This window comes from Mesorhizobium sp. WSM4806, from assembly GCF_055811635.1.
In genome coordinates, this window is sequence record NZ_JBVVQZ010000019.1 from 1 (window position 1) to 56678 (window position 56678).

Genomic DNA, 56678 nt, shown 5'->3' on the forward strand with positions numbered 1-56678 from the left:
CTATTCCCCTATTCCCCTATTCCCCTATTCCCCTATTCCCCTATGACGCATGAGAGGGGCATTCATGCATACAATCGACCATTCAAAGATGGCGATCGGTGGCATCAGCACTGCTCGCATCGCGGATCTGCGCGAGACCGAGGCCGAAGCCTTCCGCAAGGCAAGGCCGAAATCGGCAGCCAAGGTCGGCAACGGCCTGCCGGGTTTCTTCGGCGGCGTGCCGATGCACTGGATGAACGACTGGCCGACGCCGTTCCCGATAATGGTCGACAGCGCCAGAGGCGCCACTATCACTGACATCGACGGCAATCGGCTCGATGATTTCTGCCTCGGCGACACCGGCTCGATGTTCGGCCACTCGCCGCCGCCGGTCGCCCACGCCATCCGTAGGCAGGCCGGACGCGGCCTGACCTACATGCTGCCTTCGGAAGATGCACTCGCCATCGGCCCGCTGCTGCAACAGCACTTCGGCCTGCCGTTCTGGCAGATTGCGACAACGGCGACCGATGCCAACCGCTTCGCGCTGCGCGTCGCCCGCGCCATCACCGGCCGGGGCAAGATCCTGGTCTTCAACGGCTGCTATCACGGCTCGGTCGACGAGACGATGGTGCGTCTGGTCGGCGGCAGACCGGCCAACCGGCCAGGACTGGCCGGCGAATTCCGCGACCTGACCCGGGCGACCGATGTCGTCGAGTTCAACGATGTGCCGGCGCTTGAGACAGCACTCCGGGACCAGCAAATCGCCTGTGTCGTCACCGAGCCGGTGCTGACCAATTCCTGCATGGTGCTGCCCGATCCCGGCTTCCACAACGCGCTGCGGCGTCTCACCCGCGCCGCTGGCACCCTGCTTCTGATCGACGAGACGCACACGATCTCGACCGGTCCCGGCGGCTACACCAGGAAACATGGCCTGGAGCCGGACCTGTTCGTGCTCGGCAAGCCAATCGCCGGCGGCGTGCCAGCCAGCGTCTGGGGCATGAGCGAGGGCGTCGCCACCCGCTATGCCGACTATGTCAGGACCAAGGAACCAGGCTATTCCGGCATGGGCACGACGCTCTCGGCCAATCCGCTGCAGTTCGCAGCGATGCGCGCCACGCTCGAAGAGGTGATGACCGACGAGAACTATAGCCATATGGACCATCTGGCGCGGCGGCTCGACGCCGGGCTGACCGCCGTCATCGACCGTTACCGCCTGCCTTGGCATGTTGCCCGAGTCGGCGCCCGCGTCGAGTTCATCTGCGCACCCGGCCCGCTGAGGAATGGCGGCGAGGCGGAAGCAGCGCACGCACCGGCGCTCGAAGCGGCTGTCCATGTCGCGCTGGTCAATCGCGGCGTGCTGATCGCGCCGTTCCACAACATGATGCTGATCTCGCCGGCGACCAGCGCGGCCCAAGTGAACCGCCTGATCACCGCCTTCGGCGCGGTTGCGGCAAGGCTCGCGGCATGAGACAAGCTTGCACATGAGAGAAGCGCACAAGCAAACTTTGAACGCCATCATCGCCTCCCCTTCGGGCTCAACGCCCGCCGAGGCGCATACCTTTCTCGACGCCCATCCCGAGATCGAAGCGTTCGACATCGTGCTGACCGATGCCAATGGCGTCGGGCGTGGCAAGATCGTGCGCCGGCACGAGTTGATGAGCATCTTCGAGGGCGGCAGGCATATGCCGATCTCGATCCTCGGCCTCGACATCACCGGCGAGGACGTGCACGAGACCGGACTGATCTGGACGACGGGCGACGGCGACCTGCGGGCATGGCCGATCCCCGGCACGCTGGTGCCGCTGTTCGGCACACAGCCGCCGCGCGGCCAGGTGCTGATGGCGATGTACCATCTCGATGGCCAGCCGATGTCCTCCGACCCGCGCCTGGCGTTGGGCCGTCAGGTGGAGATACTGGCGGCCAAGGGCCTGCATCCGGCCGGCGCCTTCGAGCTCGAATTCTTCCTGCTTGCCAACGAGCGCGACGCCGACGGCAAGGTGCAGCCGGCGCACGCGGTGCTCGACGGCCGCCGCTCGGCCAAGACAGAGGTCTATTCCGTCGACCATCTGCACGGCATGGAGCCGCTGTTTTCCGATATCTATGCCGCGGCCAGGGTGCAAGGCATCCCAGCCGAGACGGTCATTTCCGAATATGCGCCCGGCCAGTACGAACTGACGCTTAATTATCGCAAGGACGTGATGCGGGCCGCCGACGACCTCGTCATGCTGAAGCGGCTGGTGCGGGCGCAGGCGCGCCGCCACGGCGTCACTGCCTGCTTCATGGCCAAGCCGATCGAGAAATACGCCGGCTCCGGCATGCATTTCCATGTCTCGCTGCAGAACAAGGCCGGCAACAACGTCTTTGCCGAAGCCAGCGGTGAGACCTGGTCCTTGCCGCTGCTGCGCGGACTGGGCGGCCTCATCCAGACCATGGCCGAATCGATGCTGGTGTTTGCACCGCACGCCAATTCATGGCGGCGTTTCGTTTCGCAATCCTATGCGCCGGTGGCGCCGACCTGGGGCGTCAACAACCGCTCGGTGGCATTGCGCGTGCCGGCTGGCGACGCGAAAAACCGGCGCATCGAGCACCGGCCGTCGGGCGTCGACGCCAACCCCTATCTGGTGGCGGCAACCGTGCTGGCCGGCATCGTCAAGGGTCTCGATGAGGGCCTCGATCCAGGCCCCGAAACCACCGGCAATGGCTACGAATCAGCAATCACGCGCACCACCATGCCGGTGGACTGGCGCGCCGCGATCGAGGCGGCAAGGGCCTCGACATTCCTCAAAGCGGCGCTGGGGGAAGACCTGCACCGAACATTCGTGGCGATCAAGCAATCCGAATATCTGCGGGTGGCGCGCACGGTCAGCGAACTGGATTATCATCTCTATCTGCACGAGGTGTGAGGCATCGCATCGCCGGTCATTCGCCCAGCGAAAGCCGGGTCCCGGCTATTTGAAGGAACCTTTCTGGGGCTTCGCTCATTCCGCATCTGATCGCAGCAGCGGGCAAGGCCGCATCAGCCATGATCGCCAGGATGCAGACAAATTCTCCACACCACGCCAAGGTGCAGGCAAGACGCTGGCCCAAGCCTGAATTGCCTGAGACGGCAGAAGACGATGGCGCAAGCACCATTCCCGAACTCAGCGAAGTGGCGAAGGCCTGTCGCCGCTGCCCGCTGTGGCGCAACGCAACGCAGACCGTGTTCGGCGAAGGGCCTGACAAGGCCAAGGTGGTTTTCGTCGGTGAACAGCCAGGCGACCAGGAGGATCTGGCCGGCAAACCTTTCGTCGGTCCGGCGGGAAAAGTCTTCGACGCCATCCTGGACGATGCCGGCGTCGACCGGCTGAAAGTCTATGTCACCAATGCGGTCAAGCATTTCAAGTTCGAGCCGCGCGGCAAGCGGCGCATCCACTCGAAGCCGAATACCGGCGAGGTACAGGCCTGCCGCTGGTGGCTCGACAGGGAGCTCGATCTGATCAAGCCCAATCTGGCGGTGGCGCTCGGCGCAACGGCGGCGCAGTCACTGCTCGGCAAGGTCGTGCCGATCATGAAGATGCGCGGCGCGGTCGTGGATCGGGACGATGGCTTGCCTGTGTTCGTCACCATCCACCCGTCCTTCATCCTGCGTATTCGCGAGCCGGCGGACAAGCAGGCCGAACGCGAGCGGTTCCTGCAGGACATGAAGGCAGTGAAAAAGCTGATGGCCGCCTGACCCCTATCTGATCAGGATTGCCCTCAAATCATTGACGTTCGTCCCGGTCGGGCCGGGCACGAAGAGATCGCCGACGGCGTTGAATGCCGTCCAGGCATTGTTGCCGGCAAGCATCGCCTTGGCATCGACGCCTGCCGCCCGCATCCGCGACACCGTCGAGCCGTCGGCAAAGGCGCCGGCATTGTCCTGCGAACCGTCGATGCCATCGGTGTCAGCGGCCAGTGCATGGGCGCCCTCCATGCCGCTGATGCCGATGGCGAAGGCAAGCAGAAACTCGGTGTTACGACCGCCCTTGCCCTTCGCCCGCACGGTCACCGTCGTCTCGCCGCCTGATAGAATCAGCACGGGCTTCGGGAAAGGCCGGTTGCGCTTCGCGACTTCACGGGCGATTGCCGCATGGACACCCCCAACTTCGCGCGCTTCGCCCTCGATGGAATCGGAGAGGATGGCCGCCTCAATACCATGGCGCCTGGCTTCGGCCGCAGCCGCTTCCAGCGAGACGCCGGCCGAGGCGATCAGATGCACTTCGTTGCGCGAAAAACGCGGATCATCGACGCGCGGCGCATCGGCGGCCGGCGAATTGATATGCGCCATCACGGCAGCCGGCAGTTTCATGCCATAGGCGGCGATCGATGCCAGCGCCTCTTGGCGGTTGCCGGAATCGGGAACGGTCGGGCCGGAAGCGACAAGCGCCGGATTGTCGCCGGGAATGTCGGAGACCACCAAAGATACCAGCTTTGCCGGATAGGCAGCTGCCGCCAGCCTGCCGCCCTTGATGGTGGAAACATGCTTGCGGATGGTGTTCATGGCGGCGATCGGCGCGCCGCAGGCGAGCAGCGCCTCGTTGACGGCGATCTCGTCGGCCAGCGTCAGACCTTCGGCGGGCGCCGGCAGCAGCGCCGAGCCACCGCCGGAGATGAGCGCCACGACCAGATCGTCCGCGGTCAGCCCCTGCACCTTTTCGAGCAGCCGGCGCGACGCTTCGAGCCCTGCGGCATCCGGCACCGGATGCGCCGCCTCGATGATCTCGATGCGCTGGCATGCCGCGCCATAGCCGTAGCGGGTGACGACCAGCCCTTCGATCGGCCCGTCCCACACTTTTTCGAAAGCCGCCGCCATCTGCGCCGAGCCTTTTCCTGCACCAATGACGATGGTGCGCCCCTTCGGCATTGCCGGCAGATGATCCCTGATCGTCCTCTGCGGATCAGCGGCGGCAACGGCGGCGTTGAAGATGGCGGCGAGGAAGGATTTGGGATCGAGCGCCGTCATTTTGCTTCCGGCGGCAGTGCCAGCTCGCGCCCGTCGACGCCGAGGTGGCTGCACAGCGCATCGACGACGACGCCGTGATCCTCACGCTCCGGCAGGCCCGAGACCGCGATCACACCGATGACGCCGGCACCTTTGACCGTTATGGGAAAGCCACCACCGGCCAGCACATAGTCCGATATGTCGAGCCCCTCGCCTGGCTTGAAGCTGCGGTCGGGACGCTGCTGCTCCAGCACCATGCGGTAGGTGCTTTTCAGGAACCGCTGCACCACGTTGATCTTGCGCCGCGCCCAATCCGGATTGGAGGCGTTCGAGCCCGGCATTGCCGCGTAGAACAGCGGCCGGTCGAAGGTCCTGATGTCGACGATGATCGGCAAGCTCTGGGCCAGTGCCCGGTCGCGGATCGTCGAGCCGATCTTGAAGGCGACAGCTTCATCGAAGACCGAGAAGACAAGCTCGGCTTCCTGTTTCTGGATCAGAGCGATATCGTCTGCAACGGCCATGTCGTTCCCCTATCAACGTCGCGGCACCCTTTGACCGATGGCTGCCGCTGGGTCAAGCGGGGCGTGTGGGATAGCTAAACCGCCATATCGGTCTTCATCGCCCGCCCGGCGACGTAGACCTCGCGCACGGCACGGTCGTCGCCCAGCGTCTGCAGCAGAAACAGCTCCTCCGCCAGCGTGTCCGCCGTCTCCATCCGCAGCCGCATGGCCGGCGTGGCGCGGGCATCGAGGACGACGATGTCGGCATCGCTGCCTTGGTCGAGCGTGCCGATCCTTTCCACGATCGACAGCGCCTCGGCATTGCCGCGGGTGAGCTGCCAGAACGACTGGAACGGATTGAGCTTCTCGCCGTTCAGCGCGATCACCTTGTAGCCCTCATCCATGGTGCGCAGCATCGAGTAATTGGTGCCGCCGCCGATATCGGTGGCGGTGGCGATGCGGAGTGCTTTTTCGCGGCGGCGGTAACGCTGATAGTCGAACAGGCCCGAGCCGAGGAACAGGTTCGAGGTCGGACAGAACACGGCGACCGAGCCCGTTTCCGAAAGCGCATCCGCCTCGCGTTCCGAAAGATGGATGCAGTGGCCGAACAGACTTTTGCGCCCGAGCAGCCCATGGTGCTCGTAGACATCGGTATAGTCGCGTGCCCGCGGGTAGAGTTGCAGCGTAAAGGCAATCTCGGCGTGGTTTTCCGACAGATGCGTCTGCATGTGCAGATCAGGATGTTCGCGGCAGAGCGCGCCCGCCATTTCCAACTGTTCGGGCGAGGAGGTGATGGCGAAGCGCGGCGTGATGGCATAGTGCTGGCGCCCCTTGCCGTGCCACTCCTTAATCAGCGCCTTGCTGTCGTCATAGGCCGATTGCGGCGTGTCGAGCACGCCCTCCGGTGCGTTGCGATCCATCATCACCTTGCCGGCAATGTTAAGCATGTTGCGGTGATGCGACTCGGCGAAGAACGCCTCGGCCGATTCCTTGTGCACCGAGCAATAGGCGGCGACGGTCGTCGTGCCGTGGCGCAGCATCTCGTCGAGGAACAGCCTGGCGATGCGGCGGCCATGCTGGGCGTTCTGGAATTTGGTTTCCTCGGGAAAGGTGTAAGTATTCAGCCAGTCGAGCAGTTCGGCGCCGTAGGAGGCGATGACCTGCATCTGCGGAAAATGCGCATGCGGGTCGATGAAACCAGGCAGCAGCAAATGCGGACGGTGGTCGATCTTTTTTGCGCCTTCATCAGCCTTTTTCTCGACGTCGGCATAGGCGCCCGCGGCAACGATCCTGCCGTTGCGAAGCAGCAGGCCGCCGTCGTCCTCGTAGCGCCAGGCGGAATGGTCGTCGACGGTCTCAGGCCAGCGCAGGAAGGACAGCGTGCGGCCGCGCAGGAGCGTGCTGGTCATGCTTATTTCCCCGCCTCCTCGAACCATGCCACCAGCAGCGCCCGCTCCTTGTCGGTGATATGGGTGACGTTGGCGGGCGGCATCGCGTGGCTGCGGCCGGCCTGCAGGTAGATCTCGCGGGCCTGCCCGGCGATACCGGCGTCCGTGTCGAGCATCACACCTTTCGGCGCGTGATAGATGCCATCGTAGGACGGCTCCTGCGCATGGCACATCGAGCAACGGCCAAGCACCGTATCGCGCACTGCGGGAAAATGCGCCGAGGCGATATAGACCTGTGCCGTCGAGGACGCCTTGACTTCGCCGGTCAGCACTTTCGGCGCGGTTGACAGCCAGATGATGACGACGAACAGGACGGCGGCAGCCAGCCAGATCCAGGTCGGGTTGCCCTTGCGCGCATGCATGGTGTTGAAATAGTGCCGGATCAGCACGCCGATGATGAAAACCAACGAGGCGATCACCCAGTTGAACTGGGTAGCAAACGCCAGCGGGTAGTGGTTCGACAGCATCAGGAAGAGAACGGGCAGCGTCAGGTAATTGTTGTGCAGCGAGCGCTGCTTGGCGATCTTGCCGTATTTCGGATCTGGCTTCCTGCCGGCGATCAGGTCGGCGACGACGATCTTCTGGTTCGGAATGATGACCATGAAGACATTGGCCGACATGATCGTCGCGGTGATGGCGCCAAGATGCAGGAAAGCGGCGCGGCCGGTGAACAGATGGGTAAGACCCCAGGCGATGAACACCAGCACGCCATAGAGCACCAGCATCAGGCCGGTGTCGCTCCTGCCAAGGGGCGAACGGCATAAGAGATCGTAGACCACCCAGCCGACGCCGATCGTCGCCAGCGACAGCAAGATGCCTGTAGGCACCGACATGGCAAGCACGTTGGGATCGATCAGGAAGAGGTCCGCGCCGGCATAGTAGACGACGCACAGCATGGCAAAGCCCGACAGCCAGGTAGCGTAGGATTCCCATTTGAACCAAGTCAGGTGCTCAGGCATTTCGGTCGGCGCCACGAGATATTTCTGGATGTGGTAGAAGCCGCCGCCATGCACCTGCCATTCTTCGCCGAAGGCGCCGACAGGCAGGCCCGGACGCTGGCGCAAGCCGAGATCGAGCGCGACGAAATAGAAGGACGAGCCGATCCAGGCTATGCTGGTGACGACATGCAGCCAGCGCACGGCGAAACTCAGCCAGTCCCAGAAAATCGCAAAATCGATCATTGAAAAGTCGTCCCTGCCGATTGGGTGACTTTACGGACTGGAGCGCAAACGGAAAGGGCCGAGCGGCACGATGACTTTCAAAAAAAAATGGAAAATACTACAGCGCCGCGCGTCCGTTGGACGCGCAAAGGACGCTGTAGAACTTTTATCTGGTGCATGATCCTTTCCGAAAATCGATTCCGATTTTTCGGGGTCATGCACTAGGGTTATCCCTGCGCAGCCGCATGAGAGCCCCAAAGCCGCATGGCCTATCTCGACAACATCTCCGTCTTCGTTCGCGTCGTCGAGCTCGGCAATCTGTCGGCGGCGGGGCGCGACATGCGCATTTCGCCAGCGGTCGCCTCCAACCGCATCAAGGAGCTCGAAAAACATCTCGGTGTCAGGCTGTTCAATCGCACGACGCGGCAATTGATGCCGACCGAGCACGGCACGGTGTTCTACTCCGGCGCCAAGCAGGTGCTTGAGGCGGTCACCGAGGCGGAAGCCGCTGTCAGCGCTTTGTCCGGCCAGCCGCGTGGCACCATCAAGGTGACAGCGCCGCTTGGCCTCGGCCGGCGGCTGGTGGCGTCGGGAATCCCCGATTTCCACGACAAATATCCTGACATCGAGGTTCGGCTGAGGCTTTCGGACCACAATGTCGACATCATGAAGGAAGGCATCGACGTCGCGTTCAGACTGGGTATCATCGAGGATTCCAGCCTGAGAATGCGCGGCATCATGGAGTGCGAGCGGGTGCTGGTGGCGGCGCCGAAATATCTGGAGACGCGCGGCGAACCGACCGAGCCGCAGGAACTGATCGCCAACAAACACGATTGCCTGATGCTGCGCTACGCCGGCGCGCGCGAATATGTGTGGACGCTGCAGACGGCCGACGGTCCGCGGAAATTCGAGGTGCACGGACCCTATGACACCGACGATGGCGACGTGCTGACCGGCTGGGCGCTGTCGGGCCGCGGCATCATCAACAAGCCGCGCTTCGAGGTCGAGCCGTTCATCCGCGACCGGCGTCTGAAGGTGATCCTGCCCGACACGCCACCGACGCCGGTGCAGTTCGCCGCCGTCTACCCGCACAAAAAGCTGCAGGACCCGAAGGTGCGGCTGCTGCTCGATTTCATGGCCGAGCGCTGCCAACGGCTGATCAAAGAAATTCTGGCCGGCAAATGAGCGTTGCTCGAATTCTGGCCGTCAGCCGGCCATTGCCTTGCCACGAGAGACGGGGTGCGGCGCGGCTCGCGCGCCAGCATGGGCGGCCAGTGCCGTCATGATCTCGGCCGCCGCCAAGGCCGCAATGACTTGCGGACGCTTGTCCTTGACCGCATCGCCGCCGATCGGCGAGACGAGGCCGGCAAATTGCGCCTCGCTGCCGTCCGCCGCCTTCAGGAACCAGTTCCTGAATGTCGCCTTCTTGGTCTTCGAGCCGATCATGCCGACATAGGCGGCATCCCGGCGTTTCAGTGCCTCGGCGACGATCAGGAAATCCAGTGCGTGGTCGTGAGTGAGGACGACGAATGCGGCGCCAGCCGAAGCCTTGCGCACCATCGCCTCGGGCATTGGCGTCAGGCTGGTTTCGACCGTGTCCGGCATGCCCTCCAGCGCCTCGGCCCGCGTCTCGACAACGACGACACGGACCGGCAGCAAGGCCACCGCCGAGGCCAGCGCCTGGCCGACATGGCCGCCGCCGAAGATGTAGACATGCGGCAACTGCGCCTGCTCGGCGTCCGCCGCCGCGACCAGCTCTTGCGCCAACGCCGTGTCGACCCGCCGGATCAGCACCTCGACCCTGCCGCCGCAGCACTGGCCGATCTCGGGCCCGAGCGGGACATCGAGCGTCGTGCGCGTATCCCTCCCCCTTGAGGGGAGGGTGGCGGCGAAGCCGTCGGGTGGGGTCGCCGCGGCAGTGCTCGACATTTTCTTAGGTCGCGTGCTTCCTCTACCGGCCCCCTCTGGCCGCTCCGCGGCCATCTCCCCCTCAAGGGGGGAGAAGAGCAGCTGCCGCGCCTTGTCGATCGCGATGAATTCGAGCTGGCCGCCGCCGATCGTGCCAAAAATCGCCGCGCCCGAGACGAGCATGAAGGCGCCCTTCTCGCGGGGCGTCGAGCCTTTGGTCCCAGCCACCTCGACCAGGGCAACCCGGCCGGCGCCGCCAAGAAATGCTTTCAGGGTTTGCACTTTCGAGGTCATGTTTTTGCTTTCCCTATCGGGAAACATAGGGTTTTTCGGCCCGGATTGCACGCCTTGTACGAACCCGGGACCGAGTTCAAGCACCAGCCTTGGCTTCCCTCTTCAGCCGTTCGATCGCCATCAGCACCCGCTCCGGCGTCGCCGGTGGGTCGAGGCGCGGGCAGATCCGATGGCCGGCAACGCTTGCCACCGCATCCGACAGCGCATGCAGCACCGAGATGCCGAGCGGCAGCGGCGGCTCGCCGACCGCCTTGGAGCGGTGCACCGTCGGCTCGCTCGCTTCCGGCCAATCGGCCAGCGTCACATTGAAGATCTTCGGTCGGTCCGAGGCGAGCGGAATCTTGTAGGTCGACGGCGCATGGGTGCGCAGCCGGCCCTTTTCGTCCCACCAAAGCTCCTCAGTCGTCAGCCATCCCATGCCCTGGATGAAGCCGCCTTCGACCTGGCCAAGGTCGATGGCGCGGTTCAGCGAGCGGCCGGTCTCGTGCAGGATGTCGGTGCGCTCGACGACATACTCGCCGGTCAGCGTGTCGACCGAGACTTCCGAGCACGCGGCGCCATAGGCGAAATAATAGAAGGGACGACCCTCGCCCTTGTCGCGATCCCAGTGGATTTTCGGCGTCTTGTAGAAGCCCGCCGCCGAAAGCTGGATGCGCGCCATATAGGCCTGCCTGATGAGATCGGCGAAGGCGATCTCCTGGTTGCCGATGCGCACCCGGTTGGGCAGGAACAGCACCTGGTCGCGCGGCACCTGGTATTTTTCGGCTGCGAAGTTGGTCAACCGCTCCTTGATCTGCCGGGCCGCGTTCTGCGCCGCCATACCGTTGAGGTCGGAACCGGACGATGCGGCCGTCGCCGAGGTGTTCGGGACCTTGCCGGTCGTCGTCGCGGTGATCTTTACCTGGTTGAGGTCGATCTGGAATTCTTCCGCCACCACCTGCGCCACCTTGACGTAGAGACCCTGCCCCATCTCGGTGCCGCCATGGTTCAGATGCACCGAACCGTCGGTGTACACATGCACCAGCGCGCCGGCCTGATTGTAGTGCGTCGCGGTGAACGAGATGCCGAACTTGACCGGCGTCAGCGCCAATCCACGCTTGATGAAGCGGCTGTTGGCGTTGAAAGCTTCAATGGTGCGGCGACGCCTCGCATAGTCGCAACTCGCCTCCAGTTCGGCGACGATGCGGTGGATGATGTTGTCCTCGACCGTCTGGTGATAGGGCGTGACGTTGCGGTCGCTGGTGCCATAAAAATTCTTCTTGCGAATCTCGAGCGGGTCCTTGCCGACGGCAAAGGCGACCTCTTCGATGACACGCTCGGCGCCGACCATGCCTTGCGGCCCGCCGAAGCCGCGGAAGGCGGTGTTCGACACGGTGTTGGTGTAGAGCGGCGCCGATTGCGCATGAACCGCCGGCCAGAAATAGGTGTTGTCGCAGTGGAACAGCGCGCGATCGGTGACCGGGCCCGACAGGTCCGCCGAGAAGCCGCAGCGCGCCGCAAACATGAAATCGACGCCGAGGATATTGCCCTCGTCGTCGAAGCCGACCTCGTAATCGACGAGGAAGTCATGGCGCTTGCCGGTGGCGATCATGTCGTCGTCACGGTCGGGCCGGATTTTCACCGCGCGATGGTGTTTTTTCGCAGCAATCGCCGCGAGCGCGGCAAACTGGTTGCCTTGCGTTTCCTTGCCGCCAAAGCCGCCGCCCATGCGGCGGATCTCGACCGTGACGGCATGGCTCGGCACGCCGAGCGCATGGCTGACCATGTGCTGGATTTCGCTCGGATGCTGGGTCGACGAATAAATCGTGACGTCCTGATCCTCGCCGGGAATGGCCATGGCGATCTGGCCTTCGAGATAAAAATGGTCCTGGCCGCCGATGCGCATTTTTCCTTTCAGCCGGCGCGGCGCCGCCCTGATCGCAGCCGCGGCACCGCCGCGCCTCAGGGTCAGCGGCGGCGTGACCAGCTTGTCCTTCCTGGGATCGAGGACGCCGATGTCGGTGACGAAAGGCAATTCCTTGTATTCGACCTTGGCCAGCCTTGTGGCGCGGCGCGCCTGCTCGCGGGTTTCGGCGATGACGCAAAAGATCGGTTGGCCGAAGAACTGCACCTTGCCGTCGGCCAGCACCGGTTCGTCGTGGCGGCTGGTCGGCGAAATGTCGTTTTCGCCCGGCACGTCGCTCGCCGTCAGCACGTCGACGACGCCGGGTGCTGCGCGCACCGCCGCCAGGTCCATGCTGCTGATGGTGGCATGCGTGGCCGTCGAAAGCCCGAGGCAGCCATGCAGCATGCCGGATGATTCCGGCATGTCATCGATATAGACGGCCGTGCCGCGGACATGCTTGTGCGCGGAATCATGACGCTGGTCGGTGGCAACGCCACCAGCGATTTTCTGCGCCTTGAGGTTTGGAGCGTGCTTGGTCATCACGCCGCCTCGTGGCGCGATATCTGGATCGGTGCTTTGGTGCCGCTGGTCTCGGCGAAGAACCGCAACAGCAGGTTGCGCGCCGCCAGCGCCCGGTATTCGGCGCTCGCCCGCATGTCGGTCAGCGGGGTAAAGTCTTTGGCGTACTCGGCCATGGCGGTCTCGACCGTCGGTTCCGTCCAGGGCCTGCCGAGCAGCGCCTTTTCCACGCCGAAAGCCCGCTTCGGCGTTGCCGCCATGCCGCCATAGGCGATGCGCACCTCCGCCACCGTGCCGTCCTTGGCCAGGGCCAGCAGGAATGCGCCAAGTGCGGCGGTGATGTCCTCGTCACGGCGCTTGGTGATCTTGTAGACGGCGAATTTGGTATCCCTGCCCGGCACTGGGACATGCACGGCCTCGACGAATTCGCCCGGCTGTCGGTCCTGCTTGCCATAGGCGATGAAGAAGTCTTCAAGCGAGATCGTCCGACGCTTGTTGCCGCGGCGCAGCGTCAGCCGCGCGCCGAGTGCGATCAGCGGCGGCGGCGTGTCGCCGATCGGCGAGCCATTGGCGATGTTGCCGCCGATCGTGCCCATGTTGCGCACCTGGTCGCCGCCGATGCGATCGAACAGCGGGCCCAGCGCCGGGATGCGTTTCGCCAGCATTGAGAAAGCCTCGGTGTAGGTGACACCAGCGCCGATCGAGATGATGCCCTTGTCTTCGGAAATCCGGCACAGCCCGTCGAGATTGCCGATGAAGATCGCCGGCGCAATCTCGCGCATGTGCTTGGTCACCCACAGGCCGACATCGGTCGAACCGGCAACGATGGTGGCGCCCGGCTCCTTGTCGAGCACGGCGGCGAGGTCGTCGGCATCGGCCGGGACGACCAGGCGCTGCTTGCCGGCGCCGATCTCGATGCGCGAACCGTCTTTCATCGCTTCGAGCTTGCTCGTGATCGCCTTGCGCTCCGCTGCCAGCGGATCCTTTGCCGCCTTGCCGTAGCTGGAGATGGCACGTGCCGCCCGCATGATCGCCTCGTAGCCGGTGCAGCGGCAGAGATTGCCCTGAAGCGCCTTTTCGATGGCTGCATCCGATGGCTCCGGTGACCGCATCCACAGGGCATAAAGCGACATGACGAAGCCCGGCGTGCAGAAGCCGCATTGCGAGCCGTGGAAATCGACCATCGCCTGCTGCACCGGATGCAGTTTTTCGCCGTCGCCGCGCAGATGCTCGACGGTTACGACATGCGTGCGATCGAGCGAGCCAAGGAAGCGGATGCAGGCATTGACGCTGTCATAGACGAGCCGGCCGCCTGACAGCCTTCCGACCAGCACGGTGCAAGCGCCGCAGTCGCCCTCGGCGCAGCCTTCCTTGGTGCCGCGCAGCGAGCGCTCGAGCCGCAGCCAGTCGAGCAAGGTCTCGTCGGGCGCGACCGTGGTCAGCGCAACATCCTCTCCATTGAGGATGAAGCGTATCTCATTGCGTATCTTGAGTCTCGTCATGTCTCAGCTCCCCCGATAGGTCGAATAGCCGTAGGGCGATATGAGCAGCGGCACGTGATAGTGCATCGGCTCGGCCATGCCGAAGCGGATCGGCACGCTGTCGAGGAAGGCCGGTTCCGGGAGTCTCAATCCCTGCCGGCGCAGATAGTCGCCGGCGGCGAAGACCAGCTCGTATTCGCCGGTGCGGAATTCCGCGTCGGCAAGCAGCGGCGCGTCACACCGGCCGTCGGCATTGGTGACCGCTGTCTTCAGATGCGTCCGCATGTCGTCGTTGATGCGGTAAAGCTCGATCGACAGGCCTGCCGCCGGCCTGCCGGTCGCGGTGTCGAGGACATGGGTCGTCAGACGTCCGCCTTCGGCTTTCGACGTTTCCGCCACTGGCTGCTCCCATTCCGGTACACTCAAACGTGCTTGACGAATTGTGCGCCAATTAAAGGCGATGCATAAGTCCCGGTCGAGTGAAGTGCTGCAAAAACACTTTCAAAAATTTTCGGGGGAATGCGCAAGCAATCCTTTCGACTATCCTGATCACACTATCCGGCAGGAGCGACAATGCGTTACGAACGAGACATGCGCGGCTACGGCGCCAATCCGCCGGATCCGAAATGGCCCGGCAGGGCGCATGTCGCGGTGCAGTTCGTCGTCAATTACGAGGAAGGCGGCGAAAATTGCGTCCTGCACGGCGACAAGGCTTCGGAAGCCTTCCTGTCCGAGATCGTCGGCGCTGCACCCTGGCCCGGGCAGCGCCACCGGAACATGGAATCGATCTACGAATATGGCGCCCGCGCCGGCTTCTGGCGATTGCTGCGCCTGTTCACCGAGGCTGAGGTGCCGATCACCTGCTACGGCGTCGCCACAGCACTGGCGCGTTCGCCCGACCAGGTCGTGGCGATGCAGGAGGCCGGCTGGGAGATCGCCTCGCACGGGCTGAGATGGATCGACTATCGCGACCATGCGCCGGAGGACGAGCGCCGCGACATGGACGAGGCAATCCGGCTGCACTACGAGGTGACCGGGGCACGGCCGACCGGCTGGTACACCGGCCGCACGTCGATCAACACCGTGCGGCTGGCGGCGGAAGAGGGCGGCTTCGACTATGTGTCGGACACCTATGACGACGAGCTGCCGTACTGGTTCGAGCATGGTGGGCCGGACGGGTCGGCAAAGCCGCAGCTCATCATCCCCTATACGCTCGACGCCAACGACATGCGTTTCGCCACGCCGCAGGGCTTCAACTCGGGCGACCAGTTCTTCGCCTATCTCAGGGATAGTTTCGACACGCTTTATGCCGAGGGCAAGGCAGGGCGGCCGCGCATGATGAATATCGGCCTCCACTGCCGCCTCGTCGGCAGGCCGGGCCGGGTCGCGGCGCTGAAGCGCTTCGTCGACTACGTCAAATCGCACGACAGGGTCTGGCTGGCGCGACGCATCGACATTGCAAGGCACTGGCAAGAGAACCATCCGTTCCGGCCGCCGACGCTGCGCCCGTCGAAGATGGAATTCGAGGCTTTCGTCCAGGCATTCGGCGGCGTATTCGAGCATTCGCCGTGGATCGCCGAGCGCGCCTATGAGCTGGAGCTCGGTCCGGCGCATGACAGTGCCGGCGGTCTGCACAATGCGCTGTGCCGTGTCTTTCGCGGCGCCAGCGAGACCGAGCGGCTCTCCGTGCTCAACGCCCATCCCGACCTTGCCGGAAAACTGGCTCAGGCCAAGCGGCTGACAACGGAATCGGCCAGGGAACAGGCTTCCGCCGGGCTCGAGGCGCTGACCGATAAAGAGCGCGAGCTGTTCTCCAAGCTCAATGCCGCCTACGTCACCAGTTTCGGCTTTCCCTTCATCATCGCGGTGAAAGGCAAGACCAAGGAAGAAATCCTGGCGGAGTTCGAGGCGCGCATCGGCAACAGCCGCGGCGTTGAATTCGAAACCGCCTGCAAACAGGTCGAGCGTATCGCACTGCTCCGCCTCAAGGACATGCTTCCGCAATAGGCCTGGCTTCCGCAACAGGCTCTGAACTGATGGATACGATGAAAATGGCCGACCGAACCTATTACGCGCCGCAGGGCGGCCACCCCGGCCAGAGTGAGCTGCTGACCGGCCGGGCCGTCTTCACCGAGGCCTATGCCGTCATTCCACGGGGGGTGATGCAGGACATCGTCACCAGCGCCCTGCCGTTCTGGGACGAGACCCGCGTCTGGGTGCTGTCGCGCCCGCTGTCGGGTTTTGCCGAGACGTTTTCGCAATACATCGTCGAGGTCGCGCCCGGCGGCGGCAGCGACCGGCCGGAACCGGATGCCGGCGCCGAGGGCGCCCTGTTCGTGGTCGAGGGCGAGCTGACCGTTTTGCTGGCTGGCGAGAAACATGTCCTGCAGCCGGGCGGCTTTGCTTTCCTGCCGCCGGCCAGCGGATGGACCGTTCGCAACGAGGGCGGCGCACCCGTTCGTTTCCACTGGATCCGAAAAGCCTACGAAGCCGTGGAGGGCATCGATACGCCGCAAGCCCTTTTTGCAAACGAACAGGACATCGCGCCCACGCCCATGCCCGGCACCGAAGGCAGATGGGCGACGACGCGTTTCGTCGATCCTGAAGACATGCGCCACGACATGCACATCACCCTGGTTACACTCGAGCCGGGCGCGGTCATCCCCTTCGCCGAGACCCATGTCATGGAGCACGGCCTCTATGTGCTGGAGGGCAAGGCGGTCTACCGCCTTAACCAGGACTGGGTCGAGGTCGAGGCCGGCGACTATATGTGGCTGCGCGCCTTCTGCCCGCAGGCCTGCTATGCCGGCGGTCCGAGCCAGTTCCGATATCTGCTCTACAAGGACGTCAACCGGCATGCCAAGCTTGGCGGCGCCGGCGTCGCGAGGCGCGCGCCATGAGCCGCATTGTGGCGCGCCCGCTGACCCGCGAGAACTTCGCTGAATTCGGCGACGTCATCGATATGGGCGGCGACAATCACTACCCGATCAATGGCGGCAAGGCGGAACGCTACCACGACCTCGCCACCGCCGAGGCGCAGGGACCGAATGCGCGCGTGCTGATATCTATGGTGCGCGGCACGCCTTACAATTTTCCGCTGAAGCTCACCATGGTCGAGCGTCACCCGTTCGGCAGCCAGGCTTTCATCCCGCTGTCGCCACGGCCGTTCCTGGTCGTCGTCTGCCATGACAGCGACGAAGGCCCAGGAGAGCCGCACGCATTCATCACCGCGCCCGGGCAAGGCGTCAATTACCCACGCAATCGGTGGCACGGCGTGCTGACGCCGATCGGTGAGGCCCAGGATTTTCTCGTCGTCGACCGCGGTGGCGACGGCTCCAACCTCGAAGAGTGCCATTTCTCGCACGGTTACGAGATCGATCTGCCGGACAGGAGCCAATAATGGCCGATACTTCGCTGATCGACCGCCTGCTCGACGTCATCGAGCATGACATCGTGCCGAAGACGGCCGAAGGCGTCGCCCATGGCAATAAGCTGTTCGGCGCGGCGATCTTGAGAAAGGATGACCGCTCGCTGGTGCTCGCCGAAACCAACAACGAGGCGGAAAATCCGCTCTGGCATGGCGAGGTGCACTGCCTGAAGCGGTTCTACGAAATGCCGAAGGCCGAGCGCGTCGACACCAAGGACGCGATCTTCCTCGCCACGCACGAACCCTGCTCGCTCTGCCTGTCGGCGATCACCTGGACCGGCTTCGACAATTTCTACTATCTGTTTTCGCACGAGGATTCGCGCGACAGCTTCGCCATCCCACACGACCTGAAGATCCTGAAGGAGGTCTTCACCCTCGACCCTGGCGGCTACAATGCCGAGAACGCCTATTGGAAGAGCTTTTCGATCCGAAGACTGGTGCGGTCGCTGCCCGAGGCCGAGCGCAAGCGGCTGGAAGCACGGATCGGCAAGATCTCGGCGCGCTACGACGAACTGTCCAGCGCTTACCAGGCGAGCAAGGACGAAAACGACATTCCGTTGAGTTGACGCGGATTGACCAGCCGAATTCGTTGGCTGGCCCACGACGACGTCCCACGGGCTCCATCATTTGGCGGTCCTGGAGTCGCCCGCATGAAAACCGTCACTGAATTTCCCCGCAAGGTCGTCGAGTTTCCGGACATGGGCATCGTCATGCCGGATGGCTGCCGGCTGTCGGCGCGGGTGTGGATGCCGGCCGATGCCGCCGACGATCCGATGCCGGCGATCCTCGAGCACCTGCCCTACCGCAAGCGCGACGGCACGATCTTTCGCGATCAGCTGACGCATCCCTATTTCGCCGGCTATGGCTATGCATCGATCCGCGTCGACATGCGCGGCAATGGCGATTCCGAAGGGCTGATGGACGACGAATATTCCGAGCAGGAATTGCAGGACGCCTGCGATGTGATCGCCTGGGCGGCCGCCCAGCCCTGGTGCAACGGCAATGTCGGCATGATGGGTATCTCCTGGGGCGGCTTCAACTGCCTGCAGGTTGCAGCCAAGCAGCCGCCGGCGTTGAAGGCAGTCATCAGCCTGTGCTCGACCGTCGACCGCTATGCCGACGACATCCACTACAAGGGCGGCTGCCTGCTGATCGAGAATTTCGGCTGGGCCTCGACCATGCTGTCCTATTCGTCGCGGCCACCGGACCCGCTGCTGGCCGGCGACAACAAATGGCGCGACCTATGGCTGACCCGGCTGGAGAACCAGCCCTTCCTGGCGCCGCTGTGGCTGAGACACCAGCACCGCGACGCCTATTGGAAGCGCGGTTCGATCTGCGAGGACTATTCCGCCATCCAAGCCGCCGTGCTGTCGATCGGCGGCTGGCATGACGGCTATCGCAATACGGTTTCCTACCTCGCGGCCAATATCGAGGCGCCGGTCAAGGGCATCGTCGGCCCGTGGATCCACAAGTACCCGCATTACGCCGCACCGAAACCAGCGATCGGCTTCCTGCAGGAGGCCTTGCGCTGGTGGGACCGCTGGTTGAAAGGCATCGACACCGGCGTCGAGGCCGACCCGGCCTACCGCGCCTATGTGATGGACAGCGTGCGCCCCGCGCGTTGGCATCCCGAGCGGCCCGGCCGCTGGGTTGCCGAAGCAGACTGGCCATCGCCCAACATCAAGGCTGAGGCGATCGAACTGATCCCGGAAGGCGCCAGGCCTGCAATCGTGGCTTCGCCACAAAGCTGCGGCCTCGCCGGCGGCGAATATTTCCCCTTCACCTTCGGGCCGGAACTGCCCGGCGACCAGCGCCCCGACGATGCGCTGTCGGTGTGTTTCGACCAGCCCCCGCTCGGCGAGGCGATCGACATTGTCGGCGCGCCGGAGGTTTTGATCCAGGTCGCCTCGGATCGACGGCAGGCGAACATCGCGGTGCGGCTGTGCGACGTGCATCCTGACGGCGCATCCGAATTGATCTCCTACGGCGTGCTCAACCTGACGCACCGCAACTCGCATGAATTCCCCGAGGCGCTGGTGCCGGAAGAGATCGTTTTGGCGCGGGTGGTGCTCGACCAATGCGCCTATCGCGTGCCATCAGGCCATCGCCTGCGTATTGCCGTTTCGAACGCCTACTGGCCGATGATCTGGCCATCGCCGGAACCGGTTCGGCTCGACCTGTCGGCGGCTACGCTGAAGCTGCCGCTGCGTCCGCCGGCGCAAGGCGACGAAGTCACGTTCCCTACGTCCGAGGCAGCCGTGCCCTGGGCAACCGAAACGGTCCGTGCCGCCAATTCCGAGCGTCATGTTGATCGCGACGAGAAGACCGGAATCGTCACGCTTTCCATTGTCGACGATTTCGGCGAGGTGCGCGACCTGGAGCATGGCCTCGCCAATGGCAGCGTCGCCCGCGAGACATGGGCGATCCATCCTGACAATCCGCTGTCAGCGTCGGGCAAGACGCACTGGACGCAGACGCTGTCGCGAAATGGATGGTCGGTGCGCACCGAAACGTCAGCCGAAATGCGGTCCGACGCGCAAAGCTTCATGGTTAGCGCCAGAATCGAAGCCTATGAAGGCGAGAAACTGGTTTTCGAGCGCAATTTCGAAGAGAAAATCCCGCGCGCGCTGCTTTGAGCGCTTACGCGGGTTGGTCCAATTGCGACGTACGATTTACGCCACGGCATGTCGCATTCGGTCTTGCTTACGGCGTTCCCTTGCGGTCATTATTCTCCTCACAAGAAATGATAAAAAACGACCACAAGGTCGAACCAACAGAGTGAGGAACTCAACATGTCAAACGAACTGGAATTTCTCAGCCGGCGCGTCGCGTCCGGCAAACTGAGCCGTCGTGATTTTCTCGGCCGGGCGGCAGCGCTCGGCGTCACCGCGATCTTCGCCAACTCGCTGCTTTCGAGTGCGGCGCGCGCCGCGGGTCCGGTCAAGGGGGGCACGCTGAAGGCCGGCCTGGTCGGCGGCGAGTCCACCAACAGCCTCGATCCGGCCCTGTTCATGACGCAGGTGCCGTTCGCCTTCGGCAAGATGTGGGGCGAACTGATCGTCGAGCTTTCCCCGGAAGGCACGCTCGAGAACCGCATCGCCGAGGAGATCGGCTCGTCTGACGACGCCAAGGTCTGGACGCTGAAGATTCGCGACGGCGTCGAATTCCATAACGGCAAGACGGTAACCGCCGAGGACGTCGCCGCCACACTCGAACGCCATTCGGACGAGAAGTCGAAGTCGGGCGCGCTCGGCTACATGAAAGGCATCGAGAGCATCAAGGCCAGCGGCAAGGAAGTCGTGCTGACGCTGAAGGAAGCCAATGCCGACCTGCCCTATCTGCTTAGCGATTACCATTTGATCATCCAGCCCAATGGCGGCAAGGACAAGGCCGACGCCGGCATCTCGGCCGGACCCTACAAGATCACCACCAACGAGCCCGGCGTGCGCCATGGCGGCGAGCGGTTCGCCAATTACTGGCAGGCCGACAAGATGGGCCATGCCGACCAGATCGAGATCATCGTCATCAACGACGCCACGGCGCGCACTTCGGCCTTGCAGGGCGGCCAGGTCAACATGATCAACCGCGTCGAGCCGAAGATCGTCGACCTGATCAAGCGGCTGCCCGGCGTCACCATCCGCAACCATGCGGGTCCTGGCCACTACGTCTTCATCATGCATTGCAACACGGCGCCGTTCGACAACAACGATTTGCGCATGGCGCTGAAGCTGGCGATCGACCGCGAGGAGATGCTCGACAAGATCCTCAGAGGCTATGGCTCGCTCGGCAACGACTTCCCGATCAACTCGGCCTATCCGCTGTTTTCCGAGGACATCGAGCAGCGCAAATACGATCCCGACAAGGCCAAGTTTCATTTCAAGAAGTCGGGCCATGACGGCGCCGTCCTGCTCAGGACATCGGACGTCGCCTTCCCCGGCGCCGTCGATGCCGCGCAGCTGTTCCAGCAAAGCGCGGCCAAGGCCGGCATCACGCTGGAGATCAAGCGCGAGCCGGGCGACGGCTACTGGTCGGAAGTATGGAACAAGCAGCCCTTCTGCGCCTCCTACTGGGGCGGACGCTCGACGCAGGACCAGATGTACTCGACTGCGTACCTGTCGACGGCCGACTGGAACGACACGCGTTTCAAGCGTCCCGAGTTCGACAAGATGGTGCTGGCGGCGCGTGCCGAGCTCGACGAAGCCAAGCGAAAGGCGATGTATCGCGACATGGCGATGCTCGTCCGCGACGAAGGTGGCCTGATCCTGCCGATGTTCAATCAGTTCATCGACGCGACGGGCGCCAAGGTCGCCGGCTGGGTCGACGATCCGCATCAGGAGCTGATGAACGGGTACGCTCTGGCAAAGTGCTGGCTCGAAGCCTGAGCCCGGCCTTGCGGATATGTCCTCACCCATCGTGAAACTGGTGGCCCAGCGCATTGCGCTGGGCATCCTCCTGCTGTTGGCCGTATCGGTCCTGATCTTCGCCGGCACCCAGATCCTGCCCGGCGACGTCGCGCAAGCCATCCTCGGACAGTCGGCGACACCGGAGTCGCTTGCCAATCTGCGCGAGCAGCTCGGCCTCAACGATCCGGCCTTTATCCGCTATTTCCGCTGGCTCGGCGGCGTCGTGACCGGTGATCTCGGCACCGCCATGTCCAGCGGGCAGGATATTGCGACGTCGATCAAGGGGCGGTTGTGGAACACGCTGTTCCTCGCCTTCTGGGCGGCGGTCGTTGCCGTGCCGCTGGCGATCATCCTCGGCCTGATTGCGGTGCGTTACCGCAATGGCTGGGTCGACAAGCTGATCTCCGGACTGGCGCTTGCCTCGACCTCGTTTCCCGAATTCTTCATCGGCTATGTGCTCGTCTATTTCTTTGCCGTGAAATACCAGATCTTCCCCGGCATCTCGACGGTCTATGACGGGATGCCGTTCGGCGAGCGCATGCAGGCGATCATGCTGCCGGCGGCGGCACTGACGCTGGTGGTGCTCGCCCACATGATGCGCATGACGCGCGCCGCGATCCTCAATGTCATGCAATCGGCTTATGTCGAGACGGCGGAGCTCAAGGGGCTTTCGGCATTCGCCGTCATTCGCAGGCATGCCTTCCCCAATGCGATTGCGCCGATCATCAACGTCGTCATGCTCAACCTCGCCTACCTGATCGTCGGCGTCGTCGTTGTCGAAGTGATCTTCGTCTATCCGGGCATGGGGCAGTATCTCGTCGACCACGTCACCAAGCGTGACGTACCGGTGGTGCAGGCGGTCGGCCTGATCTTCGCCGCGGTTTATATCAGCCTGAACATCATTGCGGACATAGCGGCGATCGTCGCCAATCCGCGTCTCAGACATCCGAAGTGAGGGGCGGCGCTGTGCTCGACATAAAACGCATCCCCATCCCTGCGCTGATCGGCCTGGTGCTGACGGCATTGTTCGTGCTGGCGGCGATCTTCGCGCCCTGGATCGCGCCTTACGGCAATGGCGAGATCGTTGGCGACGTCTGGGCACCGATGTCGGCGACACATTTGCTGGGCACCGACAATCTCGGCCGCGACCTTCTTTCGCGCATGATCTACGGCGCCCGCGTCACGCTGTTCATCGCGGTGCTGGCCACCGCGCTGTCCTTCTCGCTCGGCGCCATCCTTGGCTTCTCGGCGGCGGTTTTCGGCGGCTGGTTCGACACGCTTATGTCGCGCCTTGTCGATCTCCTGATGTCTATCCCGACGCTGATCATGGGCCTCGTCGTGCTCTCCGTGCTGCCAACCAATCTGGTGACGCTGATCCTGGTCATGGGCATCCTCGACTCGACCCGCGTCTACCGCCTGTCGCGGGCGGTCGCCGTCGACATCAACGTCATGGATTTCGTCGAGGCGGCCAAGCTGCGCGGCGAAGGCAGCGTGTGGATCATCTTCCGCGAGATCCTGCCCAATGCGTTGTCGCCGCTGGTTTCGGAACTCGGCCTGCGCTTCATCTATGCCGTGCTGTTCCTGTCGACACTGTCCTTCCTCGGCCTCGGCGTGCAGCCGCCTAGCGCCGACTGGGGCGGCATGGTCAAGGAAAACAAGGACGGCATCGTCTTCGGCATCGCGGCGGCGCTCATCCCTGCCGCGGCGATCGCCATGCTGGCGATTTCCGTCAACCTTGTCGCCGACTGGGTGCTCAACCGCACGACGAGCCTGAAGGGAGGGCGCGGGTAATGGCTGACCAGCGAGCAAAGTCCGTGCTGCTCGATATCCGCAATCTGCGCATCGAGGCCACCGTGTTCCCGCCGGGCGAAGCGCCGAAGAACATCGTGCTGGTCCACGACGTCTCGCTGTCGCTCGAGAAGGGCAAGGTGCTCGGCCTGATCGGCGAGTCTGGAGCCGGCAAGTCGACCATCGGCCTGGCGTCGATGGGCTATGGCCGCGGCGGCGTGCGGATCACCGGCGGCGAAGTCATCCTCAACGGCCGCGACATCCTCAAAGGCGGCAAGGAGGGCTTTCGCAAGCTGCGCGGCCGCGAGGTCTGCTATGTCGCGCAATCGGCTGCCGCCGCCTTCAACCCGGCGCACAGGCTGATGGACCAGGTCGTCGAGGCGACGCTGCTGCATGGCACGGCGACACGGGCCGCGGCCGAAAAGCGCGCCATCGCGCTGTTCAAGAAGCTCAGCCTGCCGAACCCCGAAAGCATCGGCGAGCGCTTTCCGCACCAGGTGTCAGGCGGCCAGCTGCAGCGCGTGATGACTGCGATGGCGCTGTGCTCCGAGCCCGACCTGATCGTCTTCGACGAGCCGACCACGGCGCTCGACGTGACGACGCAGATCGACGTGCTGGCGGCGATCAAGGACGCCATCCGCGACACGCATGTCGCGGCGCTGTACATCACTCATGACCTTGCCGTGGTCGCCCAGGTCTCGGACGAGATCATGGTGCTGCGCCATGGCCGGCTGGTAGAATGGGGCGGCACCCGCCAGATCATCAAGGAGCCGCGCCAGGAATATACCAATGCGCTGGTGTCAGTGCACGAGATCGAGCACCAGGAGCAAAGGCCCGGCACGAACCCTTTCCTGTCGGTCAAGAACATCACCGCCGCCTATGGCCGCAGCCATATCAAGGTGCTGAAGAACGTCTCGGTTGACATCTATCCTGGCCAGACGCTGGCGGTGGTCGGCGAGTCCGGCTCGGGCAAGTCGACGCTGGCGCGCGCCATCACCGGCCTTCTGCCGCCCGAACAAGGCACCGTCACCTTCGACGGGCGGCCGCTCGCCAACCGGCTTGCCGATCGGCCCAAGGAGGATCTGCGCCAGTTGCAGATGATCTACCAGATGGCCGACGTGGCGATGAACCCGCGCCAGACCGTCGGCACCATCATCGGCCGGCCGCTCGAATTCTATTTTGGTTTGCGCGGCCGCGAGCGCGACAAGCGCGTCGCCGAATTGCTTGACAAGATCGAAATGGGCAAGGGCTTTGTCGACCGCTACCCGGCCGAGCTTTCCGGTGGCCAGAAGCAGCGCGTCTGCATCGCCCGTTCGCTTGCCGCCAAGCCGAAGCTGATCATCTGCGACGAGGTGACCTCGGCGCTCGACCCGCTGGTCGCCAACGGCATCCTGAAGTTGCTGCTCGAGCTGCAGAAGGAGGAAAACGTCGCCTATCTGTTCATCACCCACGACCTCGCCACGGTGAAGTCGATCGCCGATTCGATCGCAGTGATGTATCGCGGCGAGGTGGTGCGCTACGGCGCGAAGAGCCAGGTGCTGGCGCCGCCTTTCGACGCCTATACCGACCTTTTGTTGTCCTCCGTTCCCGAGATGGAGATCGGCTGGCTGGAAAAGGCGATCAAGGGACGGCGCATGGCCAGCGCGGGGAATTAGCGCGCGGCATCACGATTTGGAAAGAACGCTGCTTCCGTCATCCGGATGAAACGCTGAGCGAAGAGGATCAAACGCGAACGGGCGCCGCTCGTGCAAAGCTGTTCTTCGTGAAAGGGGATCTGGAAAAATGACGACTGAACTCGACCATCTCGCGACCCTCGCCGGCCAGGGTCGGATATCGCGCCGCGACTTCCTCGGCCGCGCCGCAGCCCTTGGCGTATCGGCAGCACTGGCGACGACGCTGGCCGGCAAAGCCTTCGCCCAGACGCCTGTAAAAGGCGGAACGATCAAGGCCGGCCTGCAAGGCGGAGAATCGACCAACAGTCTCGATCCGGCACTCAACCTCAGCCAGGTCACCTACAGTTTCGGCAAGCAGTGGGGCGAATACCTGGTCCGGCTGACCCCCGACAACAAACTGGAAAATCTCATCGCCGAAGAGATCGGTGCATCCTCGGATGCCAAGACGTGGACGATCAAGGTGCGCGACGGCATCGAGTTCCACAATGGCAAGACCGTCACGGCGGAGGATATTGCGGCCACCATCGAACGCCACGCCGACGAGAAATCGAAGTCGGGCGCGCTCGGCGTCCTGAGGAATATCAAGACGGTCAAGGCAAGCGGCAAGGAGGTCATCGTCACGCTCGGCGATGCGGATGCCGACTTCCCCTATCTGATGGCAGACTACCATCTTCCCATCCAGCCGAACGGCGGCAAGGACGATCCGAGTGCCGGCATCAGCGCCGGCCCCTATAAAGTCACCGTCAACCAGCCCGGCGTGCGCCACGGCGGCGAGCGCTTCGCCAATTACTGGCGCGGCGACAAGGCCGGCCATGCCGACCAGATCGAGATCATCGTCATCAACGACGCAACCGCGCGGCTGGCCGCCCTGCAGGGCGGCCAGGTCCACATGATCAACCGCGTCGAGCCGAAGGTGGTGGATCTGGTCAAGCGCATACCCGGAGTCTCCATCGAGAACGTCTCGGGCAAGGGCTACTATCCGTTCAATATGTTCTGCGACACCGCACCTTTCGACAACAACGACCTCAGGATGGCGCTGAAGCTCGCCATCGACCGCAACGAGATGCTGGAGAAAATCCTGCGCGGCTACGGCTCGGTCGGCAACGACTTCCCGATCAACGAAGCCTATCCATTGTTTTCGGCCGACATCGAGCAGCGCAAGTTCGATCCGGAAAAGGCGGCAGCGCTCTACAAGAAATCGGGTCATAGCGGCTCGATCGTGTTGCGCACCTCCGATGTCGCTTTCCCGGGCGCCGTCGACGCAGCCCAGCTTTATCGGCAGTCCTGCGCCAAAGCCGGCATCAAGATCGAGATCAAGCGCGAGCCCGGTGACGGCTACTGGTCAGAGGTCTGGAACAAGCAGCCCTTTTCGCTTTCCTATTGGGGCGGGCGCGCCACGCAGGACCAGATGTATTCCACCGGCTATGTCTCGACCGCCGACTGGAACGACACGCGGTTCAAGCGGCCGGAATTCGACAAGATGCTGTTTGTGGCGCGCGGCGAGCTCGACCAGGCCAAGCGCAAGGCGATCTATCATGATATGGCAGTGCTGATGCGCGACGAGGGCGGGCTAATCGTGCCTTTCTTCAACCAGTTCATCGATGCGGCGGCGACCAACAAGATCGGCGGTTTTGCCAAGAGCCCGATCGGCGAAATGATGGACGGCTATGCCCTGAACGAGTGCTGGCTGGCGGCCTAGCCAAATCCTGCTCCGTTGATTCATATACAAAAGCGCCGTGTGCCCAGTCGGCGCTCCAATCTCAACTGCCAATCGCATGGAGCGGCCCGTGGCGCTCGAGACAAAACTTCTGCTGATCATCCTTGACGGCGTGCCTTATCGCAACTGGCGCCGGCTGATGGGCAATCTCGAAGGCTGGGTGCAATCGGGCGAAGCGCGCGTCTGGAAGATGCGCTCCGTTCTGCCGTCGACCTCGGCCTGCTGCTATGCGTCGATCCATACTGGCGTGGCGCCGCAAGTGCACGGCATCTTGACCAACGAGAACCGGTTCCGCGTTGAGCAACCCGACATATTCTCCGAGGTCAGCAAGGCCGGCGGCAAGACCGGCGCGGTCACTCATTCCTACTGGTCCGAATTCTTCCGGGCCTATCCGTTCGATCTGGTCGAGGACATGGAGTTCGACGAGCCCGGCGGGCCGATCACGCATGGCCGGTTCCACACCATGACCGGCTACAATGCCCGCAACCAGATGACGCCGAGCGACGTCGACCTGTTCGCGACGCTGACCATGCTGACCAGACGCCACGGCATCGACTACGGCATCCTGCACACCTGCACGCTGGACTCGATGGGCCACCGCTTCGGCCATGACTGCCATGAGATGGACCATGCCGTCTATGCGATGGACGGCATGCTCGCCGCCTTCCTGCCGCGCTGGCGGAAAGCCGGCTACGAGGTCATCGTGACCGCCGATCACGGCCAGACCGATCGCGGCCATCATGGCGGCCATGACGACGAGATGCAGGATTTTGCTCTGTATTATTTCGGACAGGGCAACGGGCCGGAGGCCGACACGCTGCTAGACCAGCTGCAGCTTGCGCCGACGGTGCTTGCGCGCCTCGGCGTCCCGGTGCCCGCGACAATGAAGGCCAGGCCGTTCCTCGACTGAGCGCGCGTCTTCCCTTCTCCCCCTTGTGGGAGAAGGTGGATTGTCGCGAAGCGGCAAGACGGATGAGGGGTGTTGGAAGAAACTCGGCGTGAAAATATTGAGGGATTTGAAGCGCTTATTTCTTCGGTGTAGCGATCCGTCCAGCACCCCTCATCCGACCGAGCTTCGCTCGGCCACCTTCTCCCACAGGGGGAGAAGGGAAGAACCTCCCTCTGGCAACACTGCCGCTCTTCGGCTAGCTTTCAGGGAATTCTGGGCGGAAAGCGGTGAACCTTTTTGGGCCGATCAGCGACAGAGCAGACAGGAGCCAGGCGGCTCGATCGGCCATGACGGCAGCGACGGAAACCGATCGTGCGCTTGTCGGCCGGGTCGCGAAGGGCGACCGCGCCGCCGTGCGGCTCCTGTTCATGCGCCACCACGCGCGGGTCTACCGTTTCGTGGTGCGCCAGACCGGATCAGAAATGATGGCCGACGATATCGCCAACGAGGTGTTTCTCGAACTCTGGCGCCAGGCGCCCGGCTTCGAGGGGCGCTCGGAAGTCTCGACGTGGCTGCTCGGCATCGCCCGCTTCAAGGCGCTGTCGTCGTTGCGCAAGAAAAAGGAAGACTGGATCGACGACGATGACGCCGCCCAGATCGCCGACGGCGCCGATACGCCGGAAGTCGTCACCATGAAGGAAGACAAGGGCGCCGCGTTGCGGCGCTTCGTCGATGCCTTGCCGGAAGAACACCGAACGGTGATCGACCTTGCCTACTACCACGGACAGTCGGTGAGCGAGATCGGCGAGGTGCTCGATATCCCGGTCGCCACCGTCAAGACCAGAATGTTCTACGCCCGCAAGAAACTCGGCGAGGCCCTCAAGGCCGCCGGTTACGACAGGGGGTGGCCATGAGCGCCGCTGAAAAGATGTCGCGCCGCGATGAAATGGAAACGCTGCTGCCGTTCTATCTGAATGGCTCGCTGGAAGGTGCAGAGCTCGAAGCCGTCGAGGAATGGCTGGCGACCGACCCGGCAGCGCTTGCCGCACTCGGCGAGGCCGAGGCCGAATTCTCCGGCACCGCTGCATCCAATGAAGCGATCCGTCCGCCGGCCGATGCGCTCAGCCGCTTCGCCCGGGCGCTCGACGCCGAGGCCGGTCCAGCGCGCGCGCCGGCGGCGTCCTGGCTGGCGCAAGCGTGGGGCCGCTTCACGGCAGTTCCCGCCGGCGTCGCCTGGGCTGCGGCCGCGGCTCTGCTGGCGCTTGTTGTGGTGCAGTCGTTTGAGCAGCCTGGCGGCATCGACAGGGATTTCGAAATTGCCGGCCAGCAAGGCGATCTTGCGAAAATGCCGTTCGCGCTGGTCACGTTCCAGCCGGATGCGAAGATGGCCGACATTGTCGCTTTTCTTGGCGAGCACCAGCTGAAGATTGCCGCCGGCCCAACCGCCGAAGGTGTCTTCCGTCTTGGCATCCCGGCCGCGACCGCAGCCGACTATGAAAAAGTGCTCGGCCTGATTGCCGCCCAGCCTTTCGCGGAGGCTGTGGTCGAGGGAAGGAAACCGGTCGATGGCGGCTAGGGCGGTCATCCGATTTGCGGCGCTGCTCGTGGCGGCGATGATAATCGGCGCTGTGCCGGCCTTGGCGCAGACCAATGATCCGAACCTTACGCAGACTGAAATCGACTGCCTCAACCGAGGGGCGACGGCGGCCGACTGCATCAAGCGCGACACAAAGGATGGCAGCGGCGAAAGGCCCGGCGCAGGTCCTGCCGCGACAAATGCGGTGCTTCTTCCCGCGCTGATCGTCGACCTGTTCCCCAATCCGATCGGCGGCGGCCAAGCGCCGCTGCCGACGCCCGATCCGCGCCGCGATCCGGCCAGCGGTGCGTTGCCGCCGCCGGTCCCGCCTGCCGGTGCGACAGCGATACAAGCCGCTGCGGCGGGCGGCCCGATCGTTTCGCCCAGCGATCTCGTCGCGGCCGAGCCGCCGCGCGCCATCGTCGGTGATTTCGTGCCGGACGAGGTGCTGGTGACGGTGGAGGGCGATGCCGTCCAGCAGATCGCCGCCTCCTTTGGCCTCGAGGTGCGCTCGCAGCGCCAGTCTCAGTTGCTCGGCTCCACGCTGGTGCGCTTCGGCATTCCCGATGGCCGCCCGGTCGGCGTCGTGCTGGCGCAGCTTGCCGCCGACGGCCGAGCTTTGCGGCGCGAGCCCAACCATATCTACTCGCTGCAGCAGGCAGCCACCATCGTCAACTATGCCTTCGAGCGCATTGCGCTCGATGCGAAAGGGGCGAGCGGCGAGAACGTGCGCATTGCCGTCGTCGACACCGCCATCGACGACACCAACCCGGCTCTAAGCGGCGTCATCGCCGATCAGTTCGACGCCATGCCCGACGTGCCGATCGAGGCGCGCGATCACGGCACCTCGATCGACGGCCTGATCGCCGGCGTCGGCGCGCTCAAAGGCATGGCGCCGGGCGCCAGGATCTACCACGCCCGCGCCTTCGAGGGCGGCAAATCGACGATGGACGTCATCCTTGCGGCGCTCGACTGGGCGGCGGAGCAGGACGTCCGCATCATCAATATGAGCTTCGTCGGCCCGAAGAACGACCTGCTCGGCGTCGCCTGCCGCAATGCTCGCGCCTTGGGCATCGTGCTGGTCGCCGCCGCCGGCAACAACGGACCGAAGGCGCCCTACGGCTATCCGGCCGCCTTCGACGGCGTCATCGCGGTGACCGCCACCGATGCCAAGAACGGGCTGATGCAGCAGGCCAATCGCGGCGCCTACGTCTTCCTCTCCGCTCCCGGCGTCGAGATGGTGGCGCCGAGCGGCGCCGGTTCGGATGTCGTCACCGGCACCTCGTTTGCCGCAGCGATCGTCACCGGCGCGATCGCCAATCTGCTGCATACCGCACCCGACCGTTCCGCCGACTGGGTCGAGAAAGCGCTGGCCGCCACGGCAAGGGATCTCGGCCCCAAGGGACGAGACAATGATTTCGGCTATGGCCTGCTCAATACCAAGGCGGCCGAGGCGGCGAAAGAATAAGTCTGGCGTGAACGCTTCTGCCGTTTGTGACTTTTGGCTTTCCCGAAGCCACCGATCATATTCAGGCGGCACATAGTGGGTCGGTCCCCGAAATGGAGATCGGGCTGGAAAAGGCGATCAAGGGACCGCGCATGCACAGCGCGGGGAATTAAACACCTTGGTGGCGCTGCCGTTCTCAAAACCACCACGACATGAATCGCCTGAGCTACTTTCGAAACAATCGATCAGAAAGCGTGCAGCAGCGCGACGACCGCCATGTAAACGATGATGAGAGAGCCGACGGTCCAAAAGGTGGCGCGCACTTCGTGGATTTGCGCTGTGAAGTACGCTGCGAAATGCAGCAGACGCGAAACGGCGTAGCCATAATACAGCCATTGGGCTTGGACCAGCGGCGGATCGGTCAGCACATAAAGAGCTCCGGCCATGAAAAAGAACGGCAGGTTTTCCAGATCGTTGAGTTGTATACGGCGAATCCGCTCCACGCGCTCGTCCGGCTGTAACTGTTTGGGATCAGGCGAGGGATTGAACGGTGTCCGCTTGAGATCTTCCGGCGAGCGGAAGCCACTGCTGAACCTCATCATCTGAATGACGGTCAGCCAGGACATTGCCACAGCCTTCAGCCCCATTATCGCTGCTGATATGGCAAACGCCGCAAACACCGGATTTTCGAAACTGAGCTGCTGCATGTCCTCCTCCTCAGTACGGTTCAAAAGCCATGCGACGACTAGGCCGGCGCGCCGGCGACCGATCCCCTGATGACCAGGTCGACCGGCCAGACTTCGCCGCGGGCGCCCTCCTCCAACCCCGAAATCCGCGCCGCCAGCCGCTCGGCGATACGAGCGCCGGCCAAACGGATCGACGAACGCGTCGTCGACAACGGCACCGAAAAATTCTCCGGCTTCAGCCAAGGGAAGACGTCGTCATGGGCGATCAGCGACAGGTCGCCCGGAATGGTCAGGCCGAGATCGCGCACCGCTCGCACGACGCCGAGCGCCATGATCAGGCTGGAGCAGGCGATCGCGGTCGGCGCATCGCTTTGCTCAAGTAAGCGCCTGGCGGTGCGGTAGCCATTCTCCTCGGTCATGGCGAGGGAACAGACGTCGCCTTCGCCAAGCGCCAGACCGCTTGCCGCCAGCGCTCGGCGCACACCACGCTCGCGGTGAATGGCGAAGGTCTCGCGGCCGTCGCCGTTGATCAGCGCCAGCCGCCGGTGACCGAGTTGGACGAGCAACCGTGCCGCCTCGTGGAAGGCGCCCTCATTGTCGATGTCGGTGAAAGGGTAATCGAAATCGAGCCCTTCACTGCGGCCATGGACGATAAAGGGGATGCCGAGCGTGCTGGCCAGCGCCACCCGCCGGTCGGCCGGCCTCGGCGAGGAGATGTAGACGGCGTCGACCTGCCGGTTGGCGACGATGCGCCGATAGGTCGTCTCCTGATCGTCGGCATCGGCGGGGGACAGCACCAGGTCGAGTTCGTGCGAACGGGCGTAGTCGCCGAGACCGGAGAGGAATTCGACGAAATGCGGGTCGATGTCGACGGCCGCCCCGGTCGGCAAGACATAACCGATCATCCCGGTCTTGCCGGTAGCCAGCCGACGCGCGCTCGGGTTGGGGCGATAGCCGTGGCGCTTGGCGGCGTCGATCACCCGCCGGCGCGTTTCCTCGTTGACTTCCGGGTAGCCGTTCAGCGCGCGGCTTACCGTGGTCTGCGAAAGCGCCAGCATGTGGGAAAGCTGTTTGAGGTTCACCGGAGGCCTCCAAGCCTCAAAGCGCTTTAACTATGGGTCGCTCGCGCCACAGCGGCAAGCGCTACCGATGCGAATATCATAAGCACCCTTTCTAACCGGTTTGAAGCAAAATTTGCTGTTGCAGCGCCCAAAATGGTGCTGCAGCGCACTGTGTTTGCTCTTGTGGCCGTGAAATTAAATCGATTAGTTTACCAGTCTCTTGACTTCTGATTAATTCAGTGGCGTGATTGCAAAGACCAAAGCGCTTTGGAAGACTCTTCGAAAGGTTGCGGTTCCTTTCCGAGTGAGTCACAGTCCTGCTGCGTCGGCGGACGGAATGGAGGTTCCGTCCGGTGCCTGTCACCACTGGGAGGGAATACCAATGAGGAAAATGCTTCTGCTGAGCGCCGCCTTTGTCGCGCTCGCCCTGGGCGCACCGGCGCAAGCCGAACTGAAGTTCAAGCCGGGCGAAGACCCCCGCTTCAACTGGGCGAATTACGAAGAGCTCAAGAAAGTCGACCTTAAGGGCGAGACGCTGTCGATCTTCGGGCCATGGCGCGGCGAGGACGAGGGCCTCATCCGCACCGTTCTCGACTATTTCTCGGAAGCCACCGGCGCCGAGGTCAAATACTCCTCGTCGGAAAATTACGAACAGCAGATCGTCATCGACACGCAGGCCGGCAGCCCGTCCAACATCGCCGTGCTGCCGCAGCCGGGCCTGATCCAGGATCTGGCGTCCAAGGGCCTGCTGACGCCGCTCGGCGACGACACCGCCAACTGGATCAAGGACAATTACGGCGCCGGCCAGTCATGGGTCGATCTCGGCACCTTCAAGGACAAGGATGGCAAGCCGGGCTTTTTCGCCTTCCCCTACAAGGCCGACGTGAAATCGCTGGTCTGGTACTCGCCGGACAATTTCGAGGAAGCCGACTACGAGGTGCCGAAGACGCAGGAAGAGCTCGCCGAGCTCGAAAAGCAGATCATTGCCGACGGCGGCACGCCATGGTGCATCGGGCTCGGTTCTGGCGGCGCCACCGGCTGGCCGGCGACCGACTGGGTCGAGGACATCATGCTGCGCACCCAGACGCCCGAGACCTACGACAAGTGGGTGAAGAACGAGATTCCGTTCAACGACCCCGCGGTGGTCAACGCCATCGACATTTTCGGCAAGATCGCGACCGACGACGAGATGGTCGACGGCGGCGCCAAGGCGGTGGCGGCGACCGATTTTCGCGACAGCCCGAAAGGCCTGTTCTCGGTGCCGCCGAAATGCTATTTGCACCACCAGGCGTCGTTCATCCCAACCTTCTTCCCGGAAGGCACCGAGATCGGCCAGGACGCCGATTTCTTCTACTTCCCACCTTACGCTGCCAAGCCCGACCTCGGCACCCCGGTTCTCGGCGCCGGCACGCTGGCCATGATCACCAAGGATAGCAAGAGTGCCCGCGCGTTCATCGAATTCCTGAAGATGCCGCTCGCCCATGAGATCTGGATGGCCCAGGGCGGCTTTGTGACGCCGTTCAAGTCGGTCAACAAGGACGCCTATGCCAGCGACGCGCTGAAGAAGCAGGGCGAAATCCTAGCCGAGGCCTCGACCTTCCGCTTCGACGGGTCCGACCTGATGCCGGGCAAGATCGGCGCCGGCGCCTTCTGGACCGGCATGATCGATCTCGTCGGCGGCAAGTCCGCCCAGGATGTCGCCACCGACATCCAGAAGAGCTGGGACGCGATCAAGTAGGCGGTCCCGGCTGAACGTCCGATCCTGCATGGATCCGGGCCTCGATGGCCCGGATCCGACCGGCGGCCCGCACAGCAGCAATTTTTATGAGCACATTTCGGCATGACGCGCGACCAGCAAGTGCAAAACCCTGCCTTGCCAATAACTGAATCGGCCTGTGATCGCATCGCCAAAGTCATTCCCGACTGGCGGATCATGCGCAGAGGGAGGGACCCGTGGCGGCTCAGATTTTCTCGGCCATATTCGTCATCGTCATCGGCGTCGGCGGCTGCGTCGCCTATTTCTGGGGCGCCAACAAGCTGGTGGACATCATCTTCCCGTCGCGCGGCGTTGCCGGTGCGGCGGCCATCGACAATCTGCGCCGGCAGGGGATGATCCGGCCGTGGCTGTTCGTCGGCCCGGCCATGATCATCCTCACAATCTACCTGATCTACCCGGTCGTGGAGACGCTGAGGCTGTCGTTCCTCGATCGCGGTGGCGCCAATTTCGTCGGCTTCGCCAATTATGAATGGGCCTTCGGCGACCGCGAATTCCGCACCTCCATCCTCAACAACATCATCTGGCTGGCGGTCGTGCCTGCCGCCTGCACCTTCCTCGGGCTGATCATCGCCGTCCTCACCGACAAGATCTGGTGGGGCACCATCGCCAAGAGCCTCATCTTCCTGCCGCTGGCCATCTCGTTCGTCGGCGCCAGCGTCATCTGGAAGTTCATCTACGAGTATCGTGGTGCTGGCCAGACGCAGATCGGTCTGCTCAACGCCATCATCCAATATTTCGGCGGCCAGCCGCAGGTCTGGATATCGCTGCCGTTCTGGAACAATTTCTTCCTGATGATCATCCTGATCTGGATCCAGACCGGCTTTGCCATGGTCATCCTGTCCTCTGCCTTGCGGGGCATTCCCGAGGAGACGCTGGAGGCGGCCGTCATCGACGGCGCCAATCCGTTCCAGATCTTCTGGAAGATCATGGTGCCGCAGATCTGGGGAACGATCGCCGTCGTCTGGACCACCATCACCATCTTGGTGCTGAAGGTTTTCGACATCGTGCTGACGATGACCAACGGCCAATGGAACAGCCAGGTGCTGGCCAATCTGATGTTCGACTGGATGTTCCGCGGCGGCGGCGATTTCGGCCGTGGCGCCACCATCGCCATCATCATCATGATCGCGGTCATTCCGATCATGATCTGGAACATCCGCCAGGCCAACAAAGAGACGGGAGGACATTGAGATGGCCGTCTCGACCGGAAAGTCCTTTGCCAGCCGTTTCGGCGTCCATATCGCGGTCTTCCTCTTCGTCGCGATCTGGACGATCCCGACGCTCGGCATTCTCGTCTCGTCGCTGCGCGACAAGGACCAGATCATCGCCTCGGGCTGGTGGAACTCGTTCGCCAGTTCCACGCAGACGGAAGCGGGGCGGCTGCCACCCGCCTCGGCGCAAGTCGAGAAGGACGGCAAGTTCGTCCTCGAGGGCAACATCTTCGGCGATGATCCGGCCCGCGACATCAGCGCCTTTGGCGTCAAGTCGTCGGCGCCGACGCAATATCCCGCCGGCACCACAGCCGATCTCGGTGACGGCGAGACCTTGCAGCTCAACCCCGACGGCAGTTTCGTCATGACCTCGACCAAGCCGTTCGAGGGCGAGCGTGGCCAGCGCGTCTACTACGCCTCGTCGGCGCCGCCGAAATTCACCACCGACAATTACAATACGGTGCTGTTTTCGGAAGGCATCGGCCGCTCCTTCATGAATTCGCTGACCGTCACCATTCCGGCGACCGTCATCCCGATCCTGATCGCGGCGTTCGCGGCCTATGCGCTGGCCTGGATGCGCTTTCCCGGCCGGGCGTTGCTCATAGCGGTGATCATCGGGCTCCTGGTCGTGCCGCTGCAGATGTCGTTGATCCCGCTGCTGAAGCTTTACAACGGCGTCGGCAGCTTCTTCGGCGTGCCGTCGAAAACCTATCTCGGCATCTGGCTGGCGCATACCGGCTTCGGCCTGCCCTTCGCCATCTATCTCTTGAGAAGCTACATTGCCGGCCTGCCACGAGAAATCATGGAATCGGCGCGCATCGACGGCGCCAGCGATTTCGAGATCTTCGTCAAGATCGTGCTGCCGCTGTCGTTCCCGGTGCTGGCCTCTTTCGCCATCTTCCAGTTCCTGTGGGTGTGGAACGATCTGCTGGTCGCGATGGTTTTCCTCGGCACCGAGGGCGACCAGATCGTGCTGACCGCCAAGCTCAACGCGTTGCTCGGCTCGCGCGGCGGCGACTGGGAGATCCTGACGACATCGGCCTTCATCACCATTGTCGTGCCGCTGATCGTGTTCTTCTCGCTGCAGCGCTATTTCGTCCGCGGGCTGCTCGCCGGCTCGGTGAAGGGAGGCTGAGATCATGCAATCCGCTGTGAAAGCGACGTTGAGTCCCGACTTCGCCGTCGACCGCGACTGGTGGCGAGGTGCCGTGATCTACCAGATCTATCCGCGCAGCTATCAGGACTCGAACGGCGACGGCATCGGCGACCTCAGGGGCATCATCGGCAGGCTGCCCTATATCGCGGCGCTCGGCGTCGATGCCATCTGGATCTCGCCGTTCTTCAAGTCGCCGATGAAGGATTTCGGCTACGACGTGTCCGACTATTGCGACGTCGATCCGATGTTCGGCACGCTGGCCGATTTCGACGCTCTGACCGCCGAGGCGCACAGGCTCGGGCTCAAGGTGATGATCGACGAGGTGCTGTCGCATACCGCCGACATCCATCCGTGGTTCAAGGAAAGCCGCTCGAGCCGCACCAACCCGAAGGCCGACTGGTATGTCTGGGCCGACGCCAGGCCCGACGGCACGCCACCCAACAACTGGCTGTCGATCTTCGGAGGTTCGGCCTGGCAGTGGGACACCAGCCGCCAGCAACATTACCTGCATAATTTCCTGGCCGAGCAGCCCGATCTCAACTTCCACAGCCGCGCAGTCCAGGACGCGCTGCTCGATGTCACCCGCTTCTGGCTGGAGCGCGGCGTCGACGGTTTCCGCCTCGACACCATCAATTTCTACTTCCACAGCCAGGGCCTCGAGGACAATCCGCCGCTGCCGCCCGAACAGCGCAACGACCAGACCGCTCCTTCCGTCAACCCCTACAACTACCAGGACCATCTCTACGACAAGAGCCGCCCCGAAAACCTTGGCTTCCTCGAACGCTTCCGCGCCCTGCTCGACGAATATCCGGCGACGGCGGCGGTTGGCGAAGTCGGCGATTCGCAGCGCGGACTGGAGGTGGTGGCGGCCTATACCGCCGGCAGCAAGCGCGTGCACATGTGCTATTCATTCGACTTCCTGGCGCCCGAAAAGATCAGCGCGGCAAAGGTGCGTTCGGTGCTGGAAGCCTTTGGCGAGGTCGCCAGCGACGGCTGGTCGTGCTGGGCCTTCTCCAACCATGACGTGATGCGCACTGCCTCGCGCTGGGCGGCCGGCGAGGCCGACCAGACCGCTTATCTCAAGGTGATCTCGGCGCTGCTGATGTCGCTGCGCGGCTCGGTCTGCATCTACCAGGGCGAGGAACTCGGTCTTGGCGAAGCGGAATTGCAATTCGAGGATCTGCAGGACCCCTACGGCATCCGGTTCTGGCCGGAATTCAAGGGCCGCGACGGCTGCCGCACGCCGATGGTCTGGAATGGCGCCGACGGCAATGGCGGCTTCTCCACGGCAAAGCCCTGGCTGCCCGTGCCTGCCAAGCACCTTTCGCAGGCGGTCGATGTGCAGCAGGGCGACGACAACTCGCTGCTCGAACACTACCGGCGCTTTCTCGCTTTCCGCCGCCTGTATCCGGCGCTGGCCAAGGGCGAGATCGAGTTCATCGAAAGCCACGGCGATACGGTCGCCTTCACGCGCCGCGAGGGCAATGAGCAGATCGTCTGCGCCTTCAATCTCGGCAGCCGACCGGCCGAAGTCAATCTCGGCGGACGCTCGCTGCAGCCCTTGCCGGGGCACGGGTTTTCGGGACAGACTGACGCCGGCTTTATCCGCCTCGGCGGCTACGGCGCCTGGTTCGGGCGTATCGACTGAATTTGCAATTCACTGGAGGGAACCCATGGCCGATGTCACGCTAAGGCAAGTGAAGAAATCATACGGCAATCTCAACATTCTCCATGGCATCGACCTCGACATAAAGTCGGGCGAGTTCATCGTCTTCGTCGGCCCTTCGGGCTGTGGCAAGTCGACCTTGCTGCGGTCGATCGCCGGGCTTGAGGAAATCACCTCCGGCGAGCTCAAGATCGACGGCGAGGTGGTGAACGACGTGCCGCCGTCGAAGCGCGGCATCGCCATGGTGTTCCAGTCCTATGCGCTCTATCCGCACATGACTGTCTACGACAACATGGCGTTCTCGATGAAGATCGGCAAGGAGAGCAAGGCCGAGATCGACAAGCGGGTGCGCCAGGCGGCGGAAATCCTGCAGCTGACCAAATATCTCGACCGCCTGCCCAAGGCGATGTCGGGCGGCCAGCGCCAGCGCGTCGCCATCGGCCGCGCCATCGTGCGCAACCCCAAGGTCTTCCTGTTCGACGAGCCGCTGTCGAACCTCGACGCGGCGCTGCGCGTCGCCACCCGCATCGAGATCGCCAAGCTCAAGGAATCGATGCCTGCTACAACGATGATCTACGTCACCCACGACCAGGTCGAGGCGATGACGCTGGCCGACCGCATCGTGGTGCTCAAGGAGGGCCATATCGAGCAGGTCGGCACGCCGATGGAGCTCTACAAGAGACCCGGCAATCTGTTCGTCGCCCAGTTCATCGGCTCGCCGGCCATGAACATCCTGCCGGCGACGATCGACAAATCAGGCGACCCGACCATCGTCAGTCATGTCGGCGGGCGCAAGGCGACGGTGCCGATCGCCACGCCGGCGTCGGTGAAGGGCGCTTCGGTGAGCTTCGGCGTGCGGCCGGAAGATCTGACGATCGCCACCGGTGCGGATTATCTTTTCGAGGGAACGGTGGATTATGTCGAGCAACTCGGCGAGGTCCAGCTCGTCTATGTCGACATCGGCCGCGCCGACCTGCCGCTGGTCACCAAGCTGCCAGGCAATGTCGGGGTCAAGCGCGGCGCTGCGCTGCGGTTGAATGCCGATGCCGGCGACCTGCATATTTTCGATGCCGACGGACATTCATTCACGCTCCACAAAGCGGAAGCAAAGGCAGCCTGAGAGCAGCAGCCGAACTGATGGATGTTTGGTGACCCAAAAACGAGAGCGGCGGGCAAAGCCGCCACTCTTGTGCGTTCCGGTCGCTGTTAGAGCGACGTGCGTCCAAGTGGACGCACAAAGGTACGCTCCAACACTTTAACCCTGCGCATCGTGCTTTCCGAAAATCGGAACCGATTTTCGGGCCGATGCGCTAGCGGCCGAACAGGTTCCGGTCGCTGCCCTGCGGGGCGGACTTCTGTACGTCGCCCGATGAGTTGAGCAGCTTGTAGACCGGCGAGCCGGTATTGCGTACCGAAGAAGTCTGCGTGTTGTCGACGTTGATGGTCGCCTGCTTGTTGATGTCGGTTCTGCCAAAGTTGTCGCTACCGGCAAAAGCGCCGCCCGCAGCAATCAAAAGCGCGGCGGCGGTAAGAACGATCTTCTTCATTTTCAAAATTCCTGGATTTTCTTGGTTCCGCCAGCCCGGCGGGCAAATGCCGCCGCCGCTGTTGGAACGAACTGTTAGTTGTTGCCGAACAGGTTACGGTCGCTGCCGTTGACGGGTTTCTCGTCAGCCGGAACCGGATTCTGCGCCGAAGCCGAATTCCGAAACGAAGCCGTGTACGAGTTGCTGTCGACCGCAGCGGCCGGCTGGTTGGCGCCGTTCGATCCAAAGTTGTCGCTGCCGGCAAAAGCGCTGCCGGAGATGGCCACAATGGCGGCGGTGGCAAGAATGAGCTTCTTCATTTCAAATACTCCTGAGTTCCTCAGATCCCGAGCGGCGGACCGCCACTTTGCTGTTTGGGACCAGCTGTTAATTGTTGCCGAAAAGGTTGCGGTTGGCGCCCTGGCCAACGGGCTGCTTTTCAGCGTGAGCCGGCGTCTGGACAGAGGCCGTATACGAGCTGTCGACCGCGACGGCCGGCTGGTTGGCGGCGTTGGACCCATAATGGTCGCTGCCGGCAAAGGCGCTGCCGGTGATGGCCAGAGCGGCGACGGCAGCAAGAGCGATCTTTTTCATTTTAGTACTCCAGTATCTTGGTCTTCAGTCCGTCTAGCGGCGTGTCTTGGGAGGATGCGCGCGTCGTTCGGATAGCCCCGATGTGGGAAGGCCATTCGGCGGATTCCAATCACGAAGTTGTTCCGTGTGGAACAAGAATCTACACCTTGAAATTGTACCAGAGGCATCTACCACTATGGTTTTATGGTTCGTTTCAATATCTTATGCCAAATTTGCCGTTCGACGATTTGACGGATTGGCGGATCTGCGTTCACTGCGTGCTGCACGCATTGTCAACAGAAACGAACCGTTCGGTTCGATTTTAGAAGCGGCTAATAGTCACTTTTGTAAACTGTTAACCTTCCTGGTCTCCGCCGCGGGTCGGTTTCGATGTCACGGCAGCCGACAATGGCCGCCGACAAAGCGGGTTTCAGCCCTGCAGATAAAAACCTGCAGGTTTCGCCGGCGGTGTCGCGCCGCATGGATACGATGTCGCTTTCATGCCGGCAGTCAGCCGGCCGGCATGATTAGATCACGCCATCTCAGGTGCCGCTTGGTGACGACGAAGCGGAGAATTGGGAAGCCGGTCAGAACCCGGCGCTGCCCCCGCAACGGTGGTGGAGTTCAAGTCGCAACGGGAGACCACTGGGCCACAAGCCTGGGAAGGTGTCGCGACGAGTCCGCAAGGACACTCCAGAGCCCGGAAACCAGCCCGAGATTTTCAGACTCGACTGATCGCGGTGGGCGGTCAAGAGGTGGATGATGCACGTCCGGCCCTGTCGCCGGCGTGCAAACGGTCCTCCCTCCATCACCACCAGTTCAGTCCTTACACGAGGACAGGACATGGACGCGCGCAACGACATGCTGAGGCTCTTGCACGGCCGCAGGCAAGGCTATTCGCTCGAGCAGCCCTTCTACACCGATCCAGATTTCTTCAAGCTCGACATGGAGCTGATCTGGTATCGCGACTGGCTGTTCATCGGCCACGATTGCGAGTTGCCGAAATCTGGCAGCTATATCACCGCCCAGATCGGCGACTATCCGGTCGTGCTGGTCCGCGACCAGCAAGGCAAGATCAATGCCTTCCACAATTCCTGCCGGCATCGCGGCAGCCGTGTCTGCAATGCCGACAAGGGCACTGCGGCGAAGCTGGTCTGCCCCTATCACCAGTGGACCTACGAGCTGGACGGCCGGCTGTTGTTTGCTCGCCAGATGGCAGACGGCTTCGACAAGAGCCAGTTCAGCCTGAAGCCGGTGGCTTGCGAAAGCGTTGGCGGCTACATCTTTATCTGCCTGGCCAACGAGCCGGCCGACTTCGCGCCGATGCGCGCCATGATCGAGCCTTACCTCCTGCCGCACCGGCTGCGCGAGGCAAAAATCGCCTTCGAATCGACCATCGTCGAGAAGGGCAACTGGAAGCTCGTCTGGGAGAACAACCGCGAGTGCTACCATTGCGCCGGCAACCATCCGGAACTCTGCAAGACATTCCCGGAAGCGCCGACCGTCACCGGCGTGCAGGGCGCCGACAGCGATCCAGAGATGCTCGCGCACTGGGCGAAATGCGAGGCGGCGGGCTTGCCGAGCAAGTTCCGCATCGATCCGGCCGGGCAGTATCGCGCCACCCGCGCGCCGCTGCTGCGCGACGCCGTCAGCTACACGATGACGGGAAGACGCGCGGTGAAGAAGAACCTTTCCGACAGCGTTTCGACCGACCGTATCGGCTCGCTGCTGCTCTATCACTATCCGACGAGTTGGAACCATATCCTCGGCGATCATGCCGTCACCTTCCGCGTGCTGCCGATCAGTGCCACGGAAACGGCCGTCACCACCAAATGGCTTGTCCACAAGGACGCGGTCGAAGGCGTCGATTACGACCTCGCCGAACTCACCCATGTCTGGACCGAGACCAACGACCAGGACCGTCGCATTGTCGAGGAAAACGCCTTCGGCATCCTGTCGCCGGCCTATGAGCCCGGCCCCTATTCGGAACTGCATGAGGGCGGCGTCATCCAGTTCGTCGAATGGTACGCCTCCTTCATCGGGCCGCGCCTTGCCGAGGCCGGGCGGCCGGCGCTGCGCAGCGTCGCCTGAACGAGGTCAAGGGGATGAATGCGATGACGGACCTTGGCCTCTACCGCCATCTCGACGAGATGGCGCCCTGGAACGACAGGCTCCAGGTGCTGGAAGTCATCGGCGTCAGCGACGAGGCGCCTGACGTGAAGACCTTCACCTTCCGCTCTGACAACCAGACCTGGTTCCGCTACAGACCGGGGCAGTTCGTGACGCTGGAACTGCCGACCACCGAGGGCCCGATGATGCGGACCTATACGCTGTCGTCCTCGCCGTCGAGGCCGTTCTCGATCGCGGTGACGGTGAAAGCGCAGGCCGGCAGCCTCGGCACCCGCTGGATGTTCGACAATCTGAAGCCCGGCGTTCACGTGAAGGCCTATGGGCCGGCGGGCGACTTTTCGCTGCACAGCCATCCAGCGGCCAAGTATCTGTTCATTTCGGCCGGCTCAGGCGTGACGCCGATGATGTCGATGCTGCGCTGGCTGAACGACTGCGCGCCATGGACAGATGTCGGCTTCGTCAACTGCGCGCGAAAGCCCGAGGAGATCATCTTCCGCAAGGAGCTCGAGCTGCTCGGCAGCCGCATGCCGGGCCTGACGCTCGGCTTCATGATCGAGGAGCGGTCCAGCCGTGAGGGCTGGTTCGGCCATATGGGCCGGATCGACGCGATACGGCTGCCGCTGCTGGCGCCCGATTTTCGCGAGCGCGAAATTTTCTGCTGCGGCCCCGACCCGTTCATGCGCGCCGTGCGGCAGATGCTAGAGGCGGCCGGCTTCGACATGGCCAACTACCATCAGGAGAGCTTTGCGGCCCCGGCGGTGGAGGAAATACCGGCTCCGTTCGGTTCGCCGGCAGAGGGTGGGCCGGCAGAGGGCGGGATCGAAGTACCTGCCGAGGCCGCAACGCCGATCCGCTTTTCGGTTTCGGATATTGACGCCGACTGCGTTGCCGGCCAGACCGTGCTGCAGACGGCGCGCGCTTCGGGCGTACGAATTCCCGCAGCCTGCGAGTTCGGCCTGTGCGGAACCTGCAAGGTGAAAAAGGTCTCGGGCACAGTCGAGATGAGCCACAATGGCGGCATCCTCGATCACGAGATCGACGACGGCTTCATCCTTGCCTGCTGTTCGAAGCCGCTGACGGCGCTCGAGATCGACGCCTGACCGGGGAGCTTAAACCCCGTAGCGCTCGGTGCGGATGAGGCTTGCCGGAACGCCGGCATCGATCAGCGCCTGGGCGGCGGCCGACACGAAGGCATTCGAGCCGCAGACAAAGGCGAACCTTGGCGGTGCGGGCAGCCGCAGCATCGATTGCTCCATCATCGCAACGTCGATCCGCCGCGAATAGTCTGACGGGCGCCGGGCGGCCTCGCGGGTCAGCGCCAACACCAGATCGAAGCCGTCCCGGCGATCGTGGAAGTCGATCAGCTCGTCGCGAAAGATCACCTCGTCCCAGACCCGTGCGGAAAATACCAATGCCACGGGCACCGCCGATCTGCGCGCGGCGCGATGGCGGATCATCGCCATCAGCGGTACCACGCCGGACCCGCCGCCGACCAGCAGAAGCGGGCCGCCGTCGCTGTCGGACCAGACGAAGTGGCCACCGAGCGGTCCGCGCAACTCGACCTCGTCGCCAACCGCCGCGATATCGTGGAAGAAGGGCGAGATCTCGCCATCATCGAGCCTTTCGATCGCCAGCTCGATCGTCTCGCCGGCTTCCGACGCCGAGGCGATTGAGTAGGAGCGGCGCGCCTGATAGCCGTCCGGCGCCGTCAGCCTGACATCGACATGCTGCCCGGCACGATAGGCGAAGGGCCGCGACGGCTGGAGGAAAAAGCTGGTGACGCGCGGCGTGCGCTTTTCGATGCGGGCGATGGTCACCGTGTGCCAGGGCGACTGCGCCGCCGGCGCGTCGCTCATGGATCGCCCGTATAGCGCTGCTCGCGCCACGGGTTGCCATAGATGTGATAGCCGCGCAGCTCCCAGAAGCCGGGCTCGTCGCGCTCGGTGAACTGCAAGCCGTTCAGCCATTTGGCCGACTTCCAGAAATAGAGATGCGGAACCAGCAGCCGCGCCGGGCCGCCATGGTCCGGCGTGATCGGCTTGCCTTCGTAAAGCAGTGCCACCATTGCCTTGCCGGCAGTGAGATCCTGCGTCGGCACGTTGGTTGTATAGCCGTCGAAGGACAGCGCCAGCGTGAAGGCGGTCGGTGGCTCGATGCCGGCATCCGCCAGAATATCGTCGACCAGCACACCCTGCCACGCCGTGTCGAACTTGGTCCACGCGGTGACACAATGGATGTCGCGCGTCATCTTGGTCAAAGGCAGCGCGTTGAACTCTGTCCAGTTCCACGTCTTGATCGGCCGCGGTCCGTGCTTGAGCGTGAACGACCAGTCCTCGGTGCGCACAGGCGGCGTCGGCCCGGCCGACAGCACGGGAAACCCTTGCTCGAGATACTGCCCCGGCGGGATACGCGCATCCGCATGGGCTTTCGTCCTGAAGAGAAACCGCGGGTGACCATCGAGACAATCCGTTTGCATCAGGCGGCCTGTCGGCCTTCACCAATGTTGTCAAAGATACTCTGGCGGGCAACCAGATTCTTGGCTTATGCGCCGTCTGTTCGCCTGAGATAACCGGCGGCGATCTCGCGCATCCGTTTGGCGTCGAAGCTTGGTCCATGGCCGCCATGGCCGATGCTGACAGGCAGATCGAGCAGCCGCTGCATGGTTCGGCGATAGGCTGATCGGTCGGAATCCGGCAGGTCGTCGATCAGCAAGGCGTCGTAGATGGCGTCGCCGGCGAAGAACAGGCCGTCGGCCTCATCGAACAGCGCAATCGAATCCGGCGAATGGCCGGGCAGATGCAGCACCCGGAATTGCCGGTCGCCAAGGTCGACCAGATCGCCCTCGTCAAGCGTCCGCGTCAGCGGCGCCGGCTGGATTCTGTATTCGGCCGCTCTCCAGCCCGGTGCCGGCAGCTTCGAGACCGCGCCGTCGAGATCATGAAACATGTGGGCGTAGGTGACGGCGTCATCCATGCTGTCGAATTGCGCAGCACTCATCCTCGGCCCGGCTCGCAGCGGGAATTCGTGCAGCGAGCCGACATGGTCGAGGTGGATATGGGTGGCGACGACGAGCAGCGGCTTGCCATCAGGCGTGTCGATCTCCGGCGCCAGCGGGCAAATCCCCATGCCGGTGTCGACAAGCAGGTCGACGTCGCGGCCGCGCAGATGCCAGATGTTGGCGCGCACGAAATCATGCACGAACGGCTCGGTCAGCATCGTCGTATCGGCGTCGATGACGGTCTTGCTGAACCAGTCACGCATCACGAAGATTCCGGCATCAGAAGCAAGCCGGCTCAGACGAACGGCTTTCCGACCTTGTACTTTTCGGGAACCAGCCGCTTCAGATAGGCCATTCCTGCGTCGGAGAGCTGGTTGGCATCCGGCAGCATGAAATCGTCGGGCATGTGACGGGTCTTGCCGGCAACGTTTTTCAGCGGCACCTTGTTCAGCACGGTTTTCTCGCCGTCATATTGCAGTGCCACCGAGCCGCCGCCCTGTTCGGCGACAGCGACCGCAAAGACGCCGGCATCGAAGGCTTCCTGCGCATCGACGGCGTTGATGGCGCCGACATAGCCGCGCGGCATGTAGCCGAGCGCATCGACGCGTGCCCGCTTGCCCGGCAATCCTTCGGCCAGCGCGCGCTCGAGGGCGGCCGGCAGGTCGCTGCCCGACAGCTTGACGTTGCCATGCGCATCGCGCTCCAGTTTGTCCGGCGGGACAAGACTTTCGACCAGCGCCTTGCCGTCGGCTGTGCTGACGCCTTCGGAGACTGCGACGATGCAGCGCTTGTGGCGATCGAGCGTGGCGCGCACGTCGTCGATAAAGGCTGAAGCCGAGAACGGTCGCTCCGGCACATAAACGAGGTGCGGGCCGCTGTCGGGATCAAGCTGCCATGCGGCGGCGGCGGCGGTGAGGAAACCGGCATGCCGCCCCATGACGATGCCGACATAGATGCCGGGCAGAGCACGGAAGTCGAGGTCGACCGAGAGAAAGGCGCCGGCGACGAACTCGGCTGCCGAAATGAAGCCCGGCGTGTGGTCGTTCTCCTCGAGATCGTTGTCGATGGTTTTCGGCGCATGGACGAAAGCCATCTTGCCGCCGGCGGCGTCGGTCAGGATCTGCTGCGTGCCGGACGTGTCGTTGCCGCCGATATAGATGAAGGCATCGGCGCCAGCCTTCTTCAGGCCGTTGAGGATGATTTCGCAATAGGCCTCGTCCGGCTTGTCGCGCGTCGAGCCAAGCGCGGCGCTCGGCGTCGCCGCAATCAACCGCAACCGGTCCTCAGGGATAGCCGAAAGATCGACATAGTTGCCGTCGCGGATGCCGCGCACGCCATGGATGGAGCCCAACACCTTGGCGCCGGGATGCCGCCTGCGAATCTCGAGTGTGGCGCCCACCACCGTCTGGTTGATGACGGCGGTCGGGCCGCCGCCTTGCGCGATGACAAAAGTTCCGGACATGCTTCACGTCTCCCGAGCAGTGACTTTGCAGGCACATTCGCCTGTCTTGCGAGATCGCGCAACGGGAGAGTCGAGCGGCCGCGTCAGCCGCCTCGAGTTCAGACGATGACCGGGAGGGTCAGACGACGACGACCGGGTTCTTCCTGGAGACGCGGCTGTAGAGGTCGATGATGTCCTGGTTGATCAGGCGAACGCAGCCCGACGACATCGCCTGGCCGATGCTCCACCATTCGGGCGAACCGTGGATGCGGTAGCCGGTGTCCTGGCCGTTCTGGTAGATGTACAGCGCACGCGCGCCGAGCGGGTTGTCGAGGCCGCCGGGCTGCCCGGCCTGCCATTTCACCAGTTCCGGCTTGCGGGCGATCATCTCGGCCGGCGGCCTCCAGGTCGGCCATTCCTTGCCGTACTGGATGTTGGCGCGGCCGGACCAGCGAAAGCCTTCCTTGCCGATACCGACGCCGTAACGGATAGCGTCACCGCCGGGCTGCACCAGGTAGAGCAGCCGCTCCTGCGAATGGACGACGATGGTGCCGGGCTGCTCGCCGGTCGGGTCGACGACGATCTGGCGGCGGAACTCCGGCTTGACCTTGAGGTAGGGCACTTCCGGCAGCGTGAAGCCGCCGTCTGTGACGGAGGCATACATCACACCAGGGCTGGTGATGTTCTTGTCGACGCTGATGCTCGGGCGGACAGGGGTAATCGCGCCGGTGGTGACGCCGTCGAGTTGCAGCGCCGACAGGTCGAGCGTCTGGCTGCAGCCGGCGACGCCGAGCAGCCCCAGCGCACCGGCGCCGGACAACACTGCGCGGCGGGAAAGCTGGATTTCGGAAATTTCGATTTCGTCGCCATTGTGCGGCGGCGTCAGACCTTGCGGCAACTCGCGCATCTACGCAAACCCTACGCTGTCGGCGGGAAACACAGTCCGGCCGGATAGAGTGCATTTTCACCAATCATGGTTGAAAAAGCGTGAAGAACCGTCGCCTGATGTTAACCAGGGGCATTTTCGATTTTTGCCCCTTTACATCTTTGTGAGCCCAAGGATTTATCCTCTTCTTTGAGCTCAAGGAGACGAACATGTCCTTCGAAAACTGGGCCGCCTTTGCCGCCGCCTCGACGATCCTTCTTGTCATTCCCGGCCCGACCATCCTTCTGGTCGTATCCTATGCGCTCGGCCAGGGCTGGCGCACCGCGCTGCCGATGGCGGTTGGCGTGGCATTTGGGGATTTTACCGCGATGACGCTGTCGATGCTGGGCATCGGCGCGCTGCTGGCGGCGTCGGCCACCGTGTTCACGTTGCTGAAGGTGGTCGGCGCCGGCTATCTGATCTATCTCGGCATAAAGCTGTTTCGCGCCGGCGGCACGCTCAAGGCCGAGCCGCGCCTGGACGCGGTGTCCTCGGCCAAGATGATGGCGCATGCCTGGCTGGTCACCGCGCTCAATCCGAAAAGCATCACCTTCTTCGTCGCCTTCCTGCCGCAGTTCCTAGACCGGCATGCCGATTTCTGGACGCAGATGGTGATCTTCGAGACGACTTTCCTGGCGCTCGCCTTCGCCAATGCCTTCGGTTACGCGCTGATCGCCGCAAGGGCACGCAACGTCGTTCGCAACCCGACGGCGATCCGCATCTTCAACCGCACCGGCGGCACGCTGCTGGTCGGCGCCGGCATCGCCACAGTGGCGATGCGCTCGGGCAATTGAGGACATGACGTGGCAGTCAGGGACGCATTCGGGCTGACGTTTTCGGGCGCGACGGAGGCCGGGTTCTCGTCCTACAGCCAGGCCGTGCGCGAACTGCAATGCTTCATCGGCGACCCGGCCGGCTCGGTCGATCGCGCCATCGCCGAGGATCCTGGCTTCGTCATGGCGCATGTGTTCAAGGGCTATCTCTTCGGCCTCGCCACCGAGCGCGAGGCGGCAGCCGTGGCCAGGACATGCCACGAGGCGGCACTGCCGCTTGCCGCCACGCCGCGCGAGCAGGCGCATGTCGCAGCACTTGGCCATCTTGCCGCAGGATGCTGGCATGAAGCCGCTCGTCTGCTCGAGGATATCGCCATCGAGTTTCCGCCCGATGCGCTGGCGCTGCAGACCGGGCACCAGATCGATTTCTTCACCGGCAATGCCCGCATGCTGCGCGACCGCATCGGCCGCGCGCTGCCGTCGTGGCAGAGCGGCATGCCGGGCTACCACGCCGTACTCGGCATGCAGGCGTTCGGGCTGGAGGAAATGGGCGACTATGCGCGCGCCGAAAAGCTTGGCCGCATGGCAGTCGACATCGAGCCGCGCGACGGCTGGGCGCAGCACGCCGTCGCCCATGTCATGGAAATGCAGAGCCGGCAAAGGGACGGCATCGCTTGGATGCGCGCCAACCCCGACGCGTGGACGCGTGAAAGCTTCCTGAAAGTGCATAATTGGTGGCATCTGGCGCTGTTCCACTACGATCTCGGCGAGACCGACGAGGCGTTGGCGCTCTATGACGGCCCAATCTACGGCGAACGCTCGACGCTGGCGCTCAACATGGTCGATGCTTCGTCTATCCTGTGGCGGCTGCATCTCGGCGGCGTCGATGTCGGCGGCCGCTGGGCGGCACTCGCCGCCAACTGGGCCAAGGCCAGCGCCGGCAACTATGCCTTCAACGATGCCCACGCAATGATGGCCCTCGTCGGCGCCGGCCAAGAGACGCCGGCTCGCACCTTGCTCGAGGCGCAGCACGAGGCCATGCACGCCAACGACGACAACGCCGCCTTTACCCGGGATGTCGGCCATCCCGTGACGCTCGCCATCAAGGCGTTCGGCGACGGCAATTATGCCGAGACGGTCCGCCTGATCCGGCCCATCCGGGCGATCGCCCACCGCTTCGGCGGCAGCCACGCGCAGCGCGACGTCATCGACCTGACGCTGATCGAGGCTGCGCTGCGGTCGGGCGACCGTGCATTGGCAAGGGCACTTGCCGCGGAACGCGCGCTGGCGCGGCCCGACAGCCCGCTGTCGGCGCTGCTTTCGCGGCGGGCTGCCGATTTCTCGGAGAATTGACCGGAGGCGGATCTTGTCTTAAAAACTGCCAAGTCAGATTTTTTCGAGAGCCGAAAAAATTAATGACAATGGGAGGACACCATGTATCTCGGCCTCGATCTGGGCACGTCGGGCGTCAAGGCGCTGTTGATCGATGCCGGGCAGAGCATCATCGGCTCCGGCCACGCGTCACTCGACGTGTCTCGGCCGCACTCCGGCTGGTCGGAGCAGAACCCCGCCGAGTGGATCCGCGCCTGCGAGGGAGCGATCGCCGAGCTCAAAGTTTCTCATCCAGAACAGCTCGCCGCCGTCAAAGGAATCGGCCTCTCCGGCCAGATGCATGGCGCTACATTGCTCGATGCCGGCGACCAGGTGCTGCGCCCCTGCATCCTGTGGAACGACACGCGCAGCCATGCCGAGGCCGCCAAGCTCGACGCCGACCCGCGCTTTCGCAAGCTGACCGGCAACATCGTCTTCCCCGGCTTCACCGCGCCAAAGCTGGTCTGGGTGAAAAACAATGAGCCGGATATTTTCGCCAAACTGGCAAAGGTCTTGCTGCCGAAGGATTTCCTGCGGCTCTGGCTCACCGGCGAGCATATTTCGGAGATGTCGGACTCGGCCGGCACCTCTTGGCTCGATGTCGGCAAGCGAGACTGGTCATCCGACCTGCTTTCCGCCACGTCGCTCGACGAGAAGCAGATGCCGTCACTGGTCGAAGGCACTGAGAAGGCCGGCGCGTTGCGCAGCGAACTGGCCTCGAAATGGGGGATGCAGGCGGGCATCCCGATCGCTGGTGGCGCCGGCGACAATGCGGCGTCGGCTTGCGGCATGGGCACGGTCGCCGCCGGCCAGGCCTTTGTCTCGCTTGGCACGTCAGGCGTGCTGTTTGCCGCCAATGCGGCCTATCTGCCCAACCCGGAAAGCGCGGTGCACACATTCTGCCACGCGCTGCCCGACACCTGGCACCAGATGGGCGTCATCCTGTCGGCAACCGATTCGCTCAACTGGCTGTCCGAGATATCAAGCAAAGGCGCCGGCGAGCTGACCGCCGAGCTCGGCGATACGCTGAAGGCGCCGACCGGCGTGTCCTTCCTGCCCTATCTCTCGGGCGAGCGCACCCCGCACAATGATGCGGCCATTCGCGGCTCGTTTACCGGGCTTGCGCATGAATCGAGCCGCGCCGTGTTGACCCAGGCCGTGCTGGAGGGCGTGGCTTTCGCCTTCCGCGACGGTCTCGAAGCCCTGGCCAAGGCCGGCACGACGCTGACGCGGGTGACGGCGATCGGCGGCGGCTCGCGCTCGCGCTACTGGCTAAAGGCAATCGCCACCGCGCTCGGCCTGCCCGTCGACATTCCCGCCGACGGCGATTTCGGCGCCGCCTTCGGTGCAGCGAGGCTTGGCCTGATCGCGGCGACGGGCGCCGATCCGCTCAGAGTGTGCACGGCGCCGGCCACCGATGCCACCATCGAGCCGGTCGCCGCGCTAAGCAACGCCTATGCGGATGCCTATCAGCGCTACCGCTTGCTTTACCCGGCTATCAAGGCGGCCACGGCGTGAGCGGTTTCCCACCCACGCCGCGGCCCGAGGTTTCCTCACTGTGCCGGGACCTTGTCGAGAAAGCCGGTGACGCTTTTCAGGCGGCCATTCTCGATGACGCCGATGTCGGTGCCTTCGATGACGGAATCGGTGCCTTCCGGCCCGAGATTCCACGAGAAGCGGATCGTGTCGCCAAACCCGTCCGGCTTGCCCTTCAGCGAGAACCGGAAGCCGGCAAATCGTTTTTGGACACCATCGATCAGTGCGGCGAGGCCATTGTGGCCGTCTCCCTGCATGATCGGATCACGGTAGCTGACGTCATCGGTGAAGGCCGCCTTGAGCAAGGCTTGCCGGCGCGCGGCGTCGCTCTCGTTCCAGGCGGCGATGTAGTTTTCGGCGATCGTGTTGAGGTCGGTCATGGTCTGTCTCCGTTGTTGGTTGGCTTCGACATGACCTTTTTCATCCAGCGCCAGCGCGAAACCAATTACGCCTGAGGTAATCAGGACGGAACCCTGAGAGGACAGACAGACATGACCAGCGGCTTTTTCGGCGACATCCAGAAGATCAAATACGAGGGGCCGGATTCGACCAATCCGCTGGCCTACCGGTTCTACAATCCCGATGAAATTGTCGCCGGCAAGCGGCTGGAAGACCATTTGCGCTTTGCCGTCGCCTACTGGCATTCCTTCGCCTGGCCAGGCGGCGATCCGTTCGGCGGCCAGACCTTCGAGCGGCCGTGGTTCGCCGAGGCCGGTGGCACCGACACGATGGAACTGGCCAAGCTCAAGGCCGATGTCGCCTTCGACATGTTTTCGCTGTTGGGTGTTCCCTATTTCTGCTTCCACGATGCCGATGTGCGGCCGGAGGGAAAAGATTTTTCTGAAAGTGCCGCGCGGCTCGACGAGATATCAGACTATTTTGCGGCGAAGATGAAGAAGACCGGGGTCAAGCTGCTTTGGGGCACGGCCAACCTGTTCTCCAATCGCCGCTTCATGGCGGGAGCCGCCACCAATCCCGACCCGGACGTCTTTGCCTATGCGGCAGCGACGGTCAAACACTGCATCGACGTCACCAAGCGGCTGAAGGGCGAGAATTATGTGCTGTGGGGCGGCCGCGAGGGCTATGAGACGCTGCTCAACACCGACCTTGCCCGCGAACAGGAACAGGCCGGCCGCTTCCTCAACCTGGTCGTCGACTACAAGCACCGGATCGGCTTCAAGGGCACCATCCTGATCGAGCCGAAGCCGCAGGAGCCGACAAAGCACCAGTACGACTATGACGTCGCCACGGTCTACGGCTTCCTGAAGCGCTTCGGGCTGGAGAAGGAGGTCAAACTCAACATCGAGCAGGGCCATGCGATCCTGGCCGGCCATTCCTTCGAGCATGAACTGGCGCTGGCCAATGCGCTCGGCATCTTCGGCTCGATCGACATGAACCGCAACGACTACCAGTCGGGCTGGGACACCGACCAGTTCCCCAACAACGTGCCGGAGATGGCATTGGCCTACTATCAGGTCCTGCAGGCCGGCGGCTTCAAGACCGGCGGAACCAATTTCGACGCCAAGCTTCGGCGACAGTCGCTCGATCCGCAGGATCTGCTGATTGGCCATATCGGCGGCATGGATTGCTGTGCACGCGGCCTCAAGGCCGCCGCTCGCATGGTCGGGGACAAGGCGCTGTCGGGACCGTTGGCCGAGCGCTATGCCGGCTGGAACTCGGCCGAGGCCAAGGCGATGCTTGCCGGCAAGCGGACGCTGGAGGAGATCACCGAGCGCGTCGTCAAGAAGAAGATCGAGCCGCAGCCGAGATCCGGCCGCCAGGAACTGCTCGAGAATATCGTCAACCGGTACGTATGAGGTGCCGCACCGGCGGGTCTGTTGACCGACCCGCCGGCCCGGAACAGCTTTGCGCGAGGGCGGAACCGACGACAAGGTTTTGCCTCGCACCGCCCCTCAATCGCCTCCCTCTTGCCTTCAAACAGCCGTCACGAATCTTGTATATGTGGTTCGTGGCGGGAACAGAAAGAAGGAGGCGAACCGATATGCAGCACGAACGCGAAATCGACGCCCTGCTCTCATCTGGCGAGGGATCGATCATCGACCGGCTGATGGCGCTGCCGCATCCGAAGGATGGCGCGCGCGGTGCAAACGAATGGGACCGCGCGGTCGCCAGCCGCTTCGAGACCCACCTTGCGAGACAGATGCGCTCGCAGATCGACGGCAAAAGCGACCGCCAGGACGCTGCCTGATCCCGACTATCTCCTGCGCAGCCTGACCGGCGCTTCGCCGAAAGCTCTTGAGAACGCCCTGGAAAATGCCGCGGCGGACGAGAACCCCGTTCGCCCGGCAATATCGGCCATGGCCACGCGCGTGTCGACCACCAGCCGGCGCGCTGCACCCAGCCGCAGCCTGAGATAATAGGCGCCCGGCGTCTCGCCGATCGACCTGCGAAAGATGCTTTCCAGCGTACGTGCCGTCACCCCGGCACGCTTTGCCACCGCGGCGATGGTCAAGGGCTGGTCGACGTGGGTTTCCATCAGCCGGATGGCTTGCGCAAGCCGCGGATCGTAGCCGTCGAGGCGGCCGAGCGAGACCAAAGGCTGCGCGTCGGTCGCGGCGCGTGCCTGGTCGTAGATGAAGACGCTTGCCACATCGAGCGCGACGGCCATGCCGAGCCGCGTGCGGATCAGATGCAGCATCAGGTCGAAGGTCGGCGAAGCGCCACCGGAGGTGAAGACCGGCCCGTCGATGACATAGCGGTCGGGGCGGACGTCGACATCGGGAAAGGCCGAGGAAAAATCCTCCATGTCCTCCCAATGGGTGGTGGCGCTGCGCCCTTCCAGCAGACCGGCGCGGGCGACCAGCCAGGTACCGGCTTCGACGCCGCCGCAGGCGCGTGCGGCGCGCCCCGCTCGGCGCAGGCCGGCAAGCAGGGCCGACGTGGCATAGTTCTGCGTGCCGAAACCGGCGACGACGACAAGCACATCCGTCGTATCCGCCGCATCGAAGCGGCCGCTGACCGCAACCGGCAGGCCGCATGTGGTGACCGGCGCTTCGCCGGTCACCGAAACCAGCCTGAAATCGAACAGCGTCTCGCCGGCAATACGGTTGGCGGCGCGCAGCGGATCGACGGCCGAGGCCACGCACATGATCGACGACCCGGAAAACACCAGCAGCGTCACCTTGAGCGGCAACCGTTCGGCGCGAAAGATCGACGACTTTTCGTTTTTCATCATACGCACTTCGTAAAATGCAAAACAGTTTCCGGCAAGTCAGGCATTGTTGCCATCTGTTCGATTGGGCCCATGTTTGATCGGGACCATCTGTGCTGATTGGGAGAAAAGTTGATGCCGCTTGCGATGAACCGTGAGGTCTTCATTACCTGTGCCATAACCGGGTCCGGCAGCTCGCAAGACCGCAGCCCGCATGTGCCGCGCTCGCCCAAGCAGATCGCCGATTCGGCCATCGACGCGGCAAAGGCGGGTGCGGCGATCGTCCACTGCCATGTGCGCGACTCCGAAACCGGCAGGCCGCGCCGTGACGTGCAGCTTTATCGCGAAGTGACCGAGCGCATCCGTGCTGCAGACGTCGACGTGGTGCTGAACCTGACCGCCGGCATGGGCGGCGACATGGTGTTCGGCTCGCCGGAAAACCCGCTGCCGCTGAACGAGAAAGCCACCGATATGGGCGGCGCCACCAACCGCGTAGAACATGTGCGCCAGTGCCTGCCGGAGATATGCACGCTCGACTGCGGCACCATGAATTTCGCCGAGGCCGACTATGTCATGACCAACACGCCAGGCATGCTGCGCGCCATGGGCGGCATAATGACGGCGCTTGGCGTCAAGCCGGAGATCGAGGCCTTCGACACCGGCCATCTGTGGTTTGCCAAGCAACTGGTCGAGGAAAAGGTGCTGGACCCGGATGCTCTCGTGCAATTGTGCATGGGCGTGCCATGGGGCGCGCCGGACGATCTCAACACTTTTATGGCGATGGTCAACAATGTGCCGTCAGGTTGGACCTGGTCGGCGTTCTCCATCGGCCGCAACCAGATGGCCTATGCCGCCGCCGCGGTGCTGGCCGGCGGCAATGTCCGCGTCGGGCTCGAGGACAATCTCTGGCTCGACAAGGGCGTGCTGGCAACCAATGCGCAGCTGGTCGAGCGGGCGGTCAGCATCGTGTCGAACATGGGCGCAAGGGTCATCGGCCCCGATGAAGTGCGCAAGAAGCTCAATTTGACGAAGCGCGCGCCGCTTTGAACAAGCAATCGGTAGGGAGGAGCCGCCGATGAAGACCGTGAAATTCACCGCAATGAAGGATGGCGACCGCGACGATTACGCGGCCCTCACCGAGCACGAGATCGACTATGCGGCGAAGACCGGCGAACGGCTGCTTGACGCGCTTGTCCAACTCGACGAAGGCCTGTCCGGCTACAAGATCACCCGGCTCGGCCATTCGCTGCAGGCGGCGACGCGCGCATGGCGCGACGGCGCCGACACCGACTGGATCGTCTGCGCCCTGCTGCACGACATCGGCGACGTCTACGCACCGTACAATCACGACGAATATGCAGCTTCGGTCCTAAAACCTTTTGTGCGCGAGCAGTGCACCTGGGTTGTGGAAAAGCACGGCGACTTCCAGCGCCTCTATTACGCCCACCATCTCGGCGGCAATCCGCATGCGCGCGACCGTTTCGCCGGCCACCTTTATTTCGACGATTGCGACCAGTTCTGTGAGCGCTGGGACCAGTCGAGCTTCGACCCCGACTACGAGACGTTGCCGATCGACTTCTTCCGGCCCTTCGTGCTCGAGGTGTTTGCGCGCAGGGCCTATG

General features: G+C 63.5%; 52 protein-coding genes, 1 pseudogene and 1 riboswitch (1 of these 54 running past the window's edge). Of the genes and pseudogenes, 33 read left to right on the forward strand and 20 right to left on the reverse strand.

The window, feature by feature from the left end; genetic code table 11:
- Window positions 1-64 precede the first annotated feature (64 nt).
- The 3 genes from AC0L2M_RS25665 to AC0L2M_RS25675 all read left to right on the forward strand — a co-directional run bounded on the left by AC0L2M_RS25665 (window position 65) and on the right by AC0L2M_RS25675 (window position 3691).
- A complete protein-coding gene (locus AC0L2M_RS25665; RefSeq protein WP_128168391.1) occupies window positions 65-1447 on the forward strand; it encodes an aspartate aminotransferase family protein in 1383 nt (460 codons plus the stop codon).
- A 13-nt stretch (window positions 1448-1460) separates the two neighbouring features.
- Complete coding sequence (locus AC0L2M_RS25670; protein ID WP_473536241.1) at window positions 1461-2882, forward strand: glutamine synthetase family protein; 1422 nt, start codon at window positions 1461-1463, stop codon at window positions 2880-2882.
- A gap of 86 nt (window positions 2883-2968) precedes the next feature.
- Window positions 2969-3691, forward strand: a complete 723-nt coding sequence (locus tag AC0L2M_RS25675) for a UdgX family uracil-DNA binding protein (protein WP_280806757.1) — start codon at window positions 2969-2971, stop codon at window positions 3689-3691.
- Between the two features lie 3 nt (window positions 3692-3694).
- On the opposite strand, the gene AC0L2M_RS25680 is transcribed toward AC0L2M_RS25675, so the two are convergent.
- From AC0L2M_RS25680 to AC0L2M_RS25695, 4 genes are all read right to left on the reverse strand, one after another.
- Window positions 3695-4960, reverse strand: coding sequence for a glycerate kinase type-2 family protein (locus AC0L2M_RS25680; RefSeq protein ID WP_473536242.1), 1266 nt, complete (start codon window positions 4958-4960; stop codon window positions 3695-3697).
- On the reverse strand, window positions 4957-5460 hold the full coding sequence (locus tag AC0L2M_RS25685) for a heme-degrading domain-containing protein (protein ID WP_128172895.1): 504 nt from the start codon (window positions 5458-5460) through the stop codon (window positions 4957-4959). Before AC0L2M_RS25685 ends, AC0L2M_RS25680 begins: the two co-directional genes overlap by 4 nt.
- A 74-nt stretch (window positions 5461-5534) precedes the next feature.
- Window positions 5535-6848 (reverse strand): guanine deaminase, encoded by a 1314-nt coding sequence (guaD, locus tag AC0L2M_RS25690; RefSeq protein ID WP_473536243.1) that lies wholly within the window; start codon window positions 6846-6848, stop codon window positions 5535-5537.
- A gap of 2 nt (window positions 6849-6850) precedes the next feature.
- A complete protein-coding gene (locus tag AC0L2M_RS25695; RefSeq protein WP_473536244.1) occupies window positions 6851-8068 on the reverse strand; it encodes a urate hydroxylase PuuD in 1218 nt (405 codons plus the stop codon).
- Window positions 8069-8311: 243 nt separating this feature from the next.
- On the opposite strand from AC0L2M_RS25695, the gene AC0L2M_RS25700 reads away from it, so the two are divergent.
- The gene (locus AC0L2M_RS25700; protein ID WP_473515205.1) at window positions 8312-9232 is read left to right on the forward strand and encodes a LysR family transcriptional regulator; all 921 of its coding nucleotides are present in this window, start codon (window positions 8312-8314) and stop codon (window positions 9230-9232) included.
- Window positions 9233-9253: 21 nt separating this feature from the next.
- Here the strand turns inward: AC0L2M_RS25700 and xdhC are convergent, their stop codons facing one another.
- The 4 genes from xdhC to uraH form a co-directional block, all read right to left on the reverse strand.
- Window positions 9254-10249 (reverse strand): xanthine dehydrogenase accessory protein XdhC, encoded by a 996-nt coding sequence (gene xdhC, locus AC0L2M_RS25705; RefSeq protein WP_473536245.1) that lies wholly within the window; start codon window positions 10247-10249, stop codon window positions 9254-9256.
- Window positions 10250-10325: 76 nt separating this feature from the next.
- Complete coding sequence (gene xdhB, locus AC0L2M_RS25710) at window positions 10326-12674, reverse strand: xanthine dehydrogenase molybdopterin binding subunit (RefSeq protein ID WP_473536246.1); 2349 nt, start codon at window positions 12672-12674, stop codon at window positions 10326-10328.
- On the reverse strand, window positions 12674-14155 hold the full coding sequence (gene xdhA / locus AC0L2M_RS25715; protein ID WP_473536247.1) for a xanthine dehydrogenase small subunit: 1482 nt from the start codon (window positions 14153-14155) through the stop codon (window positions 12674-12676). The genes xdhB and xdhA overlap by 1 nt, the downstream gene beginning before the upstream one ends.
- Before the next feature lie 3 nt (window positions 14156-14158).
- Window positions 14159-14533: a hydroxyisourate hydrolase gene (gene uraH / locus AC0L2M_RS25720; RefSeq protein ID WP_236377917.1), complete on the reverse strand. Its 375-nt coding sequence runs from the start codon at window positions 14531-14533 to the stop codon at window positions 14159-14161.
- A 174-nt stretch (window positions 14534-14707) separates the two neighbouring features.
- Between uraH and puuE the strand changes: the two genes are divergently transcribed.
- From puuE to AC0L2M_RS25790, 14 genes are all read left to right on the forward strand, one after another.
- Window positions 14708-16141, forward strand: a complete 1434-nt coding sequence (gene puuE / locus AC0L2M_RS25725) for an allantoinase PuuE (protein ID WP_473536248.1) — start codon at window positions 14708-14710, stop codon at window positions 16139-16141.
- A gap of 44 nt (window positions 16142-16185) precedes the next feature.
- Window positions 16186-17034 (forward strand): bifunctional allantoicase/(S)-ureidoglycine aminohydrolase, encoded by an 849-nt coding sequence (locus AC0L2M_RS25730; RefSeq protein ID WP_473536249.1) that lies wholly within the window; start codon window positions 16186-16188, stop codon window positions 17032-17034.
- A complete protein-coding gene (locus tag AC0L2M_RS25735; RefSeq protein ID WP_473536250.1) occupies window positions 17031-17534 on the forward strand; it encodes an ureidoglycolate lyase in 504 nt (167 codons plus the stop codon). The genes AC0L2M_RS25730 and AC0L2M_RS25735 overlap by 4 nt, the downstream gene beginning before the upstream one ends.
- Complete coding sequence (locus AC0L2M_RS25740) at window positions 17534-18127, forward strand: nucleoside deaminase (protein WP_128172886.1); 594 nt, start codon at window positions 17534-17536, stop codon at window positions 18125-18127. Before AC0L2M_RS25735 ends, AC0L2M_RS25740 begins: the two co-directional genes overlap by 1 nt.
- Before the next feature lie 84 nt (window positions 18128-18211).
- Window positions 18212-20197 (forward strand): CocE/NonD family hydrolase, encoded by a 1986-nt coding sequence (locus tag AC0L2M_RS25745; protein WP_473536251.1) that lies wholly within the window; start codon window positions 18212-18214, stop codon window positions 20195-20197.
- A gap of 156 nt (window positions 20198-20353) precedes the next feature.
- Entirely contained in the window at window positions 20354-21943 is a 1590-nt protein-coding gene (locus tag AC0L2M_RS25750; RefSeq protein ID WP_473536252.1) for an ABC transporter substrate-binding protein, read from the forward strand.
- Between the two features lie 16 nt (window positions 21944-21959).
- Window positions 21960-22919, forward strand: a complete 960-nt coding sequence (locus AC0L2M_RS25755; protein ID WP_023796836.1) for an ABC transporter permease — start codon at window positions 21960-21962, stop codon at window positions 22917-22919.
- Window positions 22920-22930: 11 nt separating this feature from the next.
- Window positions 22931-23755, forward strand: coding sequence for an ABC transporter permease (locus AC0L2M_RS25760; RefSeq protein WP_128244537.1), 825 nt, complete (start codon window positions 22931-22933; stop codon window positions 23753-23755).
- Window positions 23755-25407, forward strand: coding sequence for an ABC transporter ATP-binding protein (locus AC0L2M_RS25765; RefSeq protein WP_128244538.1), 1653 nt, complete (start codon window positions 23755-23757; stop codon window positions 25405-25407). The genes AC0L2M_RS25760 and AC0L2M_RS25765 overlap by 1 nt, the downstream gene beginning before the upstream one ends.
- A 127-nt stretch (window positions 25408-25534) precedes the next feature.
- Window positions 25535-27124: an ABC transporter substrate-binding protein gene (locus AC0L2M_RS25770; protein ID WP_473536253.1), complete on the forward strand. Its 1590-nt coding sequence runs from the start codon at window positions 25535-25537 to the stop codon at window positions 27122-27124.
- A gap of 88 nt (window positions 27125-27212) precedes the next feature.
- A complete protein-coding gene (locus AC0L2M_RS25775) occupies window positions 27213-28052 on the forward strand; it encodes an alkaline phosphatase family protein (protein ID WP_128171039.1) in 840 nt (279 codons plus the stop codon).
- A 326-nt stretch (window positions 28053-28378) separates the two neighbouring features.
- On the forward strand, window positions 28379-28945 hold the full coding sequence (locus AC0L2M_RS25780) for a sigma-70 family RNA polymerase sigma factor (protein ID WP_473536254.1): 567 nt from the start codon (window positions 28379-28381) through the stop codon (window positions 28943-28945).
- Window positions 28942-29607 (forward strand): anti-sigma factor, encoded by a 666-nt coding sequence (locus AC0L2M_RS25785; protein WP_473536255.1) that lies wholly within the window; start codon window positions 28942-28944, stop codon window positions 29605-29607. Before AC0L2M_RS25780 ends, AC0L2M_RS25785 begins: the two co-directional genes overlap by 4 nt.
- Complete coding sequence (locus AC0L2M_RS25790) at window positions 29597-31075, forward strand: S8 family serine peptidase (RefSeq protein ID WP_473536256.1); 1479 nt, start codon at window positions 29597-29599, stop codon at window positions 31073-31075. The genes AC0L2M_RS25785 and AC0L2M_RS25790 overlap by 11 nt, the downstream gene beginning before the upstream one ends.
- 224 nt (window positions 31076-31299) lie before the next feature.
- Here the strand turns inward: AC0L2M_RS25790 and AC0L2M_RS25795 are convergent, their stop codons facing one another.
- Window positions 31300-31761, reverse strand: a complete 462-nt coding sequence (locus tag AC0L2M_RS25795; protein WP_287063932.1) for an MAPEG family protein — start codon at window positions 31759-31761, stop codon at window positions 31300-31302.
- Between the two features lie 38 nt (window positions 31762-31799).
- Entirely contained in the window at window positions 31800-32822 is a 1023-nt protein-coding gene (locus AC0L2M_RS25800) for a substrate-binding domain-containing protein (RefSeq protein ID WP_473536257.1), read from the reverse strand.
- Window positions 32823-33183: 361 nt separating this feature from the next.
- Here AC0L2M_RS25800 and AC0L2M_RS25805 point away from each other — a divergent pair, with 361 nt between their 5' ends.
- From AC0L2M_RS25805 to AC0L2M_RS25825, 5 genes are all read left to right on the forward strand, one after another.
- Window positions 33184-34539, forward strand: coding sequence for an ABC transporter substrate-binding protein (locus AC0L2M_RS25805; RefSeq protein WP_473536258.1), 1356 nt, complete (start codon window positions 33184-33186; stop codon window positions 34537-34539).
- A 215-nt stretch (window positions 34540-34754) separates the two neighbouring features.
- Window positions 34755-35768: a carbohydrate ABC transporter permease gene (locus AC0L2M_RS25810; RefSeq protein ID WP_236377932.1), complete on the forward strand. Its 1014-nt coding sequence runs from the start codon at window positions 34755-34757 to the stop codon at window positions 35766-35768.
- Between the two features lies 1 nt (window position 35769).
- A complete protein-coding gene (locus tag AC0L2M_RS25815; RefSeq protein WP_027151438.1) occupies window positions 35770-36924 on the forward strand; it encodes a carbohydrate ABC transporter permease in 1155 nt (384 codons plus the stop codon).
- A 4-nt stretch (window positions 36925-36928) separates the two neighbouring features.
- Complete coding sequence (bglA, locus tag AC0L2M_RS25820) at window positions 36929-38593, forward strand: beta-galactosidase BglA (RefSeq protein ID WP_473536259.1); 1665 nt, start codon at window positions 36929-36931, stop codon at window positions 38591-38593.
- Window positions 38594-38618: 25 nt separating this feature from the next.
- On the forward strand, window positions 38619-39731 hold the full coding sequence (locus tag AC0L2M_RS25825; protein ID WP_023796851.1) for an ABC transporter ATP-binding protein: 1113 nt from the start codon (window positions 38619-38621) through the stop codon (window positions 39729-39731).
- 190 nt (window positions 39732-39921) lie between these two features.
- Here the strand turns inward: AC0L2M_RS25825 and AC0L2M_RS25830 are convergent, their stop codons facing one another.
- The 3 genes from AC0L2M_RS25830 to AC0L2M_RS25840 form a co-directional block, all read right to left on the reverse strand.
- Complete coding sequence (locus tag AC0L2M_RS25830) at window positions 39922-40158, reverse strand: DUF680 domain-containing protein (RefSeq protein WP_023796852.1); 237 nt, start codon at window positions 40156-40158, stop codon at window positions 39922-39924.
- Window positions 40159-40232: 74 nt separating this feature from the next.
- Window positions 40233-40457 carry a DUF680 domain-containing protein gene (locus tag AC0L2M_RS25835; RefSeq protein ID WP_473536260.1) on the reverse strand — a complete coding sequence of 75 codons (225 nt, stop codon included), beginning with the start codon at window positions 40455-40457 and terminating at the stop codon, window positions 40233-40235.
- A 67-nt stretch (window positions 40458-40524) separates the two neighbouring features.
- Window positions 40525-40731 (reverse strand): DUF680 domain-containing protein, encoded by a 207-nt coding sequence (locus tag AC0L2M_RS25840; RefSeq protein ID WP_473536261.1) that lies wholly within the window; start codon window positions 40729-40731, stop codon window positions 40525-40527.
- A 387-nt stretch (window positions 40732-41118) separates the two neighbouring features.
- Here AC0L2M_RS25840 and AC0L2M_RS25845 point away from each other — a divergent pair, with 387 nt between their 5' ends.
- The 3 genes from AC0L2M_RS25845 (at window position 41119) to AC0L2M_RS25855 (ending at window position 43940) form a co-directional block, all read left to right on the forward strand.
- Window positions 41119-41241, forward strand: a complete 123-nt coding sequence (locus AC0L2M_RS25845; protein ID WP_473536262.1) for a hypothetical protein — start codon at window positions 41119-41121, stop codon at window positions 41239-41241.
- Window positions 41238-41440, forward strand: a riboswitch (cobalamin riboswitch). It overlaps the preceding gene by 4 nt.
- Before the next feature lie 113 nt (window positions 41441-41553).
- The gene (locus tag AC0L2M_RS25850; protein WP_473536263.1) at window positions 41554-42801 is read left to right on the forward strand and encodes an aromatic ring-hydroxylating oxygenase subunit alpha; all 1248 of its coding nucleotides are present in this window, start codon (window positions 41554-41556) and stop codon (window positions 42799-42801) included.
- A 23-nt stretch (window positions 42802-42824) separates the two neighbouring features.
- Window positions 42825-43940 (forward strand): FAD-binding oxidoreductase, encoded by a 1116-nt coding sequence (locus tag AC0L2M_RS25855; RefSeq protein WP_128170386.1) that lies wholly within the window; start codon window positions 42825-42827, stop codon window positions 43938-43940.
- Between the two features lie 9 nt (window positions 43941-43949).
- On the opposite strand, the gene AC0L2M_RS25860 is transcribed toward AC0L2M_RS25855, so the two are convergent.
- The 5 genes and pseudogenes from AC0L2M_RS25860 to AC0L2M_RS25880 all read right to left on the reverse strand — a co-directional run bounded on the left by AC0L2M_RS25860 (window position 43950) and on the right by AC0L2M_RS25880 (window position 48186).
- A complete protein-coding gene (locus tag AC0L2M_RS25860) occupies window positions 43950-44696 on the reverse strand; it encodes an FAD-binding oxidoreductase (RefSeq protein ID WP_473536264.1) in 747 nt (248 codons plus the stop codon).
- Window positions 44693-45297, reverse strand: a pseudogene (locus AC0L2M_RS25865) (molybdopterin-dependent oxidoreductase). The gene AC0L2M_RS25860 and the pseudogene AC0L2M_RS25865 overlap by 4 nt, the downstream one beginning before the upstream one ends.
- Before the next feature lie 84 nt (window positions 45298-45381).
- Entirely contained in the window at window positions 45382-46101 is a 720-nt protein-coding gene (locus tag AC0L2M_RS25870) for an MBL fold metallo-hydrolase (RefSeq protein ID WP_128170383.1), read from the reverse strand.
- A 32-nt stretch (window positions 46102-46133) separates the two neighbouring features.
- Complete coding sequence (locus AC0L2M_RS25875) at window positions 46134-47300, reverse strand: diphosphate--fructose-6-phosphate 1-phosphotransferase (protein WP_128170382.1); 1167 nt, start codon at window positions 47298-47300, stop codon at window positions 46134-46136.
- 118 nt (window positions 47301-47418) lie between these two features.
- On the reverse strand, window positions 47419-48186 hold the full coding sequence (locus AC0L2M_RS25880) for a L,D-transpeptidase (protein ID WP_027151997.1): 768 nt from the start codon (window positions 48184-48186) through the stop codon (window positions 47419-47421).
- A 188-nt stretch (window positions 48187-48374) separates the two neighbouring features.
- Here AC0L2M_RS25880 and AC0L2M_RS25885 point away from each other — a divergent pair, with 188 nt between their 5' ends.
- From AC0L2M_RS25885 to xylB, 3 genes are all read left to right on the forward strand, one after another.
- Entirely contained in the window at window positions 48375-48998 is a 624-nt protein-coding gene (locus tag AC0L2M_RS25885) for a LysE family translocator (protein ID WP_128170381.1), read from the forward strand.
- Between the two features lie 9 nt (window positions 48999-49007).
- A complete protein-coding gene (locus AC0L2M_RS25890) occupies window positions 49008-50330 on the forward strand; it encodes a tetratricopeptide repeat protein (protein ID WP_473536265.1) in 1323 nt (440 codons plus the stop codon).
- An 81-nt stretch (window positions 50331-50411) separates the two neighbouring features.
- Entirely contained in the window at window positions 50412-51866 is a 1455-nt protein-coding gene (xylB, locus tag AC0L2M_RS25895) for a xylulokinase (RefSeq protein ID WP_473536266.1), read from the forward strand.
- A gap of 35 nt (window positions 51867-51901) precedes the next feature.
- On the opposite strand, the gene AC0L2M_RS25900 is transcribed toward xylB, so the two are convergent.
- On the reverse strand, window positions 51902-52264 hold the full coding sequence (locus tag AC0L2M_RS25900; RefSeq protein ID WP_023796865.1) for a nuclear transport factor 2 family protein: 363 nt from the start codon (window positions 52262-52264) through the stop codon (window positions 51902-51904).
- A 111-nt stretch (window positions 52265-52375) separates the two neighbouring features.
- Here AC0L2M_RS25900 and xylA point away from each other — a divergent pair, with 111 nt between their 5' ends.
- The gene (gene xylA / locus AC0L2M_RS25905) at window positions 52376-53701 is read left to right on the forward strand and encodes a xylose isomerase (RefSeq protein WP_473536267.1); all 1326 of its coding nucleotides are present in this window, start codon (window positions 52376-52378) and stop codon (window positions 53699-53701) included.
- Between the two features lie 185 nt (window positions 53702-53886).
- On the forward strand, window positions 53887-54093 hold the full coding sequence (locus AC0L2M_RS25910) for a hypothetical protein (protein ID WP_023796867.1): 207 nt from the start codon (window positions 53887-53889) through the stop codon (window positions 54091-54093).
- 6 nt (window positions 54094-54099) lie between these two features.
- On the opposite strand, the gene AC0L2M_RS25915 is transcribed toward AC0L2M_RS25910, so the two are convergent.
- Complete coding sequence (locus AC0L2M_RS25915; RefSeq protein WP_473536268.1) at window positions 54100-55080, reverse strand: GlxA family transcriptional regulator; 981 nt, start codon at window positions 55078-55080, stop codon at window positions 54100-54102.
- A gap of 111 nt (window positions 55081-55191) precedes the next feature.
- On the opposite strand from AC0L2M_RS25915, the gene bcoG reads away from it, so the two are divergent.
- Complete coding sequence (gene bcoG, locus AC0L2M_RS25920; protein ID WP_473536269.1) at window positions 55192-56103, forward strand: 3-dehydrocarnitine:acetyl-CoA trimethylamine transferase BcoG; 912 nt, start codon at window positions 55192-55194, stop codon at window positions 56101-56103.
- A gap of 28 nt (window positions 56104-56131) precedes the next feature.
- Window positions 56132-56678: the 5' portion of an HD domain-containing protein gene (locus AC0L2M_RS25925; RefSeq protein WP_473536270.1), read on the forward strand. It continues 83 nt past the right edge of the window; the window shows 547 of its 630 coding nt (coding positions 1-547); its start codon is at window positions 56132-56134; its stop codon lies off the right edge, out of view.

Excerpts from the sequence above, each read along its gene's own strand:
- AC0L2M_RS25665 (WP_128168391.1), top strand. The coding sequence starts at position 65 with ATGCATACAATCGACCATTCAAAGATGGCGATCGGTGGCATCAGCACT.
- AC0L2M_RS25670 (WP_473536241.1), top strand. The coding sequence starts at position 1,461 with ATGAGAGAAGCGCACAAGCAAACTTTGAACGCCATCATCGCCTCCCCT.
- AC0L2M_RS25680 (WP_473536242.1), bottom strand. The coding sequence starts at position 4,960 with ATGACGGCGCTCGATCCCAAATCCTTCCTCGCCGCCATCTTCAACGCC.
- AC0L2M_RS25685 (WP_128172895.1), bottom strand. The coding sequence starts at position 5,460 with ATGGCCGTTGCAGACGATATCGCTCTGATCCAGAAACAGGAAGCCGAG.
- guaD (WP_473536243.1), bottom strand. The coding sequence starts at position 6,848 with ATGACCAGCACGCTCCTGCGCGGCCGCACGCTGTCCTTCCTGCGCTGG.
- AC0L2M_RS25695 (WP_473536244.1), bottom strand. The coding sequence starts at position 8,068 with ATGATCGATTTTGCGATTTTCTGGGACTGGCTGAGTTTCGCCGTGCGC.
- AC0L2M_RS25700 (WP_473515205.1), top strand. The coding sequence starts at position 8,312 with ATGGCCTATCTCGACAACATCTCCGTCTTCGTTCGCGTCGTCGAGCTC.
- xdhC (WP_473536245.1), bottom strand. The coding sequence starts at position 10,249 with ATGACCTCGAAAGTGCAAACCCTGAAAGCATTTCTTGGCGGCGCCGGC.
- xdhB (WP_473536246.1), bottom strand. The coding sequence starts at position 12,674 with ATGACCAAGCACGCTCCAAACCTCAAGGCGCAGAAAATCGCTGGTGGC.
- xdhA (WP_473536247.1), bottom strand. The coding sequence starts at position 14,155 with ATGACGAGACTCAAGATACGCAATGAGATACGCTTCATCCTCAATGGA.
- puuE (WP_473536248.1), top strand. The coding sequence starts at position 14,708 with ATGCGTTACGAACGAGACATGCGCGGCTACGGCGCCAATCCGCCGGAT.
- AC0L2M_RS25730 (WP_473536249.1), top strand. The coding sequence starts at position 16,186 with ATGGCCGACCGAACCTATTACGCGCCGCAGGGCGGCCACCCCGGCCAG.
- AC0L2M_RS25735 (WP_473536250.1), top strand. The coding sequence starts at position 17,031 with ATGAGCCGCATTGTGGCGCGCCCGCTGACCCGCGAGAACTTCGCTGAA.
- AC0L2M_RS25740 (WP_128172886.1), top strand. The coding sequence starts at position 17,534 with ATGGCCGATACTTCGCTGATCGACCGCCTGCTCGACGTCATCGAGCAT.
- AC0L2M_RS25745 (WP_473536251.1), top strand. The coding sequence starts at position 18,212 with ATGAAAACCGTCACTGAATTTCCCCGCAAGGTCGTCGAGTTTCCGGAC.
- AC0L2M_RS25750 (WP_473536252.1), top strand. The coding sequence starts at position 20,354 with ATGTCAAACGAACTGGAATTTCTCAGCCGGCGCGTCGCGTCCGGCAAA.
- AC0L2M_RS25755 (WP_023796836.1), top strand. The coding sequence starts at position 21,960 with ATGTCCTCACCCATCGTGAAACTGGTGGCCCAGCGCATTGCGCTGGGC.
- AC0L2M_RS25765 (WP_128244538.1), top strand. The coding sequence starts at position 23,755 with ATGGCTGACCAGCGAGCAAAGTCCGTGCTGCTCGATATCCGCAATCTG.
- AC0L2M_RS25770 (WP_473536253.1), top strand. The coding sequence starts at position 25,535 with ATGACGACTGAACTCGACCATCTCGCGACCCTCGCCGGCCAGGGTCGG.
- AC0L2M_RS25780 (WP_473536254.1), top strand. The coding sequence starts at position 28,379 with ATGACGGCAGCGACGGAAACCGATCGTGCGCTTGTCGGCCGGGTCGCG.
- AC0L2M_RS25785 (WP_473536255.1), top strand. The coding sequence starts at position 28,942 with ATGAGCGCCGCTGAAAAGATGTCGCGCCGCGATGAAATGGAAACGCTG.
- AC0L2M_RS25790 (WP_473536256.1), top strand. The coding sequence starts at position 29,597 with ATGGCGGCTAGGGCGGTCATCCGATTTGCGGCGCTGCTCGTGGCGGCG.
- AC0L2M_RS25795 (WP_287063932.1), bottom strand. The coding sequence starts at position 31,761 with ATGCAGCAGCTCAGTTTCGAAAATCCGGTGTTTGCGGCGTTTGCCATA.
- AC0L2M_RS25805 (WP_473536258.1), top strand. The coding sequence starts at position 33,184 with ATGAGGAAAATGCTTCTGCTGAGCGCCGCCTTTGTCGCGCTCGCCCTG.
- AC0L2M_RS25815 (WP_027151438.1), top strand. The coding sequence starts at position 35,770 with ATGGCCGTCTCGACCGGAAAGTCCTTTGCCAGCCGTTTCGGCGTCCAT.
- bglA (WP_473536259.1), top strand. The coding sequence starts at position 36,929 with ATGCAATCCGCTGTGAAAGCGACGTTGAGTCCCGACTTCGCCGTCGAC.
- AC0L2M_RS25825 (WP_023796851.1), top strand. The coding sequence starts at position 38,619 with ATGGCCGATGTCACGCTAAGGCAAGTGAAGAAATCATACGGCAATCTC.
- AC0L2M_RS25830 (WP_023796852.1), bottom strand. The coding sequence starts at position 40,158 with ATGAAGAAGATCGTTCTTACCGCCGCCGCGCTTTTGATTGCTGCGGGC.
- AC0L2M_RS25835 (WP_473536260.1), bottom strand. The coding sequence starts at position 40,457 with ATGAAGAAGCTCATTCTTGCCACCGCCGCCATTGTGGCCATCTCCGGC.
- AC0L2M_RS25840 (WP_473536261.1), bottom strand. The coding sequence starts at position 40,731 with ATGAAAAAGATCGCTCTTGCTGCCGTCGCCGCTCTGGCCATCACCGGC.
- AC0L2M_RS25845 (WP_473536262.1), top strand. The coding sequence starts at position 41,119 with ATGGCCGCCGACAAAGCGGGTTTCAGCCCTGCAGATAAAAACCTGCAG.
- AC0L2M_RS25850 (WP_473536263.1), top strand. The coding sequence starts at position 41,554 with ATGGACGCGCGCAACGACATGCTGAGGCTCTTGCACGGCCGCAGGCAA.
- AC0L2M_RS25855 (WP_128170386.1), top strand. The coding sequence starts at position 42,825 with ATGACGGACCTTGGCCTCTACCGCCATCTCGACGAGATGGCGCCCTGG.
- AC0L2M_RS25860 (WP_473536264.1), bottom strand. The coding sequence starts at position 44,696 with ATGAGCGACGCGCCGGCGGCGCAGTCGCCCTGGCACACGGTGACCATC.
- AC0L2M_RS25870 (WP_128170383.1), bottom strand. The coding sequence starts at position 46,101 with ATGCGTGACTGGTTCAGCAAGACCGTCATCGACGCCGATACGACGATG.
- AC0L2M_RS25875 (WP_128170382.1), bottom strand. The coding sequence starts at position 47,300 with ATGTCCGGAACTTTTGTCATCGCGCAAGGCGGCGGCCCGACCGCCGTC.
- AC0L2M_RS25880 (WP_027151997.1), bottom strand. The coding sequence starts at position 48,186 with ATGCGCGAGTTGCCGCAAGGTCTGACGCCGCCGCACAATGGCGACGAA.
- AC0L2M_RS25885 (WP_128170381.1), top strand. The coding sequence starts at position 48,375 with ATGTCCTTCGAAAACTGGGCCGCCTTTGCCGCCGCCTCGACGATCCTT.
- xylB (WP_473536266.1), top strand. The coding sequence starts at position 50,412 with ATGTATCTCGGCCTCGATCTGGGCACGTCGGGCGTCAAGGCGCTGTTG.
- AC0L2M_RS25900 (WP_023796865.1), bottom strand. The coding sequence starts at position 52,264 with ATGACCGACCTCAACACGATCGCCGAAAACTACATCGCCGCCTGGAAC.
- xylA (WP_473536267.1), top strand. The coding sequence starts at position 52,376 with ATGACCAGCGGCTTTTTCGGCGACATCCAGAAGATCAAATACGAGGGG.
- AC0L2M_RS25910 (WP_023796867.1), top strand. The coding sequence starts at position 53,887 with ATGCAGCACGAACGCGAAATCGACGCCCTGCTCTCATCTGGCGAGGGA.
- AC0L2M_RS25915 (WP_473536268.1), bottom strand. The coding sequence starts at position 55,080 with ATGATGAAAAACGAAAAGTCGTCGATCTTTCGCGCCGAACGGTTGCCG.
- bcoG (WP_473536269.1), top strand. The coding sequence starts at position 55,192 with ATGCCGCTTGCGATGAACCGTGAGGTCTTCATTACCTGTGCCATAACC.